37 protein-coding genes and 2 pseudogenes are annotated in these 42,017 nt (G+C 37.8%); 13 read left to right on the forward strand and 26 right to left on the reverse strand.

Annotated features, from left to right (window positions below; translation table 11 throughout):
- Nucleotides 1-117 (forward strand): annotated as a pseudogene (locus tag FTT94_RS11205) (transposase); the annotation flags it as partial.
- Here FTT94_RS11205 and FTT94_RS11210 read toward each other — a convergent pair.
- The 13 genes and pseudogenes from FTT94_RS11210 to FTT94_RS11270 form a co-directional block, all read right to left on the reverse strand.
- A complete protein-coding gene (locus FTT94_RS11210) occupies nucleotides 114-977 on the reverse strand; it encodes a DMT family transporter (protein ID WP_180170810.1) in 864 nt (287 codons plus the stop codon). The pseudogene FTT94_RS11205 and the gene FTT94_RS11210 sit on opposite strands and share 4 nt — an antisense overlap.
- A 241-nt stretch (nucleotides 978-1,218) precedes the next feature.
- A pseudogene (locus FTT94_RS11215) lies at nucleotides 1,219-2,847 on the reverse strand (long-chain-fatty-acid--CoA ligase).
- A gap of 399 nt (nucleotides 2,848-3,246) precedes the next feature.
- On the reverse strand, nucleotides 3,247-3,993 hold the full coding sequence (locus FTT94_RS11220; protein WP_257224792.1) for an OmpA family protein: 747 nt from the start codon (nucleotides 3,991-3,993) through the stop codon (nucleotides 3,247-3,249).
- Nucleotides 3,994-4,013: 20 nt separating this feature from the next.
- On the reverse strand, nucleotides 4,014-4,973 hold the full coding sequence (tagF, locus tag FTT94_RS11225) for a type VI secretion system-associated protein TagF (RefSeq protein ID WP_078190765.1): 960 nt from the start codon (nucleotides 4,971-4,973) through the stop codon (nucleotides 4,014-4,016).
- A 57-nt stretch (nucleotides 4,974-5,030) separates the two neighbouring features.
- Nucleotides 5,031-8,861, reverse strand: coding sequence for a type VI secretion system membrane subunit TssM (gene tssM, locus FTT94_RS11230; protein ID WP_180160248.1), 3,831 nt, complete (start codon nucleotides 8,859-8,861; stop codon nucleotides 5,031-5,033).
- A gap of 28 nt (nucleotides 8,862-8,889) precedes the next feature.
- Nucleotides 8,890-10,335, reverse strand: a complete 1,446-nt coding sequence (locus FTT94_RS11235) for a hypothetical protein (protein WP_180059871.1) — start codon at nucleotides 10,333-10,335, stop codon at nucleotides 8,890-8,892.
- A 2-nt stretch (nucleotides 10,336-10,337) separates the two neighbouring features.
- Nucleotides 10,338-11,330: a type VI secretion system baseplate subunit TssG gene (gene tssG, locus FTT94_RS11240; protein ID WP_180170811.1), complete on the reverse strand. Its 993-nt coding sequence runs from the start codon at nucleotides 11,328-11,330 to the stop codon at nucleotides 10,338-10,340.
- The gene (gene tssF, locus FTT94_RS11245) at nucleotides 11,294-13,102 is read right to left on the reverse strand and encodes a type VI secretion system baseplate subunit TssF (RefSeq protein WP_180170812.1); all 1,809 of its coding nucleotides are present in this window, start codon (nucleotides 13,100-13,102) and stop codon (nucleotides 11,294-11,296) included. Before tssF ends, tssG begins: the two co-directional genes overlap by 37 nt.
- A gap of 15 nt (nucleotides 13,103-13,117) precedes the next feature.
- Nucleotides 13,118-13,594, reverse strand: coding sequence for a type VI secretion system baseplate subunit TssE (gene tssE, locus FTT94_RS11250; protein WP_078190770.1), 477 nt, complete (start codon nucleotides 13,592-13,594; stop codon nucleotides 13,118-13,120).
- 70 nt (nucleotides 13,595-13,664) lie between these two features.
- Nucleotides 13,665-14,168 (reverse strand): type VI secretion system tube protein Hcp, encoded by a 504-nt coding sequence (locus FTT94_RS11255; RefSeq protein ID WP_180170813.1) that lies wholly within the window; start codon nucleotides 14,166-14,168, stop codon nucleotides 13,665-13,667.
- Nucleotides 14,169-14,215: 47 nt separating this feature from the next.
- Nucleotides 14,216-15,700 (reverse strand): type VI secretion system contractile sheath large subunit, encoded by a 1,485-nt coding sequence (gene tssC, locus FTT94_RS11260; RefSeq protein ID WP_168379480.1) that lies wholly within the window; start codon nucleotides 15,698-15,700, stop codon nucleotides 14,216-14,218.
- Entirely contained in the window at nucleotides 15,693-16,196 is a 504-nt protein-coding gene (gene tssB / locus FTT94_RS11265; RefSeq protein WP_078193364.1) for a type VI secretion system contractile sheath small subunit, read from the reverse strand. Before tssB ends, tssC begins: the two co-directional genes overlap by 8 nt.
- A 15-nt stretch (nucleotides 16,197-16,211) precedes the next feature.
- The gene (locus FTT94_RS11270; protein WP_111885475.1) at nucleotides 16,212-16,907 is read right to left on the reverse strand and encodes a hypothetical protein; all 696 of its coding nucleotides are present in this window, start codon (nucleotides 16,905-16,907) and stop codon (nucleotides 16,212-16,214) included.
- 373 nt (nucleotides 16,908-17,280) lie between these two features.
- On the opposite strand from FTT94_RS11270, the gene tssH reads away from it, so the two are divergent.
- The 6 genes from tssH to FTT94_RS11300 are packed head-to-tail and all read left to right on the forward strand — an operon-like array spanning nucleotide 17,281 to nucleotide 24,923.
- Entirely contained in the window at nucleotides 17,281-19,953 is a 2,673-nt protein-coding gene (gene tssH, locus FTT94_RS11275; protein WP_180170814.1) for a type VI secretion system ATPase TssH, read from the forward strand.
- 19 nt (nucleotides 19,954-19,972) lie between these two features.
- Complete coding sequence (gene tssA / locus FTT94_RS11280) at nucleotides 19,973-21,103, forward strand: type VI secretion system protein TssA (protein ID WP_078193367.1); 1,131 nt, start codon at nucleotides 19,973-19,975, stop codon at nucleotides 21,101-21,103.
- Between the two features lie 5 nt (nucleotides 21,104-21,108).
- Entirely contained in the window at nucleotides 21,109-22,473 is a 1,365-nt protein-coding gene (tssK, locus tag FTT94_RS11285; protein ID WP_180152698.1) for a type VI secretion system baseplate subunit TssK, read from the forward strand.
- A gap of 9 nt (nucleotides 22,474-22,482) precedes the next feature.
- Complete coding sequence (gene icmH / locus FTT94_RS11290; protein WP_111885479.1) at nucleotides 22,483-23,286, forward strand: type IVB secretion system protein IcmH/DotU; 804 nt, start codon at nucleotides 22,483-22,485, stop codon at nucleotides 23,284-23,286.
- A 12-nt stretch (nucleotides 23,287-23,298) separates the two neighbouring features.
- Nucleotides 23,299-23,970 carry a hypothetical protein gene (locus FTT94_RS11295; protein ID WP_180022649.1) on the forward strand — a complete coding sequence of 224 codons (672 nt, stop codon included), beginning with the start codon at nucleotides 23,299-23,301 and terminating at the stop codon, nucleotides 23,968-23,970.
- Nucleotides 23,967-24,923, forward strand: a complete 957-nt coding sequence (locus tag FTT94_RS11300) for a M15 family metallopeptidase (protein WP_180008112.1) — start codon at nucleotides 23,967-23,969, stop codon at nucleotides 24,921-24,923. The genes FTT94_RS11295 and FTT94_RS11300 overlap by 4 nt, the downstream gene beginning before the upstream one ends.
- 43 nt (nucleotides 24,924-24,966) lie before the next feature.
- Here FTT94_RS11300 and FTT94_RS11305 read toward each other — a convergent pair whose 3' ends face one another.
- From FTT94_RS11305 to FTT94_RS11345, 9 genes are all read right to left on the reverse strand, one after another.
- Nucleotides 24,967-25,728: an alpha/beta fold hydrolase gene (locus FTT94_RS11305; protein WP_180170815.1), complete on the reverse strand. Its 762-nt coding sequence runs from the start codon at nucleotides 25,726-25,728 to the stop codon at nucleotides 24,967-24,969.
- Between the two features lie 176 nt (nucleotides 25,729-25,904).
- Entirely contained in the window at nucleotides 25,905-26,789 is an 885-nt protein-coding gene (locus FTT94_RS11310; RefSeq protein WP_180170816.1) for an MBL fold metallo-hydrolase, read from the reverse strand.
- Nucleotides 26,789-27,208 (reverse strand): DUF6691 family protein, encoded by a 420-nt coding sequence (locus FTT94_RS11315; RefSeq protein ID WP_180170823.1) that lies wholly within the window; start codon nucleotides 27,206-27,208, stop codon nucleotides 26,789-26,791. Before FTT94_RS11315 ends, FTT94_RS11310 begins: the two co-directional genes overlap by 1 nt.
- Before the next feature lie 2 nt (nucleotides 27,209-27,210).
- The gene (locus FTT94_RS11320; protein WP_180005525.1) at nucleotides 27,211-27,624 is read right to left on the reverse strand and encodes a YeeE/YedE family protein; all 414 of its coding nucleotides are present in this window, start codon (nucleotides 27,622-27,624) and stop codon (nucleotides 27,211-27,213) included.
- Nucleotides 27,625-27,865: 241 nt separating this feature from the next.
- The gene (locus FTT94_RS11325) at nucleotides 27,866-28,111 is read right to left on the reverse strand and encodes a hypothetical protein (RefSeq protein ID WP_180170817.1); all 246 of its coding nucleotides are present in this window, start codon (nucleotides 28,109-28,111) and stop codon (nucleotides 27,866-27,868) included.
- A gap of 43 nt (nucleotides 28,112-28,154) precedes the next feature.
- Nucleotides 28,155-28,910 (reverse strand): zeta toxin, encoded by a 756-nt coding sequence (locus FTT94_RS11330; protein WP_257224788.1) that lies wholly within the window; start codon nucleotides 28,908-28,910, stop codon nucleotides 28,155-28,157.
- A 3-nt stretch (nucleotides 28,911-28,913) separates the two neighbouring features.
- Nucleotides 28,914-29,174 carry a hypothetical protein gene (locus tag FTT94_RS11335; RefSeq protein ID WP_180170818.1) on the reverse strand — a complete coding sequence of 87 codons (261 nt, stop codon included), beginning with the start codon at nucleotides 29,172-29,174 and terminating at the stop codon, nucleotides 28,914-28,916.
- A 584-nt stretch (nucleotides 29,175-29,758) separates the two neighbouring features.
- Nucleotides 29,759-30,151, reverse strand: coding sequence for a hypothetical protein (locus FTT94_RS11340; RefSeq protein WP_180109320.1), 393 nt, complete (start codon nucleotides 30,149-30,151; stop codon nucleotides 29,759-29,761).
- A gap of 3 nt (nucleotides 30,152-30,154) precedes the next feature.
- Nucleotides 30,155-30,523 carry a hypothetical protein gene (locus FTT94_RS11345; protein ID WP_078190788.1) on the reverse strand — a complete coding sequence of 123 codons (369 nt, stop codon included), beginning with the start codon at nucleotides 30,521-30,523 and terminating at the stop codon, nucleotides 30,155-30,157.
- A 1,117-nt stretch (nucleotides 30,524-31,640) separates the two neighbouring features.
- Here FTT94_RS11345 and aroQ point away from each other — a divergent pair.
- From aroQ to accC, 3 genes are read left to right on the forward strand one after another with little or no spacing between them, the layout of a single operon-like run.
- A complete protein-coding gene (gene aroQ / locus FTT94_RS11350) occupies nucleotides 31,641-32,096 on the forward strand; it encodes a type II 3-dehydroquinate dehydratase (RefSeq protein WP_180022653.1) in 456 nt (151 codons plus the stop codon).
- A 15-nt stretch (nucleotides 32,097-32,111) separates the two neighbouring features.
- Nucleotides 32,112-32,528, forward strand: a complete 417-nt coding sequence (gene accB, locus FTT94_RS11355; RefSeq protein WP_078190790.1) for an acetyl-CoA carboxylase biotin carboxyl carrier protein — start codon at nucleotides 32,112-32,114, stop codon at nucleotides 32,526-32,528.
- A gap of 17 nt (nucleotides 32,529-32,545) precedes the next feature.
- Nucleotides 32,546-33,907, forward strand: coding sequence for an acetyl-CoA carboxylase biotin carboxylase subunit (gene accC, locus FTT94_RS11360; RefSeq protein WP_180005521.1), 1,362 nt, complete (start codon nucleotides 32,546-32,548; stop codon nucleotides 33,905-33,907).
- A 70-nt stretch (nucleotides 33,908-33,977) separates the two neighbouring features.
- On the opposite strand, the gene FTT94_RS11365 is transcribed toward accC, so the two are convergent.
- Nucleotides 33,978-34,460: a hypothetical protein gene (locus FTT94_RS11365; RefSeq protein ID WP_078190792.1), complete on the reverse strand. Its 483-nt coding sequence runs from the start codon at nucleotides 34,458-34,460 to the stop codon at nucleotides 33,978-33,980.
- 299 nt (nucleotides 34,461-34,759) lie between these two features.
- On the opposite strand from FTT94_RS11365, the gene FTT94_RS11370 reads away from it, so the two are divergent.
- Nucleotides 34,760-36,142 (forward strand): sensor domain-containing diguanylate cyclase, encoded by a 1,383-nt coding sequence (locus FTT94_RS11370; RefSeq protein WP_257231406.1) that lies wholly within the window; start codon nucleotides 34,760-34,762, stop codon nucleotides 36,140-36,142.
- A 24-nt stretch (nucleotides 36,143-36,166) separates the two neighbouring features.
- Here FTT94_RS11370 and FTT94_RS11375 read toward each other — a convergent pair whose 3' ends face one another.
- Together FTT94_RS11375 and FTT94_RS11380 are read right to left on the reverse strand one after the other, a co-directional pair.
- Nucleotides 36,167-37,327 carry an MFS transporter gene (locus FTT94_RS11375; protein WP_180170820.1) on the reverse strand — a complete coding sequence of 387 codons (1,161 nt, stop codon included), beginning with the start codon at nucleotides 37,325-37,327 and terminating at the stop codon, nucleotides 36,167-36,169.
- Between the two features lie 246 nt (nucleotides 37,328-37,573).
- Nucleotides 37,574-39,544 (reverse strand): choline BCCT transporter BetT, encoded by a 1,971-nt coding sequence (locus tag FTT94_RS11380; protein WP_180170821.1) that lies wholly within the window; start codon nucleotides 39,542-39,544, stop codon nucleotides 37,574-37,576.
- Between the two features lie 527 nt (nucleotides 39,545-40,071).
- Here FTT94_RS11380 and FTT94_RS11385 point away from each other — a divergent pair.
- Together FTT94_RS11385 and FTT94_RS11390 are read left to right on the forward strand one after the other, a co-directional pair.
- A complete protein-coding gene (locus FTT94_RS11385; protein WP_180170822.1) occupies nucleotides 40,072-40,632 on the forward strand; it encodes a lipocalin family protein in 561 nt (186 codons plus the stop codon).
- Nucleotides 40,633-40,819: 187 nt separating this feature from the next.
- Complete coding sequence (locus tag FTT94_RS11390; RefSeq protein ID WP_180170824.1) at nucleotides 40,820-41,044, forward strand: DUF2171 domain-containing protein; 225 nt, start codon at nucleotides 40,820-40,822, stop codon at nucleotides 41,042-41,044.
- A gap of 732 nt (nucleotides 41,045-41,776) precedes the next feature.
- Here the strand turns inward: FTT94_RS11390 and FTT94_RS11395 are convergent.
- Nucleotides 41,777-42,017, reverse strand: a 241-nt coding sequence (locus tag FTT94_RS11395; RefSeq protein WP_141112747.1) for an integrase core domain-containing protein, incomplete at its 5' end; no start/stop codon positions are given.

Below are 42,017 nucleotides of genomic sequence, written 5' to 3' on the forward strand. Positions count from 1 at the left end.
TGGAAGCAGATGAAATATTATTGGCGAGACTTTCAAGTCATGACAGCTGATAAAATAGAGCAATGGGTGGAGAGAGTATCAAACCAATTCGGAAAAGAATACATGTTTACTTTTTAATGACAGCTTAAGGCTAATCCCCAATGATCGGTTCTTGCGAGTTTTTCCTTAAAGAAATATGCAGAAATTAAAAGACTAAATAATATTTCGATTTGACCTAAGGTTTTGACAATCGCAACCGTTTGCATACTCATAGCAGTAAACCACCCCAAGGATGCTAGAAAGCTACAGACACTAACGCGAAAGGTCAGACCTACTCTCTCCCACATGGCAATGAGCGTTTTACGGCTAAATAGACTGAGGTACAACAGCATAATCACACATTGAAAGCCAATTACACTCAACAACACCCATGCCGCACGATGCAAAGTCGGTAAATCACTTAGCTCTAAACTGGCTTCACGAACCAATAAAGAGGTAATTGCAAAACTTAATCCACTTCCTACACCGATGCATAAAGTTGGCAGAGATAATTTTTGTCGTTGAGAACCTTTGCTTAAAAGAAAAACGGCAACACCACCAACCAAAACACCAATCCAACCAAATAAACTTAAATGTTCACTTAAGAAAATCACTCCAACAATGGCCGCAAAGATCGCTTCACTTTTCGCTAAACCGACGCCGATGGCATAATTCTTTTGTTTAAAAAGCAAGACCATTAAAATCGTCGCTAAAATTTGACTTAGTCCTGCAATCACAACATAGATCCAAAACATAGGTGTAAATGTGGTCACCTGAATCACAGGCTGTTGTTGGTACAGCACAAATAAATAAATGCAGGCAAATGGGAGCCCAAAAATAAACCGTGCAAGGGTGACACCATACACATCAACAGTGGTACTGAGTTGTTTTTGAAATGCATTGCGCCATGACTGCATAAAAGCAGCCATTAAAGTGAATAAGATCCAAACTGGAAACATAAGAAAGGTGGTTTAACGGTGGATGCCTCATCAATTTACGCTTTTATTGAATTGAATGCGACCTAACACGGCTAGATTATTCATTGAACTTGGTTATGGATTCATTGAAAAAATTTTATTTAAAAACCTCATATTAAGAATATGGTATTTATCAAAATTTAAGTTTTTATAAAAATACGCAAAGGCATGTTACCTTTGCGTTTTGCTCTTTACCAATATTTAGTTGGTAACTTACAGTAAGTTAGCTTTCAAGTAGTACAGCACCAAATTGCTCACGTAGATCTTTTTTCAGCATTTTACCTGTTCCGCTCAAAGGAATAGCATCCACAAAAATCACTTTATCTGGTACCTGCCATTTAGCAACTTTATCTGCATAATAATCCAAAATTTCTGTATCAGATAAATCGACATCTGGCTTTTTAATTGCAATCAATACAGGACGCTCATCCCATTTCGGATGGGTCGCTGCAATCACTGCCGCCATTGCAATTTTAGGATGTCCCATAGCTAAATTTTCTAACTCAACAGAAGAAATCCATTCACCGCCCGATTTGATCAAATCTTTTGAACGGTCACTAATTTTTAAGAAACCGTCTTCGTTCAGGGTTGCAATATCCCCGGTATCAAACCAACCATCTGAGGTTAATGCAGACTCTGTTTTGCCAAAGTAATTGCCAATAATCCAATGCCCTTGGATCTGTAAATTACCCGTCGTTTCACCATCACGTGCAACTTCGTGTGTCCCGTTTTCTTCATCGGTAATACGTAAATCGACCCCAAATGGTGGACGACCTTGTGACAATCGTACTTGTAATTGTTCTTCTTCAGATAATAATAAATGTTTGGCTTTAAACTGGTTTGAAGAACCTAATGGACTGGTTTCGGTCATTCCCCAAGCATGAATCGTTTCGCAGTTAAATTGTTCTTTAAACACTTTCAACATCGCAGGTGGGCAAGCAGATCCACCAACCACATTACGCACTAAACTTTCAAGCTGACTACCCACTTGTTGCGCAGCATTGATTAAACCCTGCCAAATCGTTGGAACACCCAATGCAACGGATACTTTATAATCATCAATCATTTGCGTCAGGCTTGCTCCATCTAAACCTGGGCCTGGCAACACTAAAGTACATCCCACCATTGCCGCAGCATATGGCGTACCCCATGCGTTGACATGGAACATCGGCACAACAGGCATCATAATATCTCGCGCTGAGATATTTAATGAATCCGGCATACAAATCGCATAACTGTGTAAGACTGTTGAACGATGACTATACAACACGCCTTTCGGATTGCCTGTGGTACCCGAGGTATAACATAACGAACTAGCCGATAATTCATCTAGTTCTGGCCATGTATAGTCTGCAGATTGCGCCGCGATGAGTTCATCATAAAACTTCACATCGGGCACCGCTTCAACAATCGCTGCATCTGGTCCATCTAAACAAATAAAATGTTCAACAGATTTTAATAAAGGTTTTACTGCTTTGATTAAAGGCAAAAAGGTTTTATCAAATAACATGACGCGGTCTGCGGCATCATTGATGATAAAAATTAATTGTTCTGGAAATAAACGTGGATTAATGGTGTGACATACATAACCACTACCTGAAATAGCGTACCAAGACTCTAAGTGACGATGGTTATTCCAAGCGATCGTCGCAACACGATCCCCTAAATTTAAACCGAGTGATGCAAGAACATTGGCAAATCATTTTGAATTTTTATGGACTTCACCCCAAGTGGTTTTCGTAATCGTCGTGTCTGTATTTTTTGAAATGACTAAACTATCCGCATGATAGCGACCCGCATGTTCAATCATGCTACTAATCAAAAGCGGTTTAAACATCATATTACCAAGCATTCTTTGCTCCCACATTCATCCATATTGAGTTGTTGTTTTTCCACACTGTCCTGCAGATTTTTTAAAACTTTGCACCATGTCAAAAGTGATTGTTCTTTATCGACAAGGTTAAAGCAGTAGATATGAAACGCATATCCAAAACTGATTCTTATGTTTTAACCTTAATTGATTTTAGAATCCACTGTTTTATTGCTCAAAATATGAATGCTTTAGTGGTATAAAATGCAAAAATTAAAGCTTTAGCCCTATTCAAAATATAGTCTTATTTAGTTATAACACTGCTGCTTTAAAAAATGTCGTTTTCAGTTATCAAATAATCGACTGAGTCAATTGGCATAAAAAAACCCAGTCTAGATACACTGGGTTCATTCGTCGCATTAGCCGTTGTAGTTACAATATTTATAGTACTTCAAACTCAATACGACGGTTTTTCTTACGACCTTCAGGCGTAGCATTGTCTGCTACAGGCTTATTTGAGCCCATCCCTTCAGTACTTAAGTTCGCCGCCGCAATATTCTTTGCAATCAGGTAGTTTTTAACTGCATTAGCACGATCTTGGCTTAAACTTAAGTTTTTCTCAGGATTCCCTGAGCTGTCTGTGTGACCAATAATTCGTACTTTTTTCCCACCGACGCGATTCAGTGCGATAACCATTTCATCTAAGATCTGTACCCCAGATGGTGCTAAAATCGCGCTTCCAGATTCAAATTCAATAATACGATTACGTAAAGCCGCATCAATAATGGCCTGTTCAGCCTGATTGACAGAAAGCTGTGCATTGAAACGAAAAGGTGCTGTGACCAAAGACTGAAACTTGGTGGTCGTGGGTTGGATATCATCTTGATTTGACATCTTTCCACTTAAATCGACTTGCGTTCCGCGTACAGAGAGTTTCCCCTGTTTTACTTTCTTTAAGTCATCATTAATCATCTGGCTTACGCTATTGCCCCAACCATTGGGTGCAGTAACCGCTCGAACCTGAATTTTATCAACCACATTTGCCTGACCATAAGTCAAATAGGCTTTATTTAATATTTCTTGCTTGGTTGCTTCATTCGGTACAGCGCCTTCAATCACAATAGGCTCTGCCCAGAGCAAAGCCGAACAGCCTAAAATGCACACACTCGCAAGAAATTTGGGCAACATTGGTAAGATTCTTTGCATCATTATTCTTCTATAAAAGTCTGTCTAAAAAGTTTAATGCCATGAATAAGGCTGATCTGACGCTCACTCAAAGACTGTTCCAAAACGGCTAAGCCTGCATTTTGTTCAAGATAAGGATCAATCCAACTGGCATCGATCAGGGAAACCCAATGATCACTTTGCATATTTTGGGTGAAAACATCACTGAGTGCAGTAATATCAGCACCTTGAAAACCAAACAGTAAAACAGGTGAATCACTGTGTAGGATGCCAATGAGTAACTCAGCATCTTGGTTTTCGACAAAACGACTAATTAGGTTGACCCAAAAAGCCGCGATTTCATAGCAGTAACTAATATTATTAATTGGTAAAATCAACACTTTATTCAACCGAGACGTGCCCTGATGAATAATCGGTTGTAGCAGCAAACCGAGACCAATCATGCTTTGCGCCAACTGATAAGGCGTAAAATTCAATAAACGTGCAAATGAATGCAACGTATGATGCTCATAAAAAGAAGAGGTTTCTTCTGTCCCGAACACTTGAATTTCGTTATTCAGTTTGCCTAATTTATCGAGCAAAATATCGGGATCGCGAATAGAACGCATCACTCGGTTACGCTGATATAAGTCAATTAAGGTTTGTTTATAACGATATGGTGCATACAAAATATTATCGAAAGGATCATCGATTTCTAGCAGATGAGCGAGCACCATTGGAAATTGACGCTTTGAACTGTCTTCACTACTAATCAAATTGGCAACCAAAAAACGCTTATCTTTTGGACTGGCAATAAAGAAATCTAATGAAGGCAGTGAGTTATACGCTGCATTAAAATTGTCTGAACGCATAGCGAACTCAAGCGCCTCCGTGATCCACTGATCGATTAACTGAATCAGTGAATATTGTTCACGGCTCTTTAAGAAGTCACCACGAGCTGGACATTTTCCATAATACAGCGGTGTCGTTCTCACTTCATACATCGTCACACTCCTTGTTCTTTTGCACGAATGCCACCGCTCTCATTTTTAAATTCATCATCATGGTGTTGCTGTTCCTTGTACAACACTCATCGGTGAAGTCACTGGCGCTACAGGCGCTTGTCCTGCAGGCATCGTTTGCGCTGCGACGACACGAACACCTTTATTCGTCACCACTTGATCAACAAGAGTCATACCTGAATAGCCTGAACCTGTAGTTGGGCCAGATGCGTTACCACTAATTAAACGGAAATTCACTTTAACAAACACTTTTGGATTTTGTTTGCTACGCCACACCATTTCAAATGAATTACCATTTTGTGTACGCTGAGCGCCTTCAACCAATCGGTTAATACCATATTCACCCGGCTCATCAAAAATCGTATGCGTTTGACCTTCCAAGTCAATTGCAGTAATACGTGCACCCGGAATTGCCCCTTTATTTGGCCAAACGAAGTTCACCCATTGCTGAACACCGTTTTCATACACCATACGCTGACCATCAATATCAATGGTATATGAAAGTAACTGTGTGTTTTCTAATGGGAAGAACTGGAAGTTCGATTGATTGGTTGCCGCAGGTGCTGCTTGACTCAATTCCCCTGTAGCAACGCCATTACTTGGCGCAACATAGCGTTGGAAATTCGCTACGAATTGTGGATTTAAACCAATGCCCAAATCTTTCCATGTTTTCGTGGTTAAGGTATAGCCACGACGAATCACCAATGGATCTAAATATTCTTTTACAAAGCGAGCGATACTTCCGTTTTCACCAAAAATTTGGCTAATTTCATTACTGGTCGCTTGTAAAGTAGCATTGCTATTAAATGGATATTTAGGTGCAAGATTGGTTGTAAATGGTTGATACGCCTGCATTGCCCACAACTTATTAATTTCGTTTTGAGCTGGGATCAAAAGAACTTCAAATGACTGAGTCACCGGCTGCATAAAGAGTTTTTGAATCAACTGTTGATCTAATTCATTCAGACCCACAGACATTTTTTCATCCACAAATTTTTGCGTGCTATTAAAGACAGAGCTTTGATCATTGATGGTTTGTTTCACCAATGTCATGCTTGCAGGCCCCATGTCACCGCCACTCTTCAAATCATTGAACTTACTACGTACTTGACTCAAAGACAGCATGTATTCATCTAAAATAGATTTGTTTTGCTGATCATCACGTTTACGAACCAATTGATAGAACACATCAAACTCTTTTGCAATAACACCTTGACCGGCTTTAGAAGCAACTTGCTGTGCCTGCTGCGCATCATCACGGCTGAGAACTTTACGTTTAAACCACGCAATAAAGCCTTTCTGAGGTGCAGCCAGTTCTGCTTGAACAATTGGATTATCCCAGCTGGTTTCTTTCGCTATACGGTCGACCACTTTACGAATTGGCGAATTTTCAGGTTCACCTAAAATATCGATAAAACGTGACTGCTGAGCAACATCAGCACCCTTGCCATAATGTACTGCATTTAAGAATTTACGCCATTCAGCGATATATTCCTGCTTATAAAGTTCGGTTAACTGTTTACTGATCTGGTCTGGACTACCACTAAACGTCAGGTCATCAGAGCGATTGGTATTGAGTACCCAATCTTGAGTATCCGTCGGATTATTCGCAGCTTGGTTAATCGCATCTTTTACATAATCATTCCAAGCTTGGTAAGTAAAAATACCCGGCAAGGCATAACTACCCAACATGCTGTTTTGGCCGGTTTCACCTAAAATTTGCTTCACAGTTACTGCTGGGAAACGTACCGAACCACGCATTTTAATTTCATTATAAACGCGGTCGCGTGCAGGAATACCCATGGTAACAGCCGTCAATAATTGACGTGTTTGATCAACCAATAAAGGATCAGATTCCATTTGCGGGAACGCAGGATCAGCAGCTAAAGTCATCGCATAAGATAAAACTTGTTCTGCTTTTTGAATCATTTCCCCACGTGGCATTTGACCACGATTTGAATCTAACCATGAACGCCAGAAACGAGTAACTTGGTCACTCAAATGGCTCGATTCCATATATTTATGATTGCTCATCATCAAATACGCCTTCAGTGCATTGTAGGCATCCTGAGGATTAGTATCCGATGGTTCTAAATAGGGCTGATTTGATTTCACAGCTTGAGTGATTTGCACATTGACGTGATTTTCTTTCAACGTCGCTTCATTGGCTTTAACGCGCTGTAAGTACTGCGCCATATTTTGCTGAGATGGTGCCAATACAATTTGTTGAATACCTCGTAAATACTCAACTTTGAGTTTTTCACGAATTTTATTCCCTTGGTATAAACCAAAGCTATATTTCAAAGGACGATCTTCATCAAAATGATCGAGCTGCTGTAAATGCCCTTGTAATATCAGCAATGCATCCAATTGAGTCGAAAGCTCACTTCCGCTACGGCTTTCCATTTGTACAACTTTGTCTAGGTCTGCCTGAACTTCAGCCACGAGTTGTTGGTTATTACGATACGACCAAACCCATAATCCAAGCACCACAGCAACCAATAATAATGCAGCAATAAATGCCATAAAACGCTGACGCTTACGTGCAGGATTGATATGTTGTTTAACCAGATTTTTATCTTTTAAAATGACGGTTGAAAAGAGTCCTTTTAAGAAATAACCATGATCTTGCGAAACAGAATTTGTCGGAATGCCAAACTCACTATCCGTACTTTTCACCAAATGAAAATCTTCAGCAATTTGTTCGGTCATCGGACTTTCAATCACACCTTCTTGTAACGCACTGGTGAAATAGAACCCACGGAATACCGGTTTAAACTGATAAGGGTTGTCTTGAAACAACGTACCAATAAAAGTTTTTAACACTGGCTTTAAACTTTTAAACTCAAGTGGAAATGTCATTACACTTGGAGAAATATTTTGCGAATGACGACGACTCAAGTGCGTAGTACTGACGCTCTTCAAGCCATCGTATAAAATTGAATAATGCTTTTCGAACATCTCAACGGCATGCTCAGATGAGTCTGGATCATAAGGCAGTGTTGCACCCCAAACTTGATCAAATTCATCCTTATCATAACAATCAAAAAATTCAGTAAAGCCGGCAATCAAATCCATTTTTGAAAAAACGATATACACTGGCGCAAAAATTTCTAAACGTTCAGTCAAATCCTGTATACGTGCGCGTAAGTTTTTGGCTAATTTGATTGATTTTTCAGGACTTTGACTAACAAGCTCCGCCACAGAAACAATCACGATTAAACCGTTAATTGGTGCTTTAGAACGGTTTTTCTTTAGAATATTTAAAAAGCCTAACCATTCTGAATGGTCTTCGGCATAAACAGAATATCGACCTGCGGTATCGAGTAATACACCATCTGTAGAGAAAAACCAATCGCAGTTACGTGTCCCACTTAAACCTGCAGACACCATTTTCTGATGAGTTTCTTCAAATGGAAATCTAAGGCCAGAATTATAAATCGCCGAACTCTTACCCGCTGCTGGGTTACCAATCACCATGTACCAAGGCAATTCATATAGCGCTGCATTACCCTTTTTATCACCAAGTTTTGATTTACGGATAAGTTGAATCGAGTCTTTCATTTGCTGATTGATCAGCGCAAGTTCTTCTTTATTCTTTTGTTTGCCGTATTCAGCTTCATTATCTTTGGCAATCGCCTCAGCAAGCTCTTCGCCTTGCTGTTTATGACGATAATGCTGCACTAATTCATAAATACCCCACAGAATTAATCCGAGAATATAAACAGCAACCACAATGTAAAAAGTCTTTTGCGGAATCGAATTATGCATAGCCACAATGGCCACAAAAAATGACAAAGCCACCATCGCTTTAGGATTGGTGACGTACTGCCAAACATAACCGAGGATCGTATAAAATAGTGTGTTCACAATGTTCTCAATTTCGTCTTAATTCTAATTAAACAGTTTCTTGTTCAAGTTCATCTTCTACTGAAAATGCTTGAATAAAAGCAAATGTCGATTCTTGGTCTGTGCTATAAATCATGGCAGTTAACTCTTCTGGCAAGTGCATACCCAACATGAATCCAAAAATTTTTGCCAATTGCTGGGTATTTCCAAGATTCTGTTTTGTATATAAAAAATGATAGGTTTCAATCGCGGTTTCATTAAATTTATACTGTAATTTTTTCACCGCTTTCATATCCGTTGCATCATCTAACATCAATAAAAAGGGTTGTTCTTGATCATACTGATCTAAATTATTCAGTGCTTTAAGCTCTAAATTACGTTTCAACTCAGGCTCATGTGCCACCACTTGTAGCACTTTATTTGGAGTTAAACCTCGAACTTGAACGTCTGAAGCAGCCAAACACCAACTCGATGCAAACTCTGCAGCAATGTATTTTTCTTGTAACCACATCTTTTCATCAATCCATTCTTGGTCGATTTCAGAGTCAGCATTGAGAATCAAACTGACTTCAAACTTTTGTTTTGAAATCATCTCTAAAATGCTTAACCATTCTGAATAAGCGACTTGAGTGCCGATAAAATGTGGCTCGATATGAATTTGTTCGGGAATGATCGAAAATCCGTCAGATAGATACTGCTGAATAATTTGAGCATAATCATCATTCCATTGATGAATCAAATTATCAGCAAGCAAAATATGGACATTTAAACGATTTAAACGTGAAACTTGCTGTGCATTGTTCGCCAAATGTTCTGGATGTTCATCTTGCGTATAATCTGGATCCACCCAACCCGGATGCATACGGTACTGATATGCCAATTCACTATCATAAAAGAGTGCTGATTGCTTCAGATGCTCAGCAATTAAAAATAGACTTTCAACGTGTTGCTCTAGTTGTTGCTGAATAAGTGACTGGATTCGTTTTTCACGCATGGTGATGGCACTATATTCATCATCCGCTTCTTCATTGGTGAGATCATCTAAATCTTTGATTCGAAATGAAAGAACAGGTAAACCGTATGCATTGAATAATTTATCATCGAGTTCAGGACTTTTGAATTGTTGAATATCTTGGATAATTTGTTCATTTTCACCAAAACTATGCCAAGCCGCTGAAGAATAAACATTTAAACGAAATTGCTGTACATCGACAGGCTTCGGTTTTGCTTGTTCAATGGCCTCAAGTTGTTGTTGCTCAGCTTGTTCTTCTGCACGTTTTTCAGCTTCAAATTTTTTTTCTTTTTGATGTTGAATGCCCTTATAAATCAAATAAGGCGACAAAATAATTGCACATAAAGCGACAGGAAGAATTAGAAAATAGGTGACCAGGTCAAAAGCTGTCGGGTCATAGCCTGTATCTCGCCAGTAAAAAATCACGAAAGCAGTACACAAAACAAAAAGCGTACTAAAGGTACCAATTATTAATTTCAGCATTATTATAAATTCCCCATTAAGGCATAACAGGTTTCTGTATTATCGACCTGTTTATTCGGCTGTAAAAATGCTCCCTGAGCTAAACCAATTCCGCTCAAAGAATTTAAACACACCGGTTTTATTTCTTCTTTTTGTAAAATTAAGCGCACATCCACCATTAATGTTGGACTGCACCAAGTTTGAATCATTTGTTTTAATTTTAGGCTGCGTGCCTGATTCGGTAAAAATGTTAAATAATCTTCATGATTTAAAGGTCCAATCACGATTTCAATTTTTTCGTCAATCTGTTGAATCTTCTCACCACAAAAAGTATTCAGCCCCAATAAGCTCGGCTGAGATCCACCTAAACATGTTCTCTGATCTTCTTCAAATACAAAAGTTTCAGGGATAAATTCTCGAATATCAAAATTCTGCTTAAAGATACAGTTCAGCATGGTTTTTAATGCATACGCTGTATTGTTTTGTCCCTGCATTAAACCTGAAAACTCTGCAAAATAATCATCTAAATCAGGCTGATCATGCTGGCTACGGATATAACCATTTAATGCATGTAAAATATCAAGATAGTGATTATCCTGCTCGATTTCATAACGAATAGGTAAATGATAATTTAAACTGGCATCAACATAATGTGCTGTTAATTTATGATTAAACAGCCCTAAAAACTTTTGTGTTTCGTGTCGCTGATGTCGCCCGCTGAGCTTAATCTTATTGGTATAGCTATAAGGTAATGCACCTTGAATACCCGTTAAACCCACCATTAAATTTGTCAGTTCAACTTTCTCATCGTTGAACTCTAAACTTTCAATTTCAGTGTTCGGGAAGTTCAAATTAAGTGAACTATTAAACTCAAAGTCATTTGCCCAATGGACTTGAGCTACTCCATAAGGTGCATGTCTTAACAAACGAGTAGCTTGAACAAACTCGTAGGCTTTCGGTTCTTGGAAAAGTCCGTCAATTACAGAGCTTTCTTGCCACCAACGTTCTGCACGCATTGGTATAACTCCTGTTGACTATTTGCATCAAAAACCGAGACATCGACAAAGCTGTTCATATTGACTTTTAAATTAAAGATATGTGCTAGCAATTGACTAAATATATACAGGCTATGCCCTCTAAATATATCCGCATCGATATCGAGCTGTACTTTTAAGCCTCTGACAAATAATGGAAATGGTTTACTATCCACAAGTTTCTGCGTGGTAGAAAACTGAATATTTTTTATGGAGTCGATAATAATTTGGTTTTCTTTTGATTTAGGTAAATTATACAATTCCAAAAGTTCTTTAATATGAGAGACCGCATCGCCTTTCATTAAAGACATATTATTCAAAGATAAATGTGAAATCACTCGCCACTGTTCTTGTTTATTTTGTTCAAAATAATATGGAATCGACGGACGTTTGAGCATCAGAGCACGACGTGCCAAATTACTATCATTCAGTGTTAATGCATTCTGATCTTTATTATAACTTTCGTAAGGTAACTCACGATTACTACATAGTAGTTCCGTACTAATAAAATCAGACTGAGTGCTATGCGGATCTAAAGCACGAGATATGATTGAATAGTTTAATTCCTGATGTTTATTCTTCATCTGCTGCGGATTTAAACTATAAAAAAACTGAATTTTATCTTGATGATAATGACTCATTGCAAAAAAAGGCAGTACAGGATAATACACTTCATCTTGGTTACTTTTTTCACGCACCATGTTCATTTTTAAAATGCTATAGGCTTGAAAATATTCAGGATGGTGCGCATCTGTCACCAATGGATATTCCATTCGCTTATGATTAATCTTTTGCGGCTCTGCTTGTTTATTGAAGAGATTAACGATTGGTGTAGCAAACAATTTAAAATTTGCAGCATTTAATTCAGAATAATTTCGAATTGCCGCTTGATCGTTTAAATTAAGCTTAAAGTGCATTTGAACATCAAATTCACTGTGTTCTAAACTTAAAAACTTAATGAAATCTAAATTTAGATTTAAAAAATTGAATTTTTCAGGAACACAAAAATATTCCATCAATAAACGATATGCATGATGCGTATGCTGATCGATAGGTAGAACACTTTGAACTTCATCAAAGCCCATAATTTCAAATGGATTGGCAATATCAAAAATGTGCTGCCCCACACGAATCGAAAAACTCGTAGTCGATTTAAAAATACTATCTAAAACCTGTAAAGGAAAATTAGAAATAGCGTCTAAAAATATCGGCAAAGTTTCATTTTTGAGTAAAGCGTGCTTATTCGAAAAAATTTCAAATCCTAAGCTCAATGTAGCATTTTGATTTAAATGCATATGTGCCGATGGATGAGTTTTGAAATTGAGCTGTTTTAATTGAATCGGTAATAAAGTGACTTCTTGTACCGTCTGATATTCACATTGAACACCACGCGTACTTTTGGCTTTTAGACTGGTCGCCTTTGGAATAACGTGTCGATCTGTTAATTGCTTAATTTTATTTATATCTTCGAAGCTCACCACAGAACATGCAGGAAATGGTTTTAAATATTGAGGAAACATCACCTCAAAAATTGATCGGGTAAAAACGTCATAACTATCTGCAAGTTTTTTATCAATCCGTGCAGAAATTAGAGAAAATGCTTGAATTAAACGCTCAATATGCGGGTCATCTATTTGTTCTTGGTTTAAAGACAAACGCTGGGCGATTTTGGGGTATTTACTGGCAAACTCACGGGACTGTTGTCCAAATTCCTGTAGTTGTTTTTCGTAATACGGTAACAGCTCTTCAATCACAGATAACCCACTTCATTAAGCTCTTGGAGAAATAACATATTGTTGTGTTGTTGGTTTTAATAAGGCATCAAAAATAACTGGTTCGTATAAAGGATGAATATTTAAATATGCCTGAATACTTAAACATAGTGCCCCCATATTATGGCCATCCATGAGCATTTCGACGCGAATCTGTTTTAAACGCGGTTCATGTGCAGCAATCGATTGCTCAATTGACTGGCAAATTTTGTCGCGATCCGATGGATTTGCTGTCGATAAGCCCACAAAATCGATAATGCCAAATTGCAAAATAGACTTTTTTGCTAATGGAAAGTCATCAATCAGTTCATCTAATTTTGCCACACGACTATTGAGGAGATCCTCTAAATCGGAAGCAACAGATTCACGAAGTTCTTGCAAAGACAGACCTTGAGTCTGTTGAGCATCTGCTGGTAATAAGCGGTCAAATAATGTCGTTCTAAAACCATAAGGATAAAGCTGATCGAGATTCATATCTTCTTATAAATATTTAAAAAAATGAAAATAGAGGCTACCCAAGTTAGCCTCTATCTGAATCCATCTATTACGCTACGTATGAAGCAGTGTTGTTAGATAATGACCACTTCTTAGTAACAGCACCTTTCGCAGTACCGTTAATATCTTGTTGGTTATATGTCCACTCTACTGCAGCATATTTCAAACCAAATGATTCGTGTGGAACACCTTCATCATTTACAGTTGGTGTCACGCTAGAAACCAACACATGTTTCAGTTTGATTTGAAGATATTTAATACGTTTGTCGCCATTCGCACGGTAGAAATCAATTTGAACTTCATCAAATGTATAACCTGCTGAACATGCTTCCCAAAGTTTAGGGCTTGTCGCGTCTAAATCTTTAACAAACACCATATCAGAATGTTCTACACGTTCTGCAGTGTGACCACCCACGCTTGAAGAAGTCGCAGATTTAGGTTGACGGATGTTATGCGTCCAAGAGTTTACTTCTAACCAACTCTTGTGCTCTGCATCACGAGATTCGCCGTCTACTTTGTACTTACCACGAAATTGAATGTATATATCTTTCATTGTTCTGAATACCTATTTATTTAAAGTTATTATAGTGTTGACCCAAATTAATTTGAGGACTGAGGTAACTCGGTCACAAGTCGTAATGAAACAGACAACTCATCCAACTGGAAATGTGGTCTTAAGAAAACCACAGATTTGTAGTGACCAGGCAAAGCTGGATTTTCTACAACTTTTACAGAAGCTTCACGCAATGGATACTGAGCTTTAGCTTCTTGAGATGCACCATCATCAAGTAATACATATTGCGATAACCATTCATTTAAGAAGGTCTCAACATTACCCGCTGATGCAAAACTACCCACTTTGTCACGCATCATTGCTTTTAAATAATGTGCAATACGTGAAACTGCCATGATGTATTGGATCTGGCTAGACAATGCAGAGTTGGCATTTGCTGTATCGCTATCATATTTTTTAGGTTTTTGCGTCGATTGCGCACCGAAAAATGCTGCATAATCCGTATTTTTGCAGTGTACCAACGGAATAAAACCAAGGTCACTCAGTTCTTTTTCACGACGGTCAGTAATGGCAATTTCAGTTGGACATTTAAAGACCACTTCGCCATCATTGGTTTTGAACGTATGGACAGGCAAGCCTTCAACTAAACCACCACCTTCTACACCACGAATCGCAGCACACCAACCATGCATATCAAAAGCATTGGTTAAACGCGTACCAAAGGCATAAGCCGCGTTCATCCATAAATATTCATTATGATTTTCACCTGAAACTTCTTCAACGAAGTTAAATCCTTCAGTGGCAATGCCTTCTTTTGGATCATATGGCAAACGACCCAATACACGTGGCATTGTCAACGCAACATAACGTGCATCATCACTTTCACGGAATGAACGCCATTGTACATATTCTGCTGTTTCAAAGATTTTAGACACATCGCGTGGACGATCAATATCAGTAAAAGATTCTAGACCCAACATATTCGGGCTTGCAGCCGAAATAAACGGTGCGTGTGCAGCCGCAGCGACATGTGAAATTTGCTCAAGCAAATACATATCAGATGGAGTACGGTCAAACTCAAAGTCACCAATCAATGTTGCATAAGGCGCACCACCGAATGATCCATATTCTTCTTCATAGATTTTTTTGAACAATGTGCTTTGGTCAAAATCGGTCGCACCTTGGAAATCTTTAATCAATTCTTTTTTCGTCGTATTTAACATACGAATTTTTGTTAAAGAGTTTGAAGGTGTTTCTTGGCAGAAATAATACAAACCACGCCATGTCGATTCAATTTTTTGAAATTCAGCATGGTGCATGATTTTACTTAACTGAGATGAAATCAACGCATCAATTTCAGCAATACGCTTATCAATTGATAAAGTCATATTGTCCGAAACGGTGATGGTACCTGCCATGACTTCTTTGGCAAGTTCACCAATCAAACTTTTTGCACGATCATGTTCTTGATCTGTACGCGCGATACGACTTTGTTCGACAATTGAATCTAAAAGTGAATATTCTTCGGTTGCTTCAAGGTTTGCAGCAGTTGCAGTATTAAAATTACTCATTTTCTGCCTCCACGCTCAACTTACGAATTTGATCAGTGTTATGTAACACTTCATCCAGTAAATCTTCTAAGCGTTCATTATTTGAAATTTTATTACGCAAGTCAGACAGACGCTCACGTGCAGCAACTAACTTTTGTAATGGATCAACCTGTTGTACAACTTGCTCTGGAGTGAAATCGGCCATGCTCTTAAATGTAAGATCTACCGACATTTTTCCACCGTCTTCAGTCAAGGTATTCTCAACTTGAAAATTAGCACGTGGCGCTAAAGACTCCATTACCTCATCAATATTATCTAAATCAACATTAATGAATTTCTTGTCTTTTAATTTGGTTTTCTCTACTTCAGATGCCGCTGAGAAATCACCTAACACCCCTACAACGAATGGTAATTCTTTAATTTCTTTACCGTCGCCAACTTCAACATCGTAAGTCAATTGAACACGAGGAGGACGAATTCGTTGAAGTTTTTTCTGTACACTTTCACGTTTTGCCATGAGTGCTTTTCCTTGTTATTTATTTTTTAATGTATCGAAAGGTGAACCACTGGCAGCAGGTTTTTTCGCTGTAGTCTGCGTTTTTGCTGTCGTGGTAGTTTTCTTTTTGCTTGCTGCTGTAGTCGTTTGTTTAGACTTGGTAGACGCTGTATTGGTTCGTTTTTTAGCTGGTGTTGTCTGTTTAGATTTCACATTGCTCGAAGATTCTGTACTTTTTTCACGAACATCTGCTGCAGCAGACGTAGATTTATCAATCGTCGGCTGAATATAACGAATATTATCCGACAACACTTTGGCAGGAGAATAGGTCTGTTCATCTAGAGTACGATTTTCATTACTCCGCATATGATTCAGCGCATTATAAGAAATAGCGATACCTGCTAAAAAAGTGACATCAGTAAGTTCAGGCGACTGATAGTTCTTTTCTCGCAGCAGATTGACCGCTTGCAATGCTTTTAAATTGTAACCATTAGCTTGATATTTTTTGGCAATATCTACAAAAATTTCATTTTTTAAGTTCTCATTTTTCTTATTTTTTTTGTCGCATAACTGATTATAAAAACCAATAATCTCTGGATCTGTATCACCTACTGCCAGTGGATAATCCTTTAAACAGGATTTTTTCACAGATGCCGCTTTATCTTTTGCAAAAACGGTTTGTGTTAAACTGGCTGCTAAAATTATAGGTAATAAAACACTAAATTTATTCAAAATTGCCTCTGTATTTCTACGTGCTAAAACTTAATTTATGTGGAGAAATCACCACTTATTTTCCCGTGGGTTTTCTCTTCATTTATCAAAATTAAAAATATGCTGCAGATTTAACAAAAAATAAGCACATAGAGTCAATACAAAAATGTGCCAAATACTCCAAAGTTTGTCGACTATTTGTTTTTTTTTGTTTCATTTTATAAAAAAATCTTTTTCCTTTTTTTATTTAGTCTGTATTATATCGCCTAAAGCAAGACACTAATAATATATAAGGTGTTGATTTTAAAGTTTTTATTTTTATAGCAAGAAAAAAGAGATCACAGTCAAACTTGTAAAATTTCGTACTGTGGATTCTAAATTTGATGAGTTATTTATGAATAATTTAAAAGTTTTAATTACTAAACTTTCACCTCACGCCCGCATTTCACTCGAAAAGTCAGCCAATACATGTATTTCACAACAAAATTACGAAATCGAAATTGAACATTTTTTACTCGAACTATTAACCTATAACAATAAAAATGACCTTCAAATACTCTTAGAAAAATACAAAGTTTCTGCAGATGGTTTGGCAGATGACCTCAAAGAAAGTATTGCTCAACTTCCAAAAGGAAATACGCGCACTCCTATTTTTGCCCAATCCATTGTGCGCTTACTTGAACAAGCTTGGTTATTAGCATCTGCTGAACAAGATCCACAAATTCGTAGTGGTCATTTACTTGTTGCGCTCCTTACCGCGCCAGATTTATACCAAATTGCAGCAAGAGCTTCTTCTCTTTTCGATTTATTACCTATCGATACGATTAAACATAAATTTTTAGATCTTTGCCTAAAGAGCATTGAAAATGAAGATTTAGCAACTGCATCACCAGATGAAAAATCAGCAGCACAAACGAATGCAACTACGCCAGTTAAAACACCAGCTCTAGACCAATACACCATTAATCTTACTGAAAAAGCTAAAAATGGTGACATTGATCCTGTGATTGGTCGTGAGTTTGAAATCCGCCTAATGCTAGATATTTTGATGCGTCGTCGTCAAAACAATCCGATTTTAACGGGTGAGCCTGGTGTTGGTAAAACGGCCGTTGTTGAAGGTCTGGCATTAAAAATCGCAACCAACCAAGTTCCAGATGCTTTAAAAAATGTCAGCATTCATACTTTAGATATGGGCTTGCTACAAGCGGGCGCCAGTGTTAAAGGTGAATTCGAAAATCGCTTAAAACAAGTCATTCATGAAGTTCAAGCCTCTGCACATCCAATCATTTTATTTATTGATGAAGCACACACGTTGATTGGTGCGGGTGGTCAAGCAGGTCAAAATGATGCTGCAAACCTGTTAAAACCGGCGCTTGCACGTGGTGAGTTAAGAACCATTGCCGCAACCACATGGGCTGAATATAAGCAGTATTTTGAAAAAGATGCCGCATTAAGCCGACGCTTCCAAGTAATTCAGGTTGAAGAACCGACTGAAGAAGTCGCAATCGATATGCTGCGTGCCATGATTCCCGTGATGGCAAAACATTTCAATTTACAAATTGACGATGAAGCTATCGTTACTGCAGTCCATGCATCACACCGTTATATCACTGGCCGTCAATTGCCTGATAAAGCGATTAGTGTCTTAGATACGGCTTCTGCGCGTGTTGCGTTAACGCAAAATGCACAACCTGTAAAATTGGATCAACTTCATGCTCAATTACATAATTTGAAGCTTGAATTGGCGATTCTTGAAAATGAACATAAGAATATTCCTATTCACCACGAACGCATTGAAAGTGTAAAAACACAAATATCCGCGCTTGAACAAGAAATTCAGTCGACAGAAACGCAGTGGAAAAAAGAACTCGAAATCGTTCAACAGATTAAAACGCTTGAACAAGAGTCCGAGCAAAAACCAGAAAATATTGAAACTTTAAGCAATATTCGTAACCAACTGGCAACTTTACAAGGTCAAACGCCGCTTGTTTTTGAACGTGTAAATGCTCAAATTATTAATGAAATCATTTCAGACTGGACCGGCATCCCTGTTGGTAAAATGGTGAATGATGAAATTCAGCAAATTTTGAAGCTTGAAGCACAGTTAGAACAACGTGTGATGGGTCAAGATTATGCACTGCATCAACTGGTACAAGGCATTAAAACCTCTAAGGCAAAATTGGAAGATCCAAATAAACCTCAAGGCGTTTTCATGCTGGTTGGCCCAAGTGGTGTGGGTAAAACCGAAACAGCACTTGCGTTAGCAAACGAGTTATATGGTGGTGAGTCACATTTAATCACCATTAACATGTCTGAGTATCAAGAAGCACATACCGTGTCGTCTTTAAAAGGTGCTCCTCCGGGCTATGTCGGTTATGGCCAAGGCGGCGTACTGACAGAAGCAGTTCGCCGAAATCCATATAGTGTGGTTTTGCTCGATGAGATTGAAAAAGCACACAGCGATGTTCAAGAGCTATTCTACCAAGTATTCGATAAAGGTACTTTGGAAGATGGCGAAGGTCGTGTAATTGATTTTAAAAATACCACGATCTTATTGACTTCAAATGCAGGCTCAAGTGCCATTATGCAGGCTTGTTTAAATCAGCCAGTAGAAGAATGGCCGTCAGCAGAAGAACTTTTAGATGTATTAAAACCAGCATTGTATAAACAATTTAAGCCGGCATTTTTAGGTCGTATGCGTATTGTGCCGTATTTCCCTTTACACGATGATCTGCTTGTACGCATTATTCAGCATAAATTAGGCAAAATCACCGCGCGTATTGAAAAACAATATGGTACGCAAACACGTTATACCGATGATTTAGTCGAATTATTATTAAGTCGCTGTACTGAGGTCGATAGTGGTGCACGTAATGTCGATAACATTTTAAATGCGACGGTCTTACCTGCTTTAGCCACTGAATTACTCATGGCAATGAGCGAGCAAAAGATTCCATCAGTCATTGAAATCGATGTCAAAGACGATGAAATTATTTATGTTTTAGATCCTAAAAGTAAACCTGCGAAAAAACGCAGCAGCAAAAAGACTAAAACCTTAGAAGCATAAGTTAGGAACGATGTAGAATATGAGTTTAGAGCTCGACGCTTTATTGCAACCGATTACGGATGATTTACCTTGCGGTAGTGATTTTTCATTTTCAAATGATTTTCATGCAATTAAAAAAGCTAAAACACAAGATGACCCGCTCTTGGATCAAGGCGACTGGATCGCAGAACCAAAACAGGCAGATTGGGGCTTTGTGCACCAAAAATCGTCAGATCTACTTCGCGAACATACAAAAGATATTCGCCTATATGGTTGGTTGCTTGAAGCGTGGACTCACATTCATGGTTTCGAAGGGATTGCCAAAGGGATTGAACTTACACAAAAAAGTTTGCAAGACTTTTGGCTACAACTTCATCCTGAAATTGAAGATGATGACCTTGATCAACGTCTAGGTTTATTACAAGGGATAATTAATCAAATCCCAACATTAATTAAATCAGTTTCAATCGTTCATGGCGCGGCAGCGTATTCCCTATCCGACTATGATCGACTACTTCATGTTCAAAACCAAAGACGTAAATCCAACCATGAAGATGATGATCAAGAAGAGTCTTTTAATGGTATGGAACAGTTTGAACATGCCTTGTTCAATACGTCAAAATCAATTCAATACCAGTATTACCAACAGTTTTTAGATATTTTAAACCATTGGGAAAACTTAAAAACGACTCTTGATGATTTGATGGGTTTAGATGCGCCAAGCTTTGCTGGCATTGACTCTCAAATCGAAATGATTCACTTGAGCTTAAAAAAAATCTATAAAGCAGATGCTTTTATCAATTCATCGAGCGCTGAACAGGTTCAATCAAATTCTCCAATTGAAAGCCAGACACTTTCCACTGTAACTTCCGTGCAGAATGATATGCAAATAATACAACAACAGCATACGCAGCAATTTAAACCTCAAGTGCAAAATCATCTTGAAAACCGTGAACAAGCCATGAAAGTCTTGCAAGATATTGCGGACTATTTCCAAGTGAATGAGCCGCATAGCCCTGTCAGTTATATGCTGCAAAAGACCATTAAATGGTCACAAATGCCACTGCATGAATGGTTAACTCATGTGATTAAGGATGAAAACCCTCTTGAAGCTGTACAAGAAATGTTAGGTGTTCAGCAACAAAGCAATGAATCGAATAGCGACTGGTAAAAACAATGTTTAAAGCAGAAAAAATTTTATGGGGTGAAGGATTATTTTTACGCCCACAACACTTTCAATTACAAGATGCTTATCATGAACAGCGTTTAAACCATACGGTTCGCGCAACGATACCGTTCGCTTATGGTATTCAAAGTTTAATTTTTGATGAATCACAACTCAGTACCAATATTTTGGCTTTGAATAAAGTCGAAATGATTTGGCAAGATGGCGAGATTTATCAAGCACCTGCACAAGATTTATTACCTGAGCCTGTACTACTTGATTCATTAAATTTACGTGGTGAAATGCAAATTTATTTAGCATTACCGATCGTTCAACCGAATAAACGAAACGTCAATTTTGAAGAAAATACCCAATCGAGTCGCTATCATTCACATTTGACTGAAACTCATGATTTGTTTACAGATGCGACGGCTGCTGAAATCACTTTATTACGCCGCCGTGCAGAGTTTAAAATCTTTGAATTAGGTCAAGAACCACAGCATAATCTTGATGGTTTCCTTTACATGCCTATTGGCCGAATCAAGCGCCAAAGTTCTGGTAATTTTGTTTTAGATTATCAATTTATCCCACCAATATTACATATTAGTTCGTGTGATTCGCTGATTACGGGGCTTAAACGAACGCTAAATATTATCAAAGCTAAAATAAAAACCATTCAATCGAATAATCGTGAAAACGAACAAAAGTTAATTGAATTCCGTTCAGGTGATATCGTGTCATTTTGGTTGGTTAATGCGCTAAATACTGCGCATGCAACCCTGAACCATTTATTGCAATATCCACTGATTCATCCTGAACGTTTATATTTTGAATTATTACGTCTGACAGGTTCTTTACTCACCTTCTCTACAGCTTATGAAGTAGATCAACTCCCACAGTATCAACATCATAATTTGCAAGAAAGTTTTGCTCAATTAGATGTGATTTTACGTGAGTTGCTCGATACGATTATTTCAAATCGATATATCAGTATTAACTTGAAAGAAACGCGTCAATCCTACTGGGTGGGCAGCCTTGAAAGTGACAAAATTACTCGCGATTCTCGCCTGTATTTAGCTGTTTCAAGTAGTGTGATGCCTACACATGACATTATTTCTTATGTACCGCTGCGCTTTAAAGTCGGTAATACCGTTGATGTTGAACAGCGTGTCATGGCGGCATTACCGGCTGTGCCATTGCAACATATGATGCAAGTGCCAACAGCAATTCCGGTACGTTCAGGTGTGAGTTATTTTGAAGTTGAGCCAAATAATGATTTGTATCAACGTATGCTTGATTCTGAATCCATCTGCGTTTACATACCAGCTGGCTTCCAAGATATCTCGATTGAACTTATTGCTGTGATGAATGGTTAAGGAGCAATCATGAATATTTCAAATAATGCCCCTTCACTTTTTGACGACGGTCAAATAGGATTAGGCTCTTCAAAACCAAGTGCTGAACCGAAAATCAACAGTTCAACTAATTTAGTTGATCTACTGCATGATGGGTTTTACATTGTTTTCTTACTCAAAAATCAATATGTTCCATCCAGCCCTGAAAGTTTCAGGACAAAAATTATGGATCTATTAAACCGATTTGAAAGCCAAGCCCGTAAGCTTCAATTCAGCAATGAAGATATCACGGACGCAAAATATGCCTATTGCGCTTTATTAGATGAAACCATTGTCACCCAACAAGATGCACGCTTTTTTGATTTACAAAACAATTGGATGATGAATCCATTGCAATTAAGTCTTTTTGGTTCACAGCTTGCGGGTTACCGCTTTTTTGAAAATTTAGAGCAAATTCGTTCTAAGAATAAAGATCGTTTAGCAGCACTTGAAGTTTATCATTACTGCATGCTCCTTGGTTTTCATGGTAAATACCGACTTGAATCGATTGAAATGCTCAATTCACTCGTTGCACGTGTCGGTGATGAAATTGATTATATGAAAGGTAAAAAGGCGTTTTCGCCTTTCGCGGCACTGCCGGATCAAATTAAAAACATTATTCACCGTGAATTACCATTTTTTTGGATCATTATCTTTTGGGCATTGTTTGCTGTATTAGCATTTGGTGGACTGAGATATATGTTATCTAGCCAAAATAATCAGGCGTTATCACAATATCAAAACGTCATAACTGCCCCATCGGAACAGGCTTATATCACCATTCATTTACCATAAGACTTAGACACCATGGCAAACGAAAAATCGAATAACGTTAGAATTTTACAGTCGACTCAAAAAAATAATTTACCGCCTTTAGCTCATGCTGCTATCGGCTTTCTTGTTGGTGCAGCGGTGATTATTGTTGTTGGCCTGGGATATTTTTATCTAAATTCTGACGATCAGCCTACAAATGCAGAAATGACTACTTCTGCCCCAACTGAAGATAAAGCTGAAACTGAGGCATCCGCTGTACCTCGTCAAAACGAAAATGAGCAAGCTTCAGCTGAAAAAGCGCAGCAAACCGTTCATGCAACTGAAGAAAAAGATCCGGATAATGACTTATATTCGAATGATTTAGCTACTGCTTTCAATCATGGTAACACGGCTAAGGCAACTCAGCCTGTTCAAGCTGTGGCGAATAACCGTTCACCTTTTGAAATTACCCAACCGCAGCGCCCTGTTGTAGCTGCTACAACAACCGTTAAATCACATATTCCAAATACTATAGCGAAACCAAAAGCTTCGCCAACAACGGCCAAGGTGACCAAGCCTACAGAGCCATCTACGAAAGCAGCAAAAGAAGATGAGCACTTTGAAGAGCCGATGGGCGGAACGCAAATTTCCGAAACCAAACGTCCGAAAGTGGTTGCTACAACAAACACTGCTAATGCGACTGTGAGCGCTACAGTTTCCCCATGATCATCTTTTTGGTTAGTTGTTTCTTTGTCTTAGCACTGGTGACAGTGCTTTGTTTTTCTTATGAACTCAGAATTAAAGTTCAGGATTTTTTCTTTCAAATCATTCCACAAAGTAAAAAAAGAATTCAGCACGCCAAAAATTTTGCTTATGAACTGAACTATGCAGCAGCACCACAACAAATTCAATCACACTGGCATTTACAACAATGGTGGATTTTATTTGCAGGCTTCTTACTGTTTGCCAGTATTTTATTATTTGCTTTTACTCGCCCGATTACTGCAAGTAAAGTGGAAGCTGATTATTTGCGTAAAGTCGACCCACAAATTTACGCCATGCTTGATGGACAGGTTTTAGATGCGCCTCCTGAGGTTGAAGAATATCTTGTTCAAGAAGCGATCGCTGAAGAAGCAGCAATGATTGAGCAGCCATCTGTTATGGCCTCAAGTTTCAATCCAGAAGTTCAAGATATCCATACGCATTCATATTCTACAGATGTGCCTTCAGCAGATCGTAAATGGCATAAAATGAACCCTCGTTATAAGCAGCGCTTATTGATGGTATTTAAAATTATGCGTGAACAGCATGGTTATGAAATGGTTTTGCTTGAAGGTTATCGTAGTCCTGAACGTCAAAATAATTTAGCCACCAATAAAAATACCACTCGTGCCCGTGGTTTCCAAAGTTATCATCAGTTTGGTTTAGCAGCTGATGTCGCCTTTAAACGCAATGGCAAAGTGGTCATTACTGAACGAGATCCTTGGGCTATGCGTGGTTATCAACTTTATGGTCAAGCCGCTGAGTCTGTCGGTTTAACATGGGGTGGACGCTGGAAATCTATTCAAGATTATGGTCATACTGAATATCGTATGCCAGGCCTGAAAAAAACTGCAGAGATGGCGGCACTACTTACCTCTGAAGGTCAGCTTCAAGCCAATAATATTTCGATTGAGTAATTTCGATGTTGTGCCTGCAAAATATAATTGAAGGCACACCGTATTAATTTAAATAATTTTGTATTTGCTCTAAAACGTCAGTTGTTTTTTCTGCATGTAACCAATGGCCTGCACCTTCTATTTCTACAATTTTCGCATGTGGAAATTGGTGTTCTATAGCCTTAGTATGTTCCGTGTTTGAAATATAAGGTGACTCTCCACCTTTGATGAACAATACAGGTTGTTGCCAAGTATTTCCGATACTTTCCCAACCAATAATCTGGTCATACTGTTTATACAACGCATCTACATTAAACAACCATTGTCCTTTACTAAACGATTTGAGTAGAAACTGTATAACCATATCAGAATGAATATACTCACGCATAATTTCAACCGCTTGCTGTCTAGATTGAATTTGCGCATTTTGTACAGCTATCAAAGCTTTAAATATTTCATCATGATGACGTTCTTGATATGCAAAGGGCGCGATATCCAATACAACAAGTTGCTCTACCCGTTCTGAATTTAAAGCCAATTGCATTGCGACCTTGCCTCCCATGGAATGGCCAATCACTGAAAACTTATCGATACCAATTACATCTAATGTCTCAAGTACATCGTTTGCCATCTCACGATAATTCATTTCTGTACTTTGAGGTGATTTACCATGATTTCGTAAATCAAGCTGAATGACAGAATGTGAATTTTGAAAAGCTCTGGCAAGCATCCCTAAGTTGCTCAGGCTGCCAAATAAACCGTGAATAAAGACTAGTGGATGCGTTTCGCCTTCTAATTTTTGATGATATTCGTAATTTAGGATCATTTTTGAATACTTTGGTATGTTGATATTATGATGCCTAGTTGACGGAATGAAATCAAATGACAGTTAAAAACTATTAGTCTTACTTAGGCTATTTGTATGTGGTATATGATTTAACTTGCTTAGGCTATTTCATAAATGAAATAGCCAACCGCAATCAACCTAAAAGATCTTTGTCTTTAATTTGCAGATTTAAAGTGATTAAAAGGAATTTTTAAATAGCGAATACCATTCCCTTCTGGTTTTGGAAATTTACCTGCATCCATATTGATTTGTATTGCAGGTAAAATCAGTTTTGGCATAGCCAAATTTGCATCACGCTGAGTTCGCATTGTGACAAAATCTTCTTTTTTCGTACCAACGTGAATATGAATATTCTGCTCCTTTTGTGCATGTACACTGCTTTCACAGCAGTATTCTGACCGATTTTCTGGTAAATAGTCATGGCATAAAAACAAGCGCATTTCAGGTGCTAACTGATAAATCTTTTGTACTGAATCGAATAATACTGCTGCACTGCCCTTGGGAAAATCACAGCGTGCTGTGCCATAATCAGGCATAAATAAGGTATCACCGACAAACACAGCATCATCACCAACCACATAGCTCAGACAAGCAGGTGTGTGTCCAGGCGTTGGAATGTTATACGCATTTAACTCGCCGATTTTAAATGCTTCATGATCTGCAAATAAATAATCAAAAGACTGATGTGAATTAAAATATTTCACATCAAAATTATAAATGGCACTGAATGTTTCCTGCACAATCTTGATGTTATGGCTCATCGCAATTTTGCCACCAAGAACCTGTTTTAAATATTGTGATGCCGTTAAGTGATCTGCGTGCACATGCGTTTCTAAAATCCATTCTACGCTTAGGCTATTTTCTTGGATATAACGAATAATCAAATCTGCATGCTTCGTTTGAGTAGTTGCAGAAGCAGCATCATAATCCAATACACTGTCTATAATCGCACATCGTTTTGTTTGTAGATCAGATACCACATAACTGAATGTATTGGTATTTTCATCAAAAAAAGGTTGTACCTGTGCACGCTTTGACATTAATTTACTCCCGCAAATTTTCGATGTAGATAGACGCCTGCAAACATCGCCACAACAAAATAAATTGCTTGATAGTAGCCAAGTCCAATCAAAGTAAAGGCTGGTGCCGGACAGATTCCTGCAATTCCCCAACCTATTCCAAAGATAACACTCCCCATGATGAGTTTTGCATCAATTTGATTATTACTCGGTAATTCAATCGCCGTCCCATCAAAGGTTGTCGGTTTTGATTGACGAACGGCCATTTGAAATGGAATAAATGCAACTGCAATGGCTCCCATCATCACAAAAGCTAAACTCGCATCCCACTGCCCTGTTATATCAAGGAAACTTAAGACCTTTTCTGGATTAGACATGCCAGAAATCATTAAACCTAATGAGAAAATTCCACCAAAAATAAAAGCCAATATATTTTTCATCATTAAGCTCCGATTACATGTCTCATTACATAAACTGTGATAATCCCTGCCAACATAAAACTAGCAGTTGCAACGAATGAACGCTTAGAAAGACGACTAATACCGCAAATGCCATGTCCGCTTGTACAACCGGAACCTAATCGCGTTCCGAATCCAACCAATACCCCGGCAATGATCATCATCCATGGGCTTGCATCCAGTTCAATTGTCACAGAGGTCATTTTCCCGTAGATAAAAGGCACAATAAAAAGTCCCGCTAAAAACCATATCGCAGGTGTTTTTAAAATCGTTTGAGGATTCAACATTTGCGCAATTAAACCACTGATACCGGCGATTCGACCATGTACGTATAGGTAGCCAACTGCGGCTAGGCCCAATAAGGTCCCGCCGAGAAAAGCGGTTAGAAATGGATGCATATTCATCAGCCACAAAAACAATATATGTTTTTATAATATGTTATTTAAAAAAAGATGCAAGCTCTCCAACCGAAATATTCGTTCTGACTTGCCTTTTCCTGATTGAAAAATTCAACGTTTCAAGAGTGTTTGATTAATTTATTTAGAAATAATTTATAAACTTGAAAAATCACGAAATATATCCTCGGAGATTTTTCAATAAAGGCTGTTTATTATGAAGTTAATTGAAATAATAGATAGTTTATAGATCAATACTGATATCGCTGAGTGCATCGCTCACCCACGTTAAAGCATCTGAACCCAATTCTATAATATTCGAACCAATTTCAGCTAAGTCGGTCAAATCTAGAGAAGATAAAGGATCAGATGATGTACTATTTTTTTGCTGTTCTTGTTCAGCTTGCTGCTCAATGGCTTGATCAAGATGAGTTTGATCTAATGGAGATGAGTTTGAATGTTGTTGTAATTCATAGTCATTATTCTGCATAAGTTCAGCCTGTTATGTTGTTTTCTATTACGTTCAGTTGATATTAATTTGGTTCAAACTCTTTAAGCACCTTATCTACAAACCACCAAGGTAAACGCTGAATACCTGAATTCATCTTTAAAATTTCAGCTTGTTCAATTTCCGCAATGAAAGAAGCATGCTGTCCATCGGCAGAGTTATCAAATAAATAACTACGATCCGTTGCTTCTACCGCCTGCATTAACAAATCCATACTTCGATAATAACGTTCGCGAATTTTTTGTTCTGGAACACCATGTCCACCCGTTTTCACTCGGTACTGAACACGTGAAATATTGATAACAGGATCAATAGTGGAAACATAATACAGATAGGTTCGAAAGCCTTTTCTTTTTGCTTCGCGTAGAAACTCCACCTTTGAAATATGGGACATCACCGTTTCAAAGGTAAAACTAATTTTTAACTCTAAAAACTGCAAACGGATGTAATCAATAATTCTTGCACAAAGATACGAGTCAATCTGGTCTGGATGAAATTCAATTTTCCAGGGATCTAATATCTGAGGTTTACGTGCTAATAGCGGAATAAAGTCTCCATCAGCGGGACGTTTTTTCGTATCGAGAAAGTTAATTAATGCTTCTGATTTTAAAGCGGGATGATAATCCAACAAATTGAGCCGGTGTGAATGTTTCAGTTGAGCTTCAAGTTCATCCGCGTTTAAATATGCCCCAATATGATGGGGCAATAAATATTCTTTAACTGTGCTTTTACCTGAACCATTTGGACCCGCGAACATTCTAATGCGAGGCTGTGGAGGCATGTATTAAACAATTTCCTCTATTTTCTTTTTACGTTTTAAAATTTTAGGTAGATCATCCACTTGTACGAAGTCTGCTGATACATCTTTTATTTGTACTTCTTGACCATTTTGCAGACGTTGAACCAGTTGTAGACCTTTTACATAAACCACAGTGGATGATGCACTTGCTTGTTCAAAAGCATGGCGAAATGCATGGATAGCAAGGCTCGGGATCATATCGTCCTCATATTTGCTTGCTTTCATTACTGAAGTATAAGCTGTCATGGAAACAACTCCTCAAACATCAAAAATAATGTGTTCAATCATCTTATCATACTCGCAATATTTGTCTATTTATCCATCAGTCATCCTGAGAAGAAATTGATAAAAATTCAAAGTGCTTAAATCATTTGATTATCTTACTCGAAAAGAATGTCGTATATGAATCAATGTGTGTGGATAGTAAATCAAGAATTATGTAAAAGTTACCTACATTGGCTTTATCACCCAATTATGCATTTAATTTTTCACAAAAAAATAGCCACTTATTCAGTGGCCAAAAGAGAACGACATCAACAAGTTGATGTATTAGTACTGACCTATGCAACAGGACCAGGGATGTTTGTTGCATATAAATCGTTCTAACCTGATCATAATAATGTGATGGACTTATTATTTTAAGCATATTTCATATCATTTCCTGACAATCTGCATTTTCAATTTCTAAGATTATTAAAAACTGCACCTATAGTGAATAATGCTGTAATAATTTTGAAATATTAGACCATTTCGAATTATGAAAAATAGAACAAAATGAAAGAAAGTTAGACTAGAGCCCAAAAGTTTTAGAAGAGAAATTTAAACCTAAATTATTTTGTAGGACTCGAACAAAATGCACTTTCGTTTAAGCCAGATGACTGCATACTCTGTTGCTGTTGTTGTAAGTAGTGCTGTGAAGCCACTCGCATTAGATTGGCCATTTCAAGAGCTGAGTTTTGCTGAGAAATTTCTAAAATCTGTCGATATGCATTCAATCTTAAACAAAAAGCTTGAGTTTGCTGCTGACCCGTTGCAGTAGATGTAGGGTCATCTAAAATGGCTTTGGTTGAATTAATTTGCTCAGTATATGTATGTATCTGAGCATTATATTCAGCTTGAGTCAGTTGTGGAGTAACCGCTTCATTCACATTTGCATATGCTACAGAAGCAGTAAACACAGAAAAAATAAAGACATAAGGTTTATACATCAATGGAGAATGCATAAATTAAGCCTCATCACCTTCTTTCCAGACATCTTCATAATCATCAGCATCGATCATAAAACGATAGCCCACATCCAAAGCTAAATACGGTAGCACTTCAGGCACAACATCTTGCAGTTTACGCACAGTCATTGTTTCAAAGTTATCTGCGCCTTCAAGCTCGCCGCCATAAATATACCAACTGACATTTTCATCACCTTCTGCAGGCTTACGAATACCAACTATTGGATCTTTATTTAAGGTATGGACAGCCACAGCAATTACATCATCGCCCTGCACTTCTACATATGCAGAACCCACTTCTTCACATAAAAGTTTTTGTTCTGCAATCAGTTCTGCCAAAGGTGATGAATTTTGCGTATGTTTTGCCATGTTTGTTCTCAGGCCATATAGGTTTCGGGCATTCTACCGTGAATTACACTTATATAGATAAATTTTTTCCGTGCGAAAGCATTCGAGCCTTGTTTTATCAATTCATTTATAGAAAAAGACTCAATGCGGTAGATTCCACCTAAAAGTATAAACAAGAAGAAAGGAAACTTATTCAACACATATACCGCTAAAACATAGAAATAGACGAATAAAAAATAGAATCAGCATGCAAACAGCAAACTTCTTTATCACCACAGATTTAACTTTTGCCAATACCTGTACAAATTTAGACAAATGCCCGATTTTCCAAACTTACATGATTTATGAAAGAAATCGTCAATGCCTTGCACGCTTCATACATTCAAAACACTGACTAGAAAATACACAGGATGGTTAATACGATTATATATAGGTCTATAAAGTATGACGTAGCTACGCAATAAATGTTCATCATATCTAAAGCTGCCTACTTCCAAGGATATGTTCCCACAGAATATTCAATTCACTGAGGCAAACAAAATATCTAGCTTGAGCCCTCTCATTTATGAAAACATTTTATTAATTTAGAAATATGCTTTATAAACCATAAAAAATTAACTATCTTTTAATTTTTATATACTTAGCATACAAATTAGCTTTATTATTTCAAACAACTCGATTGAATGCCGCGAGCAATTTAGATTCCTTTACACTCGAAATAAGTTAAACCTTAGAATTTTTTAAATCGCTGTATAAATACCATCTTTACGACTATGCTTGCGTAGGCTGTTCAACTGACGACCTATAAGGCGGATACACAAATCAGCACACCTTTTAGATCATTCGCACTGGTTATTACTAAACGTACGCACCATGATAAAGCAAGTTTACACAAAAGATATCAACAGTTTTAGCCAATTGGGTTTAAAATGATGTCCTACAATATAATGATAAAAATGTAATCTTTTAACATTGCCAATTCTCTGCAAAGTTCGCATTATATAGCCCATTCTCGGCACATGCTTTTCACGTCAATTCAAAGAAATTATAAAAAAAATGTGGGATTTTATGCCATAATGAGCAAACTTTGCAGGTATCTTGCAAAGTAAATTTGCAACTTTTTATTGGAGCAGGCTAAATGAGCTCGACCATTTTGGTCATTCATGGACCGAATCTCAACTTACTGGGAAAACGTGAACCCGAAGTTTATGGCTATCTAACACTCGATGATATCAACCAAAAACTGATTTCACAGGCTCAAAACGCTTCCATTTCTCTCGACACTTTCCAAAGTAATTGGGAAGGCGCTGTCGTCGACCGAATTCATCAAGCGCAACAAGAAGGCGTTCAATTCATCATTATTAACCCAGCAGCCCTAACACATACTTCGGTTGCTGTGCGTGATGCCCTTCTTGGTGTAGCCATTCCGTTTATCGAAGTACATCTATCAAATGTCCACGCTCGCGAAGCATTTAGACATCACTCCTATCTATCTGATAAAGCCGTTGGCGTTATTTGTGGTTTAGGTGCAAAAGGCTATGCCGCAGCACTAGACTTCGCCATCGAAAAAATTCAACCAACTTCTCAATCTTAATTAGGAATACTGTTCATGGATATCCGTAAAATCAAGAAACTCATCGATTTGATGATTGAATCTGACTTACAGGCGATTGAAGTTAAAGAAGGCGATCAATCGATTGCTCTAACTCGTCGCAATCCAGTAGTTGCTGCCGCTGCGCCTGCTATGGCTGCTCCTGCCGCTGCGCCTGCTGCACCTCGTTCACCACGTGGTGCTGTTGAGCCGTCTCCTATGGTTGGTGTGTTCTATGCTGCGCCAAATCCAGGTGAAGCACCATTTGTGAAAGTTGGTCAAACTGTATCTGCTGGTGAAACACTCGGTATCATCGAAGCAATGAAAATCATGAACCCAATTGAAGCAACTCAAAGCGGTGTAATTGAAGAAATTTTGGTTAAAAATGGCGAAGTGATCCAATTCGGTCAACCATTATTCCGCTATCGCGCTTAAGACCACGGGGAATCACAATGTTGCAAAAAGTTTTAATTGCAAACCGTGGTGAGATTGCGCTCCGCATCACCCGCGCTTGCAAAACTTTAGGAATTAAAACCGTAGGGATTTATTCCGATGCCGACAAAGACCTAATGCACTTACGCTTCTGTGACGAAGCTGTGTGCATTGGACCAGGTGCCAGCAGCGAAAGTTATCTCAATATCCCTGCCATTATTACTGCGGCTGAAATCACCGGTGCAGATGCCATCCATCCAGGTTATGGTTTCTTATCTGAAAACGCTGAGTTTGCAGAAATTGTAGAAAACTCAGGTTTTATCTTTATCGGTCCGCGTCCTGAACACATTCGCTTAATGGGGAACAAAGTTTCTGCCATTATTGCGATGAAAAAAGCTGGTGTACCGACTGTTCCGGGTTGTGACCATGCTGTAACGATTCACAATGCATTGGCAGAAGCCAAAGAAATTGGCTTTCCATTGATCGTAAAAGCTGCCTCTGGTGGTGGTGGTCGTGGTATGCGTATCGTTGAACGTGTAGACACGCTACTCGAATCTGTACAAGCTGCTCAACGTGATGCGGAAATGTGGTTTGGTGACGACACCGTTTATATGGAACGTTTCCTTCAAAAGCCACGCCATGTCGAAGTGCAAGTTCTTGCAGATGGTAATGGCCATGCAATTCACCTTTATGATCGTGACTGTTCATTGCAACGTCGCCATCAAAAAGTGCTTGAAGAAGCGCCTGCACCGGGTTTACCTGAAGAAGCACGTGCGCATATTCTTGAAGCATGTGTAAATGCTTGTAAATTAATGCAATACCGTGGTGCTGGTACATTCGAGTTCTTATTTGAAGAAGGTGAATTCTTCTTTATTGAAATGAATACTCGTGTACAAGTAGAACATCCTGTTACTGAGCAAGTGACTGGCGTAGATATTATCGAGCAACAATTACGCATTGCTGCCGGTTTAGGTTTAGATCTTCAACAAGAAGATATTCAACTTAAAGGTCATGCGATTGAATGTCGTATTAATGCGGAAGATCCATCTACATTTATGCCTTCACCGGGCAAAATCGATCATTTCTATGCACCGGGTGGCGCAGGTATCCGACTAGATTCTCATATCTATCAAGGATATAGCATCCCGCCATACTATGATTCAATGATTGCAAAACTCATTGCGCATGGTAAAGATCGTGAAACCTCTATTGCGCGCATGAAACAAGCTCTCGAAGAGATTATCTTAACTGGCGTGAAAACCAATATTCCGCTACATAAAGATTTGATTCTTCAAGATAAAAATTTCTGCGAACAAGCAATGGATATTCACTATCTTGAAAAACATCTATTAAAGAAAGTCGAAGGACATGAAGAGAAATAAAACTTCAGCGTCAAAAAAACCACTCAAATGAGTGGTTTTTTATTTTCATAAGAAAGATCTATAGTCATGCTTAAGGCAAAACTCGACGCAATGTCGCAAAACACTGCTGAGCCTGATCATTGGCACAGAAATTAATAACCGATGGACTTTTCCACTTTACAAAGTACTGTGAAATTTCGCCGGTTTGATCTTGAATATTGCCCGAACAATCCATCTGATTATTGTCATATTTCACTTGTAAAATCAGTGCTGGAATTTGCACATTCGGATCTTGCGCAGGTTGATAGTCATATACCCCAGATGACCACTCTTCACCGCTTTTGATCACAACATCATTATTGCTCTTAAAATTATAATATTCAACGCACTTTTTATTGGTCGGAATTTCCATACCCCATAAGCCGACCAATTCAGAACGTGTTGTCACCCTAAAGCTATTCACCGCTTCAACTTGATTTTTAGCCTCTGAATTTTGAGTTGTATTCTTATTATCTGCCGCCATCACCAACGATGAACTCAACATGAGTAAAACTGTAAGATATGCTATTTTCATACATTTAATCAGTCATATAAATCATGCTCTTAAAGTAACACATTTTTTTACAAATCCACGGTTTATCACATTTTCATAACAATCATTTTTCCTATTTATCCAAAAAATCAATCTCGGTTAACGAAACTACAAATCAGCTAAATGCCAAACAAATCACACTATTTACAATAAAATAATATAAAATCTTTTTTATCGTTTAATATACGAAAAAAACGAATTCTCCCATATTTAACCTAGGCTTACATAAGCTAATGAAACTGCATTCGAATAGTCTTGCTCCGCTTAATACATGCCACAGCATGGCTTTTGTCATAGTCGCTGCAGTTATTTTTTGCTGCTGCTTAGTCGGTATTTTCAGCCGCCCATTAAGCTATTTAGCGATTTTTTGGCCTGCGAATGCAGTATTGTTAGCATTATTCTTAAGGTTTCCCAAACTCAGTAATCTGGGAGGATGGTTAGGTGCATTTAGTGGATATATGCTTGCTGACTTATTGACGGGTAATTATTTCCAACTCACTCTATTCCTTACTTTTTCAAATTTAATCAACAGCATGGTATCGCTATTTTTTATGCGATATTTTCAGGTGAACTATCAAAACTACAATAAAGGTTTCACCTTTCTGACCATGATTGCCATCATCGCCTGCGGTGGATGCCTTGCAGGTGCTCTTTTTGCAATTTTCACTGTGCCTTATTTACCCAATACCTTTATGTCGACCAATCGTTTATCGATTGATTTTAGTATGTGGTGGATTACCGAAATATTAAATGCTCTCATTGTTTTACCGCTTATTCTGTCATTTCCTAAACTGGCCGATCTTAAACTGTATTGCAAAGACCGACGCAATCAAAGCTTTCAAATCAACAAGATATTTCCAGCTATTGCGGTTATCTTCTGCGTATTTTTAACGACAGTGACTACTGGTCCGGGCGCAATTCTCTACCCTTTAGCGGCTCTAATTTGGGCAGCTTTAACCTATCGATTATTTACCCTATCTCTGATTAATGCCGTAGTCATTTTAGCGACCTATTACAATTTAAATGCCTTCTATTTACATGATTCATCACTCACCTACTTGTCTACAGCCATTTCTGTACGCATTGGCCTTGCCATGCTGATAATCGCTCCATTAATTCTTTGTATTATTAGCCGCAATCGGCACGAACTGTATAAAGAAGTTTTATACCTTGCAAATCATGATAGTTTAACGCATGCGATGAATCGTCGATATTTTTTCGAGCAAGGTGAGCTTTACCTACAAAACCAAATTCAGCTTAACTTTTCCATTATCATGATGGATATTGATCATTTTAAAAAATTGAATGATCAATATGGGCATTATGTCGGTGACCAAGTTTTACAGGAATTTTCTGGTATTGTACGTAAGAATTTGCGTGAAACAGATTTATTTGCACGTATTGGTGGTGAAGAGTTTAGTGTATTACTCACGAACATTGCAGCACCTGAAGCCCAAGGTATCGCTGAACGTATCCGAAAAGTCGTTGAAACCACGCCAATTAGTATCGATGAACAAAATACAATATATATTACTGTGAGTATCGGCCTAATACACCAGTCTTTGCCCAATGCTCCAAGTTTGCAAAGTATGATAAATCAAGCCGATCAGGCCTTATATCAAGCCAAAGAGCTCGGCCGTAATCAGGTGATTTTAGTTCATTGAGATTTATCAAAATACAGAATTGTTTTAAGTTGGCTTTTGGATCGTTTTAGGCAAGCCCACGACCAAAAACATGGCAGGTATAACCGCCAGTCCTGCGATCATAAAAATAACGGGTCCCGAAAGCATGTCCCAATATCGACCTGCTAAAATACTGCCACTCGCAACACCTAAGCCCCACATGGTACTGTATAGCGCTTGACCACGCCCTTGTTGACTTGCGGTAAAATTTTGAAAAATGATTCGCATAGCGATTAAGTGGAATAATCCAAAACTAAAGGCATGAATCGTTTGCGCAGCAAATTGAGTGATAAACACCGTCGGATATAAGCCTACAATCAACCATCGCATCCCTGTTAGCCCCAAACAAATGAGCACTAAGTTACGCCAAGAATATCGATTAAAAAAGACATTGGCATAGGCAAACATAATGATTTCCGCAATGACTCCGACAGACCATAAAAAACCGATTTGGCTCGTCGAAAAATCAGCCTGCATAAGGTAATTGCTATAAAAACTATAAAACGGTGCATGCGAAAAGAGCAGAAAAAATTCAATGATAAAAAAACTCGCTACAGCTGGTCGTTTTAAGATAGGCCAAAGTGGTTCAAGTTTTTTCTGTGAAGATGGTGCAGTAGCGGGCTCTTTAATCGTAAATGACCAAATAAATGCGAGAAATGCAATGCATAACAACATGATAGGCAGCATTGAAACAGGTATTATTTCTAGCAAAGCCCCAATTCCAAATACCCCAACAATGAAGCCAACTGATCCCCATTTTCTGACTTTTCCATAAAGTTCTGCACGCCGCTCAGCTAACCAAAATAAAGTTACTCCTTCAAACTGAGCCAATATAGCATTTTGAAAGAAACTAAAAACCAGCATGAGTAATGCAACAGACTGAAAACTGTTGGGAATTATAAAAATCAGAAACCAAATACAGGCTTCCATCCATGTTGCTATTCGGACTAAAAGCATACGCTTGCCGGATTTATCTGCAATCCAACCCCAAATAAATGGGGCAAAAAAACGTGTCACAATTGCAATCGAAGATAAAACACCTATTTCTTGATAATTAAACCCTTGATCCTCTAAATACAAACTCCAATACGGCATGAATGTACCCACTATTGAATAATAGAAAAAGTAGAATCCACCGAGTTTGGATTGGATTGGAATGTTAAGCATCAAACTGTATTCCTTAGTATTTACAGTAAGTTATAAACTTTTCAGAGTTGTATGCTTTTGCATCTAAAAGGCTTGGTTAGGATATGACGAGTATACAAATTTATTTTAATTAAATTATTTCAAAATTTGTACAATTTTATCAAAATATCAAATTTCCTCATTATTCTACTTATTAAACAATATGTTATTTTTACTTATAAAACTCTCATATGTTAATAAAAACCGCCCATTTGGGCGGTTTTTTATCTATTGGCTCTTAGTTCGAACTAAATTTAAAAAATGCAGATGACGCTCATATTGATCAATGACATCTTGCAAGATATCTTCTTGCGTCCATTCGATGATGTCATAATTTTGACCACCTTCCCTCAAAAATACTTCAGCTTGATAATCTTGCGTAATTTCTCCTGAATCAATCATAAAGCTTGGTGTATTTTTTTCTTGGACAACTACTTGGTAGATAAAGTTAATCTCATCTTGATGGTTTACACGAAGCTGCAAGCCATCATCTATCGTGTTTACCGTCACATCTAAATGACGACGCTTAAACTCTTTCTGTAGATTTGAAAATGCCTGGCTTACCGTTGTATCAATATATTGTTCAACTTCTTCACGTGTATGCGGATAATGCATAATCAATCCTAAACGTTGCTGCCAACTTCTTGGATTATGAATTGCTTTAGGTGTAATACGCGCATCCTGTAATGCTTGCATCTTGGTTGCATCTAAATGTAGAGCCTTGACTAAGCCCCAGCAAATTAAAAGCATTACGAAGGTGAATGGTAATGCACTCAACATTGTTGCAGATTGCAAAGCTCCTAAACCTCCTGCAAACAACAAAACAATCGCAAGTACAGCCATTAACGTTGTCCAAAACAATCGCTGCCAAGTTGGAGAGTTTTCAGATTTTGCAGTTAGATAGTCTGTAACTAAAGCCCCAGAGTCTGCCGAAGTCACAAAAAACAACATGACCAGAATGGTCGCCACAAAACTCATCACGCCTGAGAATGGCAAGGTCCCTAAATATTCAAATAACGCAACGGATGAATCTCGTTGCACTGCAGAAATCAGCGAGGTGTTCGCTTCGTTTAAAATACTATAGAGTGCAGCATTCCCCATGACTCCCATCCAGATCAGCGTAAAGCCTGTTGGAATAAGTAAAACACCTACAATAAACTCACGAATAGTACGTCCTTCAGACACACGCGCAATAAACATACCTACGAATGGCGACCATGAAATCCACCATGCCCAGTACATAATTGTCCAACCACCAATCCAACCATCAGATTGATAGGCATATAAATTAAAGGTCATGTTGAATAAGTTTGAAAAATACTGGCCAGCATTTTGTATAGTCGCTTGTAATATGAATATCGTAGAACTAGCAAAAAATACAAATAATAAGAGGGTTAATGCTAAGCCTAAATTGATCTCTGATAATCGTTTAATACCCTTGTCTAAGCCCATAAATACGGACAAAGAGGCCATAGCTGTAACAATGACGATTAGAATTAGTTGCGTCGTCGTTGAATATTCAATCCCGAATAGATAATTCAGGCCGGAGTTAATTTGGGTTACACCAAAACCTAAAGTCGTTGCGACACCAAATACAGTACCGATCGTTGCAAAGGTATCTACACCATCACCAATTGGACCATAGATTTTTTTTCCAATGAGAGGATATAACGCAGAGCGAATTTTTAGAGGTAGATTGTGTCTATAAGCAAAGTAAGCTAACGCCAAGCCAACAATTGTGTAGATTGCCCAAGCATGAAGTCCCCAATGGAAGAATGTTACACGCATAGCTTGCTGAGCTGATTGGATAGTTTCTGGTTCACCGGTTGGAGGTGATACATAGTGCATCACTGGCTCCGCGACACCGAAGAACATTAAGCCAATACCCATACCAGCAGTAAATAGCATAGCGAACCAGGAGCTATTACTATATTTTGGCTGGCTATGGTCTAAACCAAGTTTAATTTTACCCATATTTGAACAGGCAATATAAATAAGCACTAAGAGAAAAATGGCTACAGATAGTACATAGAACCAACTGAATGAGTTTGTAACCCATTGATTCAGTTGTTTAGTTATTAAATCAAAAGCATTGGGAGCTAAAAATACGATGGCAATAAAAATGCCGATAATGACAACTGTGCTAATAAACACATTTGGATTCACATTGGAATACCATGACGGTTTCAATGAAGACATACCTTCCCTATTCCGTTTTATTTGTAAGACAGATCTAAATTGATCAAAGAGATATCCGCTACTTGCGAAAGAAACAGGCTTGTATTGAAAAGTGCTGGCATTTTCATTTTCGTTTGAAAATTTAAAGCTGACTCGTTCAAAGCCGTTGTTTAGAGTTTGAGCATATTATCATATTTTTAGATATATAATCCAATATTAAGTAGTAAAGCAAATTAAGAAAACGATCCATAATCATAGTTTTCAATTTTTTTCTTATTTGACGCCCCGTTTATTCTCTACGAAATTGATTTGCTAATGTAGAAAATACTCATCGTTTTGCTAAGATTAAGCATTTATTCTTTTCTAGAGTTTATATGATTAGGTATAAATTTTGTTGATCTTATAAAACGAGTATTAAACACACTTAATAAATTTTAAAGCTGAAACAATGATTAAAGATCAAATACTTAATACATAAAAAAACAAAATGAGCTTAAAAACCAATTTATAGTAATTAATTCACTTTCAAATTAAAGCAGGCTTATAACATGAATTCAAAAACCCGTAAGCTCCTTTTAGCTGTTGGTGCATTACTTATTGCAGGTTCATTGCTCTCAACGGCAAATGCAAATACTACGGAAGTTCAAGCGGTATCAAAAGTAGATTTAAATAAATATCTTGGTACTTGGCATGAGATTGCACGTAAGCCACTTTATTTCCAAAATAAATGTGATTACAACGTCACTGCGAAATATTCTTTAAATGAAAATGGTAACGTGAAAGTAGATAATAGTTGCTATAGCGCAGATGGTAAACTCAACCAATCAATGGGTGAAGCATATGTTCAGAACGCGCCAGCAAACTCGAAACTTAAAGTGAGCTTTTTACCAAAAGCAATTCGTTGGTTGCCAGTAGGCCGTGGTGATTATTGGGTTTTAAAAATTGATGATGACTATCAAACTGCATTAGTTGGGTCACCAAATAAAAAATATCTTTGGGTGCTCAGCAGAACTGCTAACCCCAACCAAGCCACAGTTGACGAATACCTAGATTATGCAAAATCTATCGGTTTTGATTTATCAGATCTCATTAAGACTCAGCATAAATAAGTTATTTAATAAGTCCCATTCTTGGGGACTTATTTCTAAATAATACAATGTAATTTATCTGGTCAAGAACGTAAGAATATAAGACCCTTTGTATCCCTTCTATTTCAATCCCTGATATCAGCGTCTATTTACGATAGGCTGAATGCTCACTCACATTGAAATAGGATAATATTCTAATGACTACTATATTAATGTTGAAAATATTAAGAGCCATGCAGATGTAATTGCTTCATGTGGGACTAAAGTTGGTGAAGTAGACCACTTACAAGGTTCGGATCAAATTAAACTGACTAAGCATGGTGATGGTCATCACCACTTAATTCCAGTTTCATGGGTTGGTGAAATTACAGACAATAAAATTGTACTGACTAAAGACTCTCAAGAAGTTAAAGATAATTGGATTGAAGCTTAAAACCCTAATCCTAAAAAAACCCTCTTAATGAGGGTTTTTTCATATCTGCTGTAATAATCATTGGAGGAAGTTAGTCTTTATCTAATGTATGAGGTGTTGTCGTCTCTTCATTTTCATTGCTGTCTTTTTGCTGGCAACCTACCAGCCCCAATACGAATACCACGCTTATAATGGCTAACGTTTTCATACTTTAGGCCTATATATTTGTTAGTATTAAAAATAAAACCAACTTTAATTTTGGAGATTGTTCACTTAAGAAAAATTTAAACTTATGATATTTACAGTAGCTATGAAATTTAAGAAAGATAAAAAAAATTAAATTAATATCTTAAAAATAGAATTTAAGGAAAACCCACGGATAGCTGCAGGCTTCCCTTGATCGGCATGATGCGAATTCATGCTATGCGTTAACTGTTTGAATTTGATGCTTGAACATCAGAATGGAGGGAATACGCAATTCCGTTAACAACTCAAACACTACCGTTCCGCTTACGGATTCGATCAAACACACTATATCAAATATTTTAATATACATCTAATGTTATTTCAATTTTATTTATATTTCATAACTTATAAATTAACTTTTTGTTAGCTAGGCATATTCGGGGCATTAGGATTACAACACTTCATACAAATTTCTAAGTCTAGTTTCGCCTGTGCTTTGTCTGTCATATAGTCACCAAAAAAATCCCGTGAACCGTACCGGGTTTGTCGGAGACATTTTTATTTAAGTTAGGCCACGTGACCTAACGGGTTAATCTTATCATAGTACATTGCTTCAAACTCAAAAGGCGATACATAACCCAGTGCACTGTGTACACGCTTTTTATTGAACCAATCTACCCAGTTTAGTGTCGCAAGTTGTACATCTGCTAAACCTTGCCAATCTGCTTTTAAATATTCAATCACCTCTGTTTTGTATAAGCCATTCACCGTTTCAGCCAGAGCATTATCGTATGAATCACCAGTTGTA

Origin of the sequence: Acinetobacter sp. YH12027, from assembly GCF_013420085.1 — a bacterium.
GTDB lineage: Bacteria > Pseudomonadota > Gammaproteobacteria > Pseudomonadales > Moraxellaceae > Acinetobacter > Acinetobacter amyesii.

Coding starts and splice junctions, on each gene's coding strand:
- FTT94_RS11210 (WP_180170810.1), bottom strand. CDS start 977: ATGTTTCCAGTTTGGATCTTATTCACTTTAATGGCTGCTTTTATGCAG.
- FTT94_RS11220 (WP_257224792.1), bottom strand. CDS start 3,993: ATGTTGCCCAAATTTCTTGCGAGTGTGTGCATTTTAGGCTGTTCGGCT.
- tagF (WP_078190765.1), bottom strand. CDS start 4,973: ATGTATGAAGTGAGAACGACACCGCTGTATTATGGAAAATGTCCAGCT.
- FTT94_RS11235 (WP_180059871.1), bottom strand. CDS start 10,335: ATGCTGAAATTAATAATTGGTACCTTTAGTACGCTTTTTGTTTTGTGT.
- tssG (WP_180170811.1), bottom strand. CDS start 11,330: ATGCGTGCAGAACGTTGGTGGCAAGAAAGCTCTGTAATTGACGGACTT.
- tssE (WP_078190770.1), bottom strand. CDS start 13,594: ATGAATCTCGATCAGCTTTATCCTTATGGTTTTAGAACGACATTATTT.
- FTT94_RS11255 (WP_180170813.1), bottom strand. CDS start 14,168: ATGAAAGATATATACATTCAATTTCGTGGTAAGTACAAAGTAGACGGC.
- tssC (WP_168379480.1), bottom strand. CDS start 15,700: ATGAGTAATTTTAATACTGCAACTGCTGCAAACCTTGAAGCAACCGAA.
- tssB (WP_078193364.1), bottom strand. CDS start 16,196: ATGGCAAAACGTGAAAGTGTACAGAAAAAACTTCAACGAATTCGTCCT.
- tssH (WP_180170814.1), top strand. CDS start 17,281: ATGAATAATTTAAAAGTTTTAATTACTAAACTTTCACCTCACGCCCGC.
- tssA (WP_078193367.1), top strand. CDS start 19,973: ATGAGTTTAGAGCTCGACGCTTTATTGCAACCGATTACGGATGATTTA.
- tssK (WP_180152698.1), top strand. CDS start 21,109: ATGTTTAAAGCAGAAAAAATTTTATGGGGTGAAGGATTATTTTTACGC.
- icmH (WP_111885479.1), top strand. CDS start 22,483: ATGAATATTTCAAATAATGCCCCTTCACTTTTTGACGACGGTCAAATA.
- FTT94_RS11295 (WP_180022649.1), top strand. CDS start 23,299: ATGGCAAACGAAAAATCGAATAACGTTAGAATTTTACAGTCGACTCAA.
- FTT94_RS11300 (WP_180008112.1), top strand. CDS start 23,967: ATGATCATCTTTTTGGTTAGTTGTTTCTTTGTCTTAGCACTGGTGACA.
- FTT94_RS11305 (WP_180170815.1), bottom strand. CDS start 25,728: ATGATCCTAAATTACGAATATCATCAAAAATTAGAAGGCGAAACGCAT.
- FTT94_RS11310 (WP_180170816.1), bottom strand. CDS start 26,789: ATGTCAAAGCGTGCACAGGTACAACCTTTTTTTGATGAAAATACCAAT.
- FTT94_RS11315 (WP_180170823.1), bottom strand. CDS start 27,208: ATGAAAAATATATTGGCTTTTATTTTTGGTGGAATTTTCTCATTAGGT.
- FTT94_RS11320 (WP_180005525.1), bottom strand. CDS start 27,624: ATGCATCCATTTCTAACCGCTTTTCTCGGCGGGACCTTATTGGGCCTA.
- FTT94_RS11325 (WP_180170817.1), bottom strand. CDS start 28,111: ATGCAGAATAATGACTATGAATTACAACAACATTCAAACTCATCTCCA.
- FTT94_RS11330 (WP_257224788.1), bottom strand. CDS start 28,910: ATGCCTCCACAGCCTCGCATTAGAATGTTCGCGGGTCCAAATGGTTCA.
- FTT94_RS11335 (WP_180170818.1), bottom strand. CDS start 29,174: ATGACAGCTTATACTTCAGTAATGAAAGCAAGCAAATATGAGGACGAT.
- FTT94_RS11340 (WP_180109320.1), bottom strand. CDS start 30,151: ATGCATTCTCCATTGATGTATAAACCTTATGTCTTTATTTTTTCTGTG.
- FTT94_RS11345 (WP_078190788.1), bottom strand. CDS start 30,523: ATGGCAAAACATACGCAAAATTCATCACCTTTGGCAGAACTGATTGCA.
- aroQ (WP_180022653.1), top strand. CDS start 31,641: ATGAGCTCGACCATTTTGGTCATTCATGGACCGAATCTCAACTTACTG.
- accB (WP_078190790.1), top strand. CDS start 32,112: ATGGATATCCGTAAAATCAAGAAACTCATCGATTTGATGATTGAATCT.
- accC (WP_180005521.1), top strand. CDS start 32,546: ATGTTGCAAAAAGTTTTAATTGCAAACCGTGGTGAGATTGCGCTCCGC.
- FTT94_RS11365 (WP_078190792.1), bottom strand. CDS start 34,460: ATGAAAATAGCATATCTTACAGTTTTACTCATGTTGAGTTCATCGTTG.
- FTT94_RS11370 (WP_257231406.1), top strand. CDS start 34,760: ATGGCTTTTGTCATAGTCGCTGCAGTTATTTTTTGCTGCTGCTTAGTC.
- FTT94_RS11375 (WP_180170820.1), bottom strand. CDS start 37,327: ATGCTTAACATTCCAATCCAATCCAAACTCGGTGGATTCTACTTTTTC.
- FTT94_RS11380 (WP_180170821.1), bottom strand. CDS start 39,544: ATGTCTTCATTGAAACCGTCATGGTATTCCAATGTGAATCCAAATGTG.
- FTT94_RS11385 (WP_180170822.1), top strand. CDS start 40,072: ATGAATTCAAAAACCCGTAAGCTCCTTTTAGCTGTTGGTGCATTACTT.